Annotated in this window: 64 protein-coding genes, 1 tRNA gene and 1 pseudogene (1 of these 66 only partly in view); 35 read left to right on the top strand and 31 right to left on the bottom strand. The window is 68.3% G+C overall.

The features are described from left to right. The first annotated feature begins 11 nt into the window (after positions 1-11). The 4 genes from DEI88_RS00880 to DEI88_RS00865 all read left to right on the top strand — a co-directional run bounded on the left by DEI88_RS00880 (position 12) and on the right by DEI88_RS00865 (position 2,985). Positions 12-206: a hypothetical protein gene (locus DEI88_RS00880; protein WP_146246117.1), complete on the top strand. Its 195-nt coding sequence runs from the start codon at positions 12-14 to the stop codon at positions 204-206. Positions 207-1,021: 815 nt separating this feature from the next. Continuing rightward, positions 1,022-1,480: a hypothetical protein gene (locus DEI88_RS00875; protein ID WP_111072705.1), complete on the top strand. Its 459-nt coding sequence runs from the start codon at positions 1,022-1,024 to the stop codon at positions 1,478-1,480. A 391-nt stretch (positions 1,481-1,871) separates the two neighbouring features. Next, positions 1,872-2,456, top strand: coding sequence for a recombinase family protein (locus tag DEI88_RS00870; RefSeq protein ID WP_111072706.1), 585 nt, complete (start codon positions 1,872-1,874; stop codon positions 2,454-2,456). A 211-nt stretch (positions 2,457-2,667) separates the two neighbouring features. Continuing rightward, positions 2,668-2,985: an immunity protein CdiI family protein gene (locus DEI88_RS00865; protein WP_181441289.1), complete on the top strand. Its 318-nt coding sequence runs from the start codon at positions 2,668-2,670 to the stop codon at positions 2,983-2,985. Between the two features lie 273 nt (positions 2,986-3,258). Here the strand turns inward: DEI88_RS00865 and DEI88_RS00860 are convergent, their stop codons facing one another. Both DEI88_RS00860 and DEI88_RS00855 read right to left on the bottom strand, forming a co-directional pair. Then, a complete protein-coding gene (locus DEI88_RS00860) occupies positions 3,259-3,837 on the bottom strand; it encodes a hypothetical protein (RefSeq protein ID WP_146246119.1) in 579 nt (192 codons plus the stop codon). A gap of 62 nt (positions 3,838-3,899) precedes the next feature. Continuing rightward, on the bottom strand, positions 3,900-4,181 hold the full coding sequence (locus DEI88_RS00855) for a hydrolase (RefSeq protein ID WP_111072714.1): 282 nt from the start codon (positions 4,179-4,181) through the stop codon (positions 3,900-3,902). A 274-nt stretch (positions 4,182-4,455) separates the two neighbouring features. Here DEI88_RS00855 and DEI88_RS00850 point away from each other — a divergent pair, with 274 nt between their 5' ends. The 4 genes from DEI88_RS00850 (at position 4,456) to DEI88_RS16430 (ending at position 6,431) form a co-directional block, all read left to right on the top strand. Next, positions 4,456-5,136: a ribonuclease FAU-1 family protein gene (locus DEI88_RS00850; RefSeq protein ID WP_111072709.1), complete on the top strand. Its 681-nt coding sequence runs from the start codon at positions 4,456-4,458 to the stop codon at positions 5,134-5,136. A 105-nt stretch (positions 5,137-5,241) separates the two neighbouring features. Next, positions 5,242-5,490, top strand: a complete 249-nt coding sequence (locus DEI88_RS00845) for a hypothetical protein (protein ID WP_284183580.1) — start codon at positions 5,242-5,244, stop codon at positions 5,488-5,490. A gap of 265 nt (positions 5,491-5,755) precedes the next feature. Then, positions 5,756-6,142 (top strand): hypothetical protein, encoded by a 387-nt coding sequence (locus tag DEI88_RS00840; protein ID WP_146246134.1) that lies wholly within the window; start codon positions 5,756-5,758, stop codon positions 6,140-6,142. Positions 6,143-6,224: 82 nt separating this feature from the next. Next, positions 6,225-6,431 (top strand): GNAT family N-acetyltransferase, encoded by a 207-nt coding sequence (locus DEI88_RS16430; protein WP_111072038.1) that lies wholly within the window; start codon positions 6,225-6,227, stop codon positions 6,429-6,431. A gap of 473 nt (positions 6,432-6,904) precedes the next feature. Here the strand turns inward: DEI88_RS16430 and DEI88_RS00835 are convergent, their stop codons facing one another. Together DEI88_RS00835 and DEI88_RS00830 are read right to left on the bottom strand one after the other, a co-directional pair. Beyond that, positions 6,905-7,240: a hypothetical protein gene (locus DEI88_RS00835; protein ID WP_111072037.1), complete on the bottom strand. Its 336-nt coding sequence runs from the start codon at positions 7,238-7,240 to the stop codon at positions 6,905-6,907. A 275-nt stretch (positions 7,241-7,515) separates the two neighbouring features. Further along, on the bottom strand, positions 7,516-7,932 hold the full coding sequence (locus tag DEI88_RS00830) for a hypothetical protein (protein ID WP_111072036.1): 417 nt from the start codon (positions 7,930-7,932) through the stop codon (positions 7,516-7,518). Between DEI88_RS00830 and DEI88_RS16425 the strand changes: the two genes are divergently transcribed. The 10 genes and pseudogenes from DEI88_RS16425 to DEI88_RS00790 all read left to right on the top strand — a co-directional run bounded on the left by DEI88_RS16425 (position 7,877) and on the right by DEI88_RS00790 (position 14,590). Beyond that, complete coding sequence (locus DEI88_RS16425) at positions 7,877-8,224, top strand: PfkB family carbohydrate kinase (protein ID WP_111072035.1); 348 nt, start codon at positions 7,877-7,879, stop codon at positions 8,222-8,224. The two genes, DEI88_RS00830 and DEI88_RS16425, sit on opposite strands and share 56 nt — an antisense overlap. 123 nt (positions 8,225-8,347) lie before the next feature. Further along, a pseudogene (locus DEI88_RS16420) lies at positions 8,348-8,974 on the top strand (hypothetical protein); the annotation flags it as partial. 15 nt (positions 8,975-8,989) lie between these two features. Next, positions 8,990-9,517 carry a sigma-70 family RNA polymerase sigma factor gene (locus tag DEI88_RS00825; protein WP_111072033.1) on the top strand — a complete coding sequence of 176 codons (528 nt, stop codon included), beginning with the start codon at positions 8,990-8,992 and terminating at the stop codon, positions 9,515-9,517. Then, complete coding sequence (locus DEI88_RS00820; RefSeq protein ID WP_111072032.1) at positions 9,514-10,182, top strand: hypothetical protein; 669 nt, start codon at positions 9,514-9,516, stop codon at positions 10,180-10,182. Before DEI88_RS00825 ends, DEI88_RS00820 begins: the two co-directional genes overlap by 4 nt. Next, positions 10,179-11,192 (top strand): ImmA/IrrE family metallo-endopeptidase, encoded by a 1,014-nt coding sequence (locus DEI88_RS00815; RefSeq protein ID WP_111072031.1) that lies wholly within the window; start codon positions 10,179-10,181, stop codon positions 11,190-11,192. Before DEI88_RS00820 ends, DEI88_RS00815 begins: the two co-directional genes overlap by 4 nt. Before the next feature lie 196 nt (positions 11,193-11,388). Then, positions 11,389-11,544, top strand: coding sequence for a hypothetical protein (locus DEI88_RS00810; RefSeq protein WP_173208362.1), 156 nt, complete (start codon positions 11,389-11,391; stop codon positions 11,542-11,544). Positions 11,545-11,626: 82 nt separating this feature from the next. Next, positions 11,627-11,899: a hypothetical protein gene (locus tag DEI88_RS00805; protein ID WP_111072030.1), complete on the top strand. Its 273-nt coding sequence runs from the start codon at positions 11,627-11,629 to the stop codon at positions 11,897-11,899. 411 nt (positions 11,900-12,310) lie between these two features. Then, a complete protein-coding gene (locus tag DEI88_RS00800; protein ID WP_111072029.1) occupies positions 12,311-13,135 on the top strand; it encodes a DUF1883 domain-containing protein in 825 nt (274 codons plus the stop codon). Between the two features lie 410 nt (positions 13,136-13,545). Next, positions 13,546-13,860, top strand: a complete 315-nt coding sequence (locus tag DEI88_RS00795) for a hypothetical protein (protein ID WP_111072028.1) — start codon at positions 13,546-13,548, stop codon at positions 13,858-13,860. Between the two features lie 76 nt (positions 13,861-13,936). Next, positions 13,937-14,590, top strand: a complete 654-nt coding sequence (locus tag DEI88_RS00790; RefSeq protein ID WP_146246065.1) for a hypothetical protein — start codon at positions 13,937-13,939, stop codon at positions 14,588-14,590. A gap of 228 nt (positions 14,591-14,818) precedes the next feature. Here the strand turns inward: DEI88_RS00790 and DEI88_RS00785 are convergent, their stop codons facing one another. Beyond that, positions 14,819-16,081, bottom strand: coding sequence for an MFS transporter (locus DEI88_RS00785; protein WP_111072026.1), 1,263 nt, complete (start codon positions 16,079-16,081; stop codon positions 14,819-14,821). A 623-nt stretch (positions 16,082-16,704) separates the two neighbouring features. Here DEI88_RS00785 and DEI88_RS00780 point away from each other — a divergent pair. Further along, complete coding sequence (locus DEI88_RS00780) at positions 16,705-17,430, top strand: TSUP family transporter (protein WP_181441224.1); 726 nt, start codon at positions 16,705-16,707, stop codon at positions 17,428-17,430. A 95-nt stretch (positions 17,431-17,525) separates the two neighbouring features. On the opposite strand, the gene DEI88_RS00775 is transcribed toward DEI88_RS00780, so the two are convergent. Together DEI88_RS00775 and DEI88_RS00770 are read right to left on the bottom strand one after the other, a co-directional pair. Beyond that, complete coding sequence (locus tag DEI88_RS00775) at positions 17,526-18,725, bottom strand: MFS transporter (RefSeq protein ID WP_258375048.1); 1,200 nt, start codon at positions 18,723-18,725, stop codon at positions 17,526-17,528. A 95-nt stretch (positions 18,726-18,820) separates the two neighbouring features. Then, on the bottom strand, positions 18,821-19,708 hold the full coding sequence (locus tag DEI88_RS00770; protein ID WP_111072023.1) for a helix-turn-helix transcriptional regulator: 888 nt from the start codon (positions 19,706-19,708) through the stop codon (positions 18,821-18,823). A gap of 138 nt (positions 19,709-19,846) precedes the next feature. Here DEI88_RS00770 and DEI88_RS00765 point away from each other — a divergent pair, with 138 nt between their 5' ends. The 7 genes from DEI88_RS00765 to DEI88_RS00735 all read left to right on the top strand — a co-directional run bounded on the left by DEI88_RS00765 (position 19,847) and on the right by DEI88_RS00735 (position 24,553). Next, complete coding sequence (locus tag DEI88_RS00765; protein ID WP_111072022.1) at positions 19,847-20,863, top strand: zinc-dependent alcohol dehydrogenase family protein; 1,017 nt, start codon at positions 19,847-19,849, stop codon at positions 20,861-20,863. Positions 20,864-20,943: 80 nt separating this feature from the next. Continuing rightward, complete coding sequence (locus DEI88_RS00760; RefSeq protein ID WP_111072021.1) at positions 20,944-21,609, top strand: SDR family NAD(P)-dependent oxidoreductase; 666 nt, start codon at positions 20,944-20,946, stop codon at positions 21,607-21,609. Between the two features lie 19 nt (positions 21,610-21,628). Next, positions 21,629-22,402: a glucose 1-dehydrogenase gene (locus tag DEI88_RS00755; protein WP_111072020.1), complete on the top strand. Its 774-nt coding sequence runs from the start codon at positions 21,629-21,631 to the stop codon at positions 22,400-22,402. Positions 22,403-22,553: 151 nt separating this feature from the next. After that, positions 22,554-22,910 carry a cyclophilin-like fold protein gene (locus tag DEI88_RS00750; RefSeq protein WP_111072019.1) on the top strand — a complete coding sequence of 119 codons (357 nt, stop codon included), beginning with the start codon at positions 22,554-22,556 and terminating at the stop codon, positions 22,908-22,910. A 61-nt stretch (positions 22,911-22,971) separates the two neighbouring features. Then, positions 22,972-23,823 carry an SDR family oxidoreductase gene (locus DEI88_RS00745; protein ID WP_111072018.1) on the top strand — a complete coding sequence of 284 codons (852 nt, stop codon included), beginning with the start codon at positions 22,972-22,974 and terminating at the stop codon, positions 23,821-23,823. Beyond that, a complete protein-coding gene (locus DEI88_RS00740; RefSeq protein ID WP_111072017.1) occupies positions 23,820-24,155 on the top strand; it encodes a carboxymuconolactone decarboxylase family protein in 336 nt (111 codons plus the stop codon). The genes DEI88_RS00745 and DEI88_RS00740 overlap by 4 nt, the downstream gene beginning before the upstream one ends. Beyond that, positions 24,152-24,553: a (R)-mandelonitrile lyase gene (locus DEI88_RS00735; RefSeq protein WP_111072016.1), complete on the top strand. Its 402-nt coding sequence runs from the start codon at positions 24,152-24,154 to the stop codon at positions 24,551-24,553. The genes DEI88_RS00740 and DEI88_RS00735 overlap by 4 nt, the downstream gene beginning before the upstream one ends. Positions 24,554-24,672: 119 nt before the next feature. On the opposite strand, the gene DEI88_RS00730 is transcribed toward DEI88_RS00735, so the two are convergent. Further along, complete coding sequence (locus DEI88_RS00730) at positions 24,673-25,629, bottom strand: amidohydrolase family protein (RefSeq protein WP_181441223.1); 957 nt, start codon at positions 25,627-25,629, stop codon at positions 24,673-24,675. A 171-nt stretch (positions 25,630-25,800) separates the two neighbouring features. Here DEI88_RS00730 and DEI88_RS00725 point away from each other — a divergent pair, with 171 nt between their 5' ends. Beyond that, the gene (locus tag DEI88_RS00725; RefSeq protein WP_258375045.1) at positions 25,801-26,334 is read left to right on the top strand and encodes a TetR/AcrR family transcriptional regulator; all 534 of its coding nucleotides are present in this window, start codon (positions 25,801-25,803) and stop codon (positions 26,332-26,334) included. Between the two features lie 23 nt (positions 26,335-26,357). Here DEI88_RS00725 and DEI88_RS00720 read toward each other — a convergent pair whose 3' ends face one another. The 3 genes from DEI88_RS00720 to DEI88_RS00710 form a co-directional block, all read right to left on the bottom strand. Further along, on the bottom strand, positions 26,358-26,828 hold the full coding sequence (locus DEI88_RS00720) for a YbhB/YbcL family Raf kinase inhibitor-like protein (protein WP_181441222.1): 471 nt from the start codon (positions 26,826-26,828) through the stop codon (positions 26,358-26,360). A gap of 486 nt (positions 26,829-27,314) precedes the next feature. Further along, the gene (locus DEI88_RS00715) at positions 27,315-28,166 is read right to left on the bottom strand and encodes an NAD(P)H-binding protein (RefSeq protein WP_111072013.1); all 852 of its coding nucleotides are present in this window, start codon (positions 28,164-28,166) and stop codon (positions 27,315-27,317) included. Further along, a complete protein-coding gene (locus tag DEI88_RS00710; RefSeq protein ID WP_181441221.1) occupies positions 28,163-28,579 on the bottom strand; it encodes a nuclear transport factor 2 family protein in 417 nt (138 codons plus the stop codon). Before DEI88_RS00710 ends, DEI88_RS00715 begins: the two co-directional genes overlap by 4 nt. Before the next feature lie 82 nt (positions 28,580-28,661). Here DEI88_RS00710 and DEI88_RS00705 point away from each other — a divergent pair, with 82 nt between their 5' ends. After that, entirely contained in the window at positions 28,662-29,243 is a 582-nt protein-coding gene (locus DEI88_RS00705; protein ID WP_220038152.1) for a TetR/AcrR family transcriptional regulator, read from the top strand. A gap of 51 nt (positions 29,244-29,294) precedes the next feature. On the opposite strand, the gene DEI88_RS00700 is transcribed toward DEI88_RS00705, so the two are convergent. Next, positions 29,295-29,690, bottom strand: coding sequence for an EamA family transporter (locus tag DEI88_RS00700; RefSeq protein WP_181441220.1), 396 nt, complete (start codon positions 29,688-29,690; stop codon positions 29,295-29,297). A 48-nt stretch (positions 29,691-29,738) separates the two neighbouring features. Next, positions 29,739-30,191: a tautomerase family protein gene (locus DEI88_RS00695; protein WP_111072009.1), complete on the bottom strand. Its 453-nt coding sequence runs from the start codon at positions 30,189-30,191 to the stop codon at positions 29,739-29,741. A 315-nt stretch (positions 30,192-30,506) separates the two neighbouring features. Between DEI88_RS00695 and DEI88_RS00690 the strand changes: the two genes are divergently transcribed. The 3 genes from DEI88_RS00690 (at position 30,507) to DEI88_RS00680 (ending at position 35,051) form a co-directional block, all read left to right on the top strand. Continuing rightward, positions 30,507-31,094, top strand: a complete 588-nt coding sequence (locus tag DEI88_RS00690; protein ID WP_111072008.1) for a TetR/AcrR family transcriptional regulator — start codon at positions 30,507-30,509, stop codon at positions 31,092-31,094. 295 nt (positions 31,095-31,389) lie between these two features. Further along, positions 31,390-32,787 (top strand): NAD-dependent succinate-semialdehyde dehydrogenase, encoded by a 1,398-nt coding sequence (locus tag DEI88_RS00685; RefSeq protein WP_111072007.1) that lies wholly within the window; start codon positions 31,390-31,392, stop codon positions 32,785-32,787. A 257-nt stretch (positions 32,788-33,044) separates the two neighbouring features. Further along, positions 33,045-35,051: an FUSC family protein gene (locus DEI88_RS00680; RefSeq protein WP_181441219.1), complete on the top strand. Its 2,007-nt coding sequence runs from the start codon at positions 33,045-33,047 to the stop codon at positions 35,049-35,051. On the opposite strand, the gene DEI88_RS00675 is transcribed toward DEI88_RS00680, so the two are convergent. Together DEI88_RS00675 and DEI88_RS00670 are read right to left on the bottom strand one after the other, a co-directional pair. Continuing rightward, a complete protein-coding gene (locus DEI88_RS00675; RefSeq protein ID WP_258375053.1) occupies positions 35,048-35,326 on the bottom strand; it encodes a helix-turn-helix domain-containing protein in 279 nt (92 codons plus the stop codon). The genes DEI88_RS00680 and DEI88_RS00675 overlap by 4 nt on opposite strands. Positions 35,327-35,759: 433 nt before the next feature. Continuing rightward, positions 35,760-35,849: transfer RNA gene (locus DEI88_RS00670), tRNA-Ser, on the bottom strand. A gap of 143 nt (positions 35,850-35,992) precedes the next feature. Between DEI88_RS00670 and DEI88_RS00665 the strand changes: the two genes are divergently transcribed. Together DEI88_RS00665 and radA are read left to right on the top strand one after the other, a co-directional pair. Continuing rightward, positions 35,993-36,970, top strand: coding sequence for an SGNH/GDSL hydrolase family protein (locus tag DEI88_RS00665; protein WP_111072005.1), 978 nt, complete (start codon positions 35,993-35,995; stop codon positions 36,968-36,970). Positions 36,971-36,979: 9 nt separating this feature from the next. Continuing rightward, the gene (gene radA, locus DEI88_RS00660; RefSeq protein WP_111072004.1) at positions 36,980-38,341 is read left to right on the top strand and encodes a DNA repair protein RadA; all 1,362 of its coding nucleotides are present in this window, start codon (positions 36,980-36,982) and stop codon (positions 38,339-38,341) included. A 26-nt stretch (positions 38,342-38,367) separates the two neighbouring features. On the opposite strand, the gene DEI88_RS00655 is transcribed toward radA, so the two are convergent. The 3 genes from DEI88_RS00655 to DEI88_RS00645 form a co-directional block, all read right to left on the bottom strand. Further along, a complete protein-coding gene (locus tag DEI88_RS00655) occupies positions 38,368-38,748 on the bottom strand; it encodes a dehydrogenase (RefSeq protein ID WP_111072003.1) in 381 nt (126 codons plus the stop codon). Then, positions 38,748-39,515, bottom strand: a complete 768-nt coding sequence (locus DEI88_RS00650) for a hypothetical protein (protein WP_111072002.1) — start codon at positions 39,513-39,515, stop codon at positions 38,748-38,750. The genes DEI88_RS00655 and DEI88_RS00650 overlap by 1 nt, the downstream gene beginning before the upstream one ends. A gap of 63 nt (positions 39,516-39,578) precedes the next feature. Further along, the gene (locus DEI88_RS00645; RefSeq protein WP_111010307.1) at positions 39,579-40,118 is read right to left on the bottom strand and encodes an amino-acid N-acetyltransferase; all 540 of its coding nucleotides are present in this window, start codon (positions 40,116-40,118) and stop codon (positions 39,579-39,581) included. 138 nt (positions 40,119-40,256) lie between these two features. On the opposite strand from DEI88_RS00645, the gene DEI88_RS00640 reads away from it, so the two are divergent. Next, positions 40,257-40,619: a hypothetical protein gene (locus tag DEI88_RS00640; protein ID WP_146242811.1), complete on the top strand. Its 363-nt coding sequence runs from the start codon at positions 40,257-40,259 to the stop codon at positions 40,617-40,619. A gap of 138 nt (positions 40,620-40,757) precedes the next feature. Here DEI88_RS00640 and DEI88_RS00635 read toward each other — a convergent pair whose 3' ends face one another. After that, on the bottom strand, positions 40,758-43,256 hold the full coding sequence (locus DEI88_RS00635; protein ID WP_111010393.1) for an ATP-dependent Clp protease ATP-binding subunit: 2,499 nt from the start codon (positions 43,254-43,256) through the stop codon (positions 40,758-40,760). A gap of 219 nt (positions 43,257-43,475) precedes the next feature. Between DEI88_RS00635 and DEI88_RS00630 the strand changes: the two genes are divergently transcribed. Beyond that, complete coding sequence (locus tag DEI88_RS00630) at positions 43,476-44,423, top strand: NAD(+)/NADH kinase (RefSeq protein WP_111072001.1); 948 nt, start codon at positions 43,476-43,478, stop codon at positions 44,421-44,423. Between the two features lie 195 nt (positions 44,424-44,618). Here the strand turns inward: DEI88_RS00630 and DEI88_RS00625 are convergent, their stop codons facing one another. The 12 genes from DEI88_RS00625 to ftsH all read right to left on the bottom strand — a co-directional run. Then, positions 44,619-45,665 carry a sigma-70 family RNA polymerase sigma factor gene (locus DEI88_RS00625; RefSeq protein WP_111010310.1) on the bottom strand — a complete coding sequence of 349 codons (1,047 nt, stop codon included), beginning with the start codon at positions 45,663-45,665 and terminating at the stop codon, positions 44,619-44,621. A gap of 443 nt (positions 45,666-46,108) precedes the next feature. Then, entirely contained in the window at positions 46,109-46,240 is a 132-nt protein-coding gene (locus tag DEI88_RS00620; protein ID WP_258369821.1) for a hypothetical protein, read from the bottom strand. Between the two features lie 81 nt (positions 46,241-46,321). Next, positions 46,322-46,588: a hypothetical protein gene (locus DEI88_RS00615; protein ID WP_146246063.1), complete on the bottom strand. Its 267-nt coding sequence runs from the start codon at positions 46,586-46,588 to the stop codon at positions 46,322-46,324. Between the two features lie 210 nt (positions 46,589-46,798). Further along, positions 46,799-48,358 (bottom strand): lysine--tRNA ligase, encoded by a 1,560-nt coding sequence (lysS, locus tag DEI88_RS00610; protein ID WP_111071999.1) that lies wholly within the window; start codon positions 48,356-48,358, stop codon positions 46,799-46,801. Between the two features lie 111 nt (positions 48,359-48,469). Beyond that, positions 48,470-49,168, bottom strand: a complete 699-nt coding sequence (locus tag DEI88_RS00605) for a Rossmann-like and DUF2520 domain-containing protein (RefSeq protein ID WP_111010313.1) — start codon at positions 49,166-49,168, stop codon at positions 48,470-48,472. After that, entirely contained in the window at positions 49,165-50,877 is a 1,713-nt protein-coding gene (locus tag DEI88_RS00600) for a PH domain-containing protein (protein ID WP_111071998.1), read from the bottom strand. Before DEI88_RS00600 ends, DEI88_RS00605 begins: the two co-directional genes overlap by 4 nt. Next, positions 50,874-51,380 (bottom strand): PH domain-containing protein, encoded by a 507-nt coding sequence (locus DEI88_RS00595; RefSeq protein WP_111010314.1) that lies wholly within the window; start codon positions 51,378-51,380, stop codon positions 50,874-50,876. The genes DEI88_RS00600 and DEI88_RS00595 overlap by 4 nt, the downstream gene beginning before the upstream one ends. Positions 51,381-51,418: 38 nt before the next feature. Continuing rightward, positions 51,419-51,895 carry a DUF3180 domain-containing protein gene (locus tag DEI88_RS00590; RefSeq protein ID WP_111010315.1) on the bottom strand — a complete coding sequence of 159 codons (477 nt, stop codon included), beginning with the start codon at positions 51,893-51,895 and terminating at the stop codon, positions 51,419-51,421. After that, positions 51,892-52,431, bottom strand: coding sequence for a 2-amino-4-hydroxy-6-hydroxymethyldihydropteridine diphosphokinase (gene folK, locus DEI88_RS00585; RefSeq protein ID WP_111035700.1), 540 nt, complete (start codon positions 52,429-52,431; stop codon positions 51,892-51,894). The genes DEI88_RS00590 and folK overlap by 4 nt, the downstream gene beginning before the upstream one ends. Then, positions 52,428-52,805, bottom strand: a complete 378-nt coding sequence (folB, locus tag DEI88_RS00580; protein WP_111035701.1) for a dihydroneopterin aldolase — start codon at positions 52,803-52,805, stop codon at positions 52,428-52,430. Before folB ends, folK begins: the two co-directional genes overlap by 4 nt. After that, positions 52,802-53,776, bottom strand: a complete 975-nt coding sequence (gene folP / locus DEI88_RS00575; RefSeq protein WP_111035702.1) for a dihydropteroate synthase — start codon at positions 53,774-53,776, stop codon at positions 52,802-52,804. The genes folB and folP overlap by 4 nt, the downstream gene beginning before the upstream one ends. 9 nt (positions 53,777-53,785) lie before the next feature. Next, positions 53,786-54,797 carry the 3' portion of an ATP-dependent zinc metalloprotease FtsH gene (gene ftsH / locus DEI88_RS00570; RefSeq protein ID WP_111010319.1) on the bottom strand. The gene runs 986 nt beyond the window's last position, so the window shows 1,012 of its 1,998 coding nt (coding positions 987-1,998); the start codon falls outside the window, past its right edge — the gene reads right to left on this strand; the stop codon is at positions 53,786-53,788.

Here is a 54,797-nt window from a genome sequence, read left to right as displayed (position 1 = left end):
AGCCTGACCCTGTGAACAACCCGCAACAGCAGGGAGCCACCGACCTTGTGGGCCTGCTCATCGGTGCCCCGCTCGCCATCATCGGTGTCTTTGTGCTTGTCAGCGCCGGGAGCACACCGGCAGCCATCCTCGGCGGCGCTCTGTTGGTTTCGGGAGTGATGCTGGTGTCCACCGCGCTGCTCATTCGAGGGTCACACCGACGATAGAGGCGGCCCACTCGCCGGTCCGCAACTGGGACGACGAGGGTAGCTGCGTTCGTGGAGACCGTGAGCCCGGAAAGGTCGCTCCCGCGACGCTCGTCCGCACAGCGCCTGTTCGATACCCTCGCCGCATGGCCAAGAAGCGCCCAGCGCCAGACGGGAGCCCCCGCTTTTGGTACTCCTTGGCGGTACTCGGATTTGCGCTTGCCTTCGGGTCAGCGTTGCTCGTCGGGTGCGCGGGTTTGCCTACTCTGGCTGGGTCGGCGCTTGGATCAGGAGGGCTCATGCTGGCGGTTGTTGGTGGAGGTATCGGCGCTACGAAGTCTCGTCGGCGTTGACTCCGCCGCGGCCTTAGGTCGAGTGGCCCATCTTCGGAGTCATACACGGTGTCCCTGCCTGGCGGTCTCTGCGTAGATGCAGCGTCCGGTAGCCGATCCTTGGCCGGGCGGTGTCGGAGTTTGCGTCACCAAGCCGACCGCACCGCGCTTGACTGCTACGGGTTCCGATTCAGGGGTGCGTCGCAGCGGGCCGGGTCAAGGCTCAACTTTCAGATCCGGCTGAGGGTGCCTCGGCTGGTAGCTCACGTAACTCCTGGGCCCCTCCGTCTTCCAGCGCTTGATAAGCCAGAAGAACGTCTCGATGCCCGCATAGCGCTCCGGGTCTACCCCTCGGAGGCCGAACGCCTGGTCAAGCGGCTGCGTGCGGTCCGTGCCGGCGCTGATGCTGCCCGCCCCTCGCGATCGCTGATCCCGCCGGCACGATGCGCGTGCTTATCGTTACCATGCCTCATGCCCAAGCCAGGTCCGGTATCTCCGAGCCCGATGCGCACGTACATTGCGGCAAGCGCGCTCGTGAGCGCTGCCGCGTCCGCGGTGTTCGTCGTTCACGAACTCCCGATCCAACTGCGACCTCAGGCCAACGACATGTTCGCCCCGAGTGGTCGGCTTTTCGTCGCGGGGGTGATCGACGCGGGCGTCGCCCTGGTCATCGCTGGAGGCATTGTCGGGGAGGCAGGGCTCGCTCTCGTCGCACGCAACTTGTCCGGATCACAGCGTCCACGGCAGCGCGCTGCACTGGCTGCGCTCGGCGGGACTGCGGGTGGAGCCGTGATCGCCGCGCTCCTCGCCATCGGCACCTTTGGCGCGCCGCATGCACGGCAGACGTATCTCCCCCTCGAGGTGCTCTGTATCGCGGGCGGTGGTGTCCTCGGTTGGGCTTACGAAGCCGTTTTCCAGCTCAGAGAACGCCGCGCGAGCGCGGGCACCTGCGACGACGACTAGCCGGTTGCAATCGGCCGAAGGTCATGAGGCCACCACGCGCGATGTGCGCGGTGCCGATCGCGTGGATCTGACAGTCAAAATGGTCCCCGCTCCACGACCATCCGGCGCTCGCCCAGTCCCAAGCGGCCTGGTCCGCGCCGGGCCAGGTCGAGCCGCCTCGCGGTGGTTGTCGCTGCCTCGTCATCCCAACGGCGGATGATCGGACCACTCCGAGTTCGCCCGGCAGTGGAGACAGCGAGCTCCCGGTAGGCGTGCACGGTAGCCGTCGTGCCCAGCGCAAAGACGTTGCCGAATTCTGCTGTCGTCAAGGCGCCAACTCGACTACCGAATTCCGATTGCGGATCGTGTTGCGAGACGACGCGGCCTCGGGCGGCCAGCGGATCCTCGCGCCATGAACGCTCTACTGATCGGGTACGCCCGCGTCTCAACCTACGAACAGGACCTCACCGCTCAGCGCGTTGCGCTTGAACGCCTCGGAGTCCTCCCGCTCAACATCCACACCGATCATGGCCTGACCGGCACGAACCGATCGCGACCCGGCCTTCGGGAAGCGCTCGCTTCCTGCCGTGACGGCGACACGCTCGTCATCGCGAAACTCGACCGGCTAGCGAGAAGCCTTCGAGACGCGAAAGACATCGTCGACGAGCTCACCGCCAAGAACGTCAAGCTCAACATCGGCGGTTCCGTTCATGACCCCAACGACCCCGTCGGCCGCCTGCTGTTCAACGTCCTCGCGATGGTTGCCGAGTTCGAGTCCGACCTCATCCGAGCCCGCACCCGTGAGGGGATGCAGATCGCGAAAGCGAAAGGCCACCTCCGCGGCCGGCAACCTAAGCTCAGCACCGCGCAACAACGTCACCTCCTGGAGGTGCACGAGGCCGGCACGCACTCGGTCGCGGAACTCGCCGAGCTGTTCGGGATCGGACGAGCGACCGTCTACCGCTGCATTGACCGACAAGCCCACCCCAACCGCTGACCATCAGCTCCGCTCTCGAGACCAGGCGTCCGAGAGCGGAGCGTCATCTGCGACCAGAGCAATCAAGGGCCTCATCCAGCCTGATCCGAGCGCGGGCGATCGCTGGTCGACCGGCTAGTGGACGCCCTGACCTCCGCGGTGAAATCCGTAGCGCGGTTCTCGTGACTAGGCTGTGCCGCAACTTGGCGATGGCGATGACGGAGCGGGGATCGTGCAGTACCGGCTGATGAACGACTACGGCGTGGATTGGCCACTCTGGTGGAACGAGGGTGGAGCGCCCGATGGTGAGCCCCCGCTACCGCCGCGGCTCACGGCGGACATCCGCAAGTGGGCGGCGACGTTCAATGCGCTGTACTCCTACGAGACCGGCTGGCCGGACGCGAGGACCGGCCGAGAGCAGCGAGTTGAGGGTGAGCGCCTGGCTACGGCGATCGCTCGAGAATTGAGCCCGGATGACTTCGTCGAGCTGCAGTATTGGGAGACGAACGATGCGGGCGGGAGCTACTGGGAGACCCAGCAATTGCGGTGAACGAGCCGGAAACCGTCCGGAGTGGGTTCTGCTGGTCTCGAGGACCGATGGTCATCGAACGCCGCTGTTGATGACCTCCGACATCGCCCGCAGCGAAGTGAGGCTTACGGACCCGGCCCGGCTCGAACGGGCAGCCACCCTCGCCATGCTGCGGGCAGGACGCATCCTTACCGGGTAGATGCGCCTTGGGCGGGTTCCCATGGATGCTACCGCCCCTCGGCGACCGGTCATCGTTTCGATGGACGATGGGTGAGCGAGACAACTGCGCAGCCGTCAGTACTCGAGCACTGGCCACTCTTGCAGCCGGGAGAACCGGGGGCGCGGCGGTGCCGGCTCGTCGTCGTCCATGACCCGGATTTCCGTGAGCACTGTGATCTCGCTCGTGCCGTAGGAGCGGTGCGCGACGCCGTCTCGCTCGTCGATGACCACCGTCACGCGGTCCGCTGGGTCGCGCTCATGCTCGAACGTCACGAGCAGCCAGTGCCCGTGTATCCGTTGGACCAGGATCGGCGCGAAGCTCGCGGGCGAGCCCCACAAGAGGAGAAGCTCCGGGGTGAGCAGCCGAACGCGAGGAGCCACCGCGCCGCTTCGCGCGAAACTGACCTCCACCGACCCATCAACTGAGAAAAGAACGCCGTCCCTGTATTGGTCGCGGTGACGGTCACCCTGCCGGTCGAACGTCCAGCTGTGGTCGCGCTCGTCGATGACGACCTGGAACTGCAGAGGCTGCGCCAAGCCGGCGCGCGGCGCGGTCACGCCGCGAGCGAGTCGTCGGGCAGGGCGCCGGAGCGCGGCGACCGCCGCCTGAAGGGTCGGGACATCAGCTGCAGCCAAGACGCTGTCGAAACGCACGCTCACAATCTTGCTCGCATGGTTAGCCACGCAGCGAGAACAGCATCTCGATAGACGATGGCTCACCGGACGATGCGGACAGCTCCGATGACTGTTCGGTAGCGCGTCCGGAGTGAAAAGTCTGACCACTGCCAGAGGGTGGGCCTCCCAACCTCGGCGCTGAGGTGTAGGAGCCCGGTCGGCACCATCAAAGCCACGTGCGCACCCCACGCGTGGTCCGTCTCGTTGAACAAGACGAGGTCGAGGTTCTTGACCCCTGCGACCGGCGGGTGCTCGAAGGCGCTGTCGCCCCACAGCTCGTCCGAGCGATGTGGTGGCACGCGCAGACCGAACAGGTCCAGCACCGCGTAAGCGAAGCGCTGACAGTTCGCACCCTCCGTGAGCGGCGCAGCGTGCGCTGCCTGCGGATGGGCGCCCGCGACCCAGGGGCAGGCGAACGCCCAGTCGGGCCAACCCTCCGGCGGGGCGAGCTGACCGAGCTCCGTTGGCGCAAGCGTCATAGCCACGATTGGAGCATTCGGAGCGACGAAGCGAAAGGGGTGCGCTACTTCCCGGACGACACGCTCCGCTCCGACGCGGACGGTGCCGCTTCCCGTTACGTCGTGGCAGCATCCGTGCATGAGCAACGCTGGGCCCACCTCCACCGACGCCAGGACAGAGCCGTTCCGTCCTGGTACGCCCGTTGTTCTCCGGAGCTTGCACACGTTCGGGACGCGCGGCGAGGCGGTCGCCTTCGCTGTCGCTGGTCGTGTTCTCGTCGACGACGACGATCTCGCCGTCGTCGCGAGTCCTCTCGGGTCTGCTGTGCGCCGTCGTGCCGGGGTCGGAAGCGGCCCGAACGGTCGTCTGGTCCTCCCCGAGGATTGGGACGGCACATACGTGGAAGACCGGTGGTCCAAAGCGCCTGTCGTGCGGGTGCATCAGAAGGGGACGCCGTGGTCGGTGAGGCGATGGCACGACGGATCCGACTGGATCCCCGACTGGTACGTGAATCTCGAGTTGCCCTGGCGCCGCACTTGTATCGGGTTCGATAGCCAGGACTGGACACTCGACGTGATCGCGTCGACTGGTGTGGACGGCGGTTGGTCTGTCCGCTACAAGGACGAAGACGAACTCGCGTTCGACGTCGAGCGGGGCCTTGTGTCGAACGAGAAGCGGGCGGTGATCGAACGCAGCGGGCAAAGCGCGACGGCCGCCGCGCTCGCGCGCGCGTTCCCGTTCAGCGCGGACTGGTCGCATTGGGTACCCGAACCGACGTGGGCGGCCCCGGAGGTTCCGGACGGGTGGAGCAGGATTTAGTGAGCGATCGTCTAACGAGACGAGCCGGCTCCGGTCAGTCGCAGCGGTGCTGGTGCATCCGCTGAGCGACCGGCTAAGGGACAGCGAAGTCCTACACTCCCCCTCGTGAGCAAACGCAGTCCGGAGCTACCCTTCTTCCGACGCCCGAAGCCCTATGCAGGCGAGGAAGTCTGGATCGTCCAGCACGACGATTCACCGCACAACACAGTCGTGGGCGTGTTCGCTACAGCCGACGAGGCAGACGCCTTCATGGACACGGTCAAGGATGACTACGAGAACGGCGTCATCTGCTCGAGTTTCCCGATTCCATATCGGTCCACCGATGGCGCCGTCCCGTACCAGGCTAAGGACTGATGTCGACGTTCAGCAGCCGATTGACTACCAGGCAGCGTCTCGACGCGAATTTGCGCTGGAGAGTGCGCCTTGTCTGGTCGCGATCGCAGGGACCTGCGTCACCACCGCCCACACAACCAAGACAAGGATGGCGAGGAACGCGGCACCCCTGCGGAAGGCGGAGTCGACCGTGATCGAGTCCAGGCCCGCTGTCCGAGCTTCAGCTGGGTGGCGGAGGCGGGACGTCTCCGTCGGCTAGTGTCTATCTACGTGAAAGGGGCCGCTCGTGGTCGATCCAAGGACGAATCTGATTCCCGGCCCGACTGCAAGATGGCTGCTGTTCGCGCGGGTGTGGATGTTCGGAATCTTCTTCGTCGACATGCTCACCATGCTCGCGTTCGCGATCTTCGACTTCTCGGCCCTGCGCAATCCTGCCTGGTACGTGATCATGTTCCCGCTGATCGTCGCCTTCGCCATCTCAAATGTCTACTACGCGGTGGTGAAGAAGCGAGAGCTCGCGCAGGGCTACACCACCCTGCCGATGGACTTCCCGAATACTGAAGTGCGCGATCCCGCGACAGGGAACGTGCTGAACGCTGCGGGCCAATCGCTTCCCGACGACTTCAGTCTCAAGCGCGCCCGGGCCGAGTACGCACGCTCCCAGGGTGTCTGAGACCTCAACGGCGGGACAACGCCGCTCGGCCCCGTTGGCGACTGATCGGATCCGCTCCACGCCTGTCATTAAGTAGGAGGCCCTGGCAGCAGCTGAAGCGGCGACACTTCTCGCCCTGGGCATCGGTGCTGCCGTCCTCTCATGGGTTCTGGACGAGGCCGCGAAAGCCCAGCGCGGAACGTTGCTGCAGGTACACAAGCTGAACGCACCAGCGCGCCGCTTGTACGAACGGCTCGGGTTCGTTCGGTTCGACGATTCAGAGACGCATCACCTGCTTCGACACGAGTGAATCCAACGTCCCGGCGAGGGATCACTCACTGACACGGGGCTGTCAGCGCAGCGCGTCGATGAAGGTGGTGGCAGCGGTGAGCGCCTAGCCATGACGTAGAAGAGCGCACGCGCCGATACTGCACGATGCCGGCCATAATCATCGGTCGATTCGTACGACAGCGCCGATCAGCGCTCCTTACGATGCGGTCCTCACTCCTCAGCTGGCGCCAGCACTTCGCGCAACCGGCGAATCGCGAAGTCGCGACGCTCATCGACCGTGAGGTTCGGTTCGGCGAGGTCGCCGTGGTCGTAATTCGGCCTTTCGGATACTGGATTCATTGAACCGGGAGACGGAGGACGTCGACCTTGACGCCGGTTTCCGCACGGTCTCACCGACGCGGACCACCCGCACGGATGCGTTGCCGCCGGCCAGTGGAACGTCGCTGTCAGCCATCAGTGGATCATCACACACTCCGTCCAGTAGCCGATCCTCTACAGGACGGGGCCCACGAGCGCGTCGTAGACGAGGCGGATGTCCTTCGCACCCTGACCCCAGTTGAAAAACGTGATTGGCACCACGGGAGCGGCCCGCACGCTCACGCGGGTGCCTCCATCGTCCTTGGAATGAAACTCGGCCGTAACCAGGTCCCCCCACGTCCTCCAGTTGGCAGACGACATCAGCACGATGCTTCGTGTGGTCTCGTAGCGAATGCGCAGACTGCGCATACCTTCGGCGGCCTCAACCAACCGCGCCTTCGCTGCCTCTGGCGGAAGCGACACGTAGAACTGGGCGCACGAACGAGACCACCGGGTTTGGATGTCGAGCATGCGGTTATTCAACCGCTCTTCGAGCAGCCGATCCATGTCAGTCGCAGCAGCACTCGAACTCACAATGTACCCGGCGGGCAACTCATCCCGCTGTCCATCGGTAACAGCAGTCCCGTTAGCCGATTGACGAGTGAGACGTTCCTTGTGCGCTCTCCCGACCTCGCGGACACCACCGCGTCGTCGCTGTCCGCGCATGCCCGAGCTTGTTAGGCGCTGACCACGCCGCCCGCTTTCACCGTCACTTTGGCCGGAACGTCACCTTCGACGGGCCTGCCTCAGTCGCTGAGGTCCATCCACACCGTGGTGTCACACGGGAGCCCACCATCCGCCAGCGGGGCGCTGCTGGCGAGCACGGTCGCATCGACGGGAAGCGCGATGACGGAGTAGCTGAAGTTGGTCACGATCGCGACACTTCCGTTGCGAAGGCGCAGGACCTCGCCGTCGCTGTGCTCGTCGATCTTGAGGCGACCGATCGCGAGCGCGTAGTCACGGCGCAGCCGGAGCGCGTCGCGGTAGAGCCCGAGCGTGGAGTCTGCACGGCCTAACTGCGCATCCCGAGCGAACTCCGCCCAGTTGTCCGGTTGCGGCAGCCACGCGGCTCCGGTCGGGGAGAAGCCGTACGCGGGTGCGTGAGCAATCCAGGGGACGGGGACACGGCAGCCGTCGCGTCCGTACCGGCCCCCGGAACGCACCCCCGATCGACCCGGAGCTCGGCCTAGCGTCGAGCAGCTGTCCGCCCCACCGGTCGGCGTCATCGACACCATCGGCGCGGGCGACGCCTTCATGACAGGACTCCTCGCAGCTGCTGTGCGCACGCACGCGCTCGAGAAGCTTCGTACCGGGCAGCTCGACACACGGCAGGCGCAGTGGCTCGCTCACGGTGCCCTCGAGGCAGCTCGCATCACCGCCAGCAGAGCAGGCGCAAACCCACCCTGGGAGCGCGAACTCAACGCCGCCGAGGGACAGGCTCGCTCGTCAGCTTAGCCAAGATTTCCCGTTCCAGCGTCAGCAACAACCGACTGCACTCCTTCTGGCCAGGACTCCTCAGGCTCGAGCAGAGCTCCGAGAACCTCGTTTCGTCAAACCACATCCTCTGCGACACCGTGGACACCGTTCCTCGGCGGCGACAACGGACTGAACGACCTCCACGGCGTCGTCATCGTTGACGGGGACGCGAACTCGATCATGGGCTACCACCTGTCGCATGTCGTCCCCTCCGACGCGGTTCAACCAGGCAGCGACGTACCCGTGATGGTGCGGGTCACCGGTGGCCACGCAAACTACATCGCCACGAACCACACCGCCGTCTGGACCACCACGCTCGACGCTCGGGACAACGCGTACGCGGCGGAAGTCGAGGCGCTGACCACGACGGCGACAAGCCGGCCAGCGACCGCGGTATTGGTAGACGCGGGATCGACTGACAACGTGATCCTCGGCTCCGGCACGGACGACGAGGTTGTTGCCGACCGGAAGGTCAACACGGTGCGCCCCCCCGCATCACGGAACGAAGCAGCTGACGTCCAAGCAGCAGGAGGGCAGTCGGGGTCTCCGCCACGCTGGCAGGCGGCGCCGTGGACCCCGACTGCCGTCACCGTCAGCAGCCTCCGGCGGCACCTCAGGGCCCCTCATCTTCCGCGCGACACGCCCGGCGGTTACGAGGACTTACTTCCCCGACACGAACGACGACTCCATGATGTGAAGGTAGCTCGCAGCCGGCATGGCAGTCGTTGACACGTTGGGGGACCGATGGACCTATCCACACCGGAAGGCATCGCGGCGTTCTACAGCGCCCACAAAGACATGCTCCACCGCATCGCAGCCGCGCAGCTGGCGAAGGTCGGCGCTGAACGCGACGCAGAAGATGTCGTGCTCACCGTCGTCGAGGAACTGCTCCACAAGCGTCCCACCGGTGTAGAGGATCCGGAGGCGTTCGTCATCACGATGACGAAGCGCCGCGCCATCGACGCGATCCGGAGCCTGCATCCGAAGCAGTATGCCGGCGCGCCGGAAGCGCTCGAGGATCTCCCGCACCCCGTTGACGCGTACGTAGAGGTCGAGGACGCGTTCGATGAGGGCGTGGCGGTTGCCGAGGTGTGGGACGCGTGGGACGTGCTGACCGACAGGGAACGGGACGTCATCGCCCGCGTATCGATCCGGAACGAGCCGCAGAAGGACGTCGCGCAAGCGCTCGGGGTCACCCCAGCCCGCATTTCCCAGATCCTCACGAAAGCACTACAGAAGCTGCGGCAACGAATGGAAGGAGCGAAACGATGACCACCGACAACGACGACCTCGTCACCCGACTGATGGCGACCGGTCGGCTGAACCGCGACGACGGATCAGCGCCCGTTCCGCTGCCCGAACTTCCCGCCGACCTACGACCCTTCGCCGCGATCGTGGACGAACTTCAGAACCTCGCCCGGTACGCAGGCGCTCCAGCGCTTGAGGACGACCGGGCGGCGAAGCTCCTTGGTCTCGTACCGTCACCGGAGAAACGCCTCGACGGTCGCCTCCTCAGCGCCCAGCGGCAACGTCGGCAGCGCACCGTCAGCGACGTCGCGACCGAGCTCAACCGACGTGGGTGGACTTTCACTCCGGCGGACGTGATGCGGTGGGAGACCACGAACGCCGCTGAGGTGCCTCCCGTTGTCATCACCGCTCTCGCCGCACTGCTGAACACCTCAGCGGAACAGCTCATTAGTGCGTCCGCGACTGCGGAGCAGGATGACCCCGTCCAGCAGCTCCGCCGTTCCCCCCAATTCGCCTCGCTCGTCACACGGTGGGCGCGACTGCGTCATATGACCGTTCCGGAGGCCCGGGGCGCCCTAGAACGTCGTGCCCTCAGCACTGTGCACCGCGGAGCTCGGACAGACGTCGAGGACACGCTCTCCTCAATTGAGGCGCTCATTAGCGCGCTCGAAAGTAGAGAAGGACGATGAACTTAACCCGGGCTGTCGCGAAAGCACTGCAGCCCGTGCCCGATGAGCAACGACTGCGATTCGCAGCCAACCCCGCCGCAACCATGCAGGACGAGTTCGGCCTCATCGTCGAGCAGGTTGAACATCTCGGCACTCAACGTGCGGCCGATGGTACCTGTGACGGTTTGTCGTTTCTGGAAGATGGGGTGGTGCTCTACGCCGCGTCCTCGAACAGCGACCGCGACCAATTCACGCTCGCCCACGAGTTCGCGCACATCCTCGTCACGAACGCTGGCCTCTACGACTGGATCGCGAACCAATACCGTCCGGAACATCTGCTCGAGATGCTCTGCGACCGCATCGCGCAGGCGCTGCTGCTTCCCGCGGCGACACTGCCGCCGCTACAGCGGCCCCTGCAAGCCGCCGACGTCATCGACCTGTACCGCACCACGCGCGCAAGTCGACCGGTCTGCATCATCGCCCTCACCGAGCAACTCCGAGGGCTCGGTGCCATCGCGATGATCGACCCCGAATGCGGCGCCGTCGCGCACGCCTCAGTGCACCCCGATCCAGAGCACGGATGGCCAACGGTCTACCCCTGGCGGAACCAGATCCTCGACCCTGGAAACCCCCTCCTCGAACTCCACGAAGGCACACCCCTCCGACGGCGCATCGGCTGGCGTGCTCCTTGGGGAGCGCAAGCGGACTTCTGGGTCGACGCTGTCCGCGACGGACGGTACGTCATCGCCGTCTTCGCAGACGCCAACATCTGGAGCGGCGGCAGTGGCATCGCCCAGCCGATCGGCGAACGCGACTACGACCAACGGCCGACCATCGCCATCTCCTGCTGTCAGGGGCCGGTATCCGTGCGCGGGTGGCCGTGCGCGACGTGTCGGGAACCGCACTGCCCGGTCTGCGGCAAGTGCCGCTGCGACCGGAACGCCGCCCGCGCCCGCGCATGCACCGAATGCGGAGTCTTGAAGAACTCATACCTCATCAACGACACGGGCGTCTGCATCGACTGCCAGTAGCCCGCCGCCGCATGGCGCGGGCGTCGTTCTCTGCAGTTCCACTCCTTCGATGTCCTCCTGCCCTTTGCCGCACCGCCATGCCGACATGTCGCAGAAGTATCCGCGCAAGGGGCTTAAGTCGGCGACTCTCCTTCCGACTACTGAGTGAGCGTGGCGGAACCGCCGACTCTCGCTCAGAGCGGAGGTGAATACAACAGTGGCAAAGAACACCGGCAACGGGCACCGCAACGGTGCCGTCAAGGGACGCAGCGAGTTCCAGCACAACGGTCAGTGGTTCAAGCGTGACACCAGCACGGGCCGCATCCTCAACGGGAGCGCGAACCAGCACAAGGGTGTCCGGAACGAAAAGTAATCAGCGGCGGGTGGGCTGCGACCTTCTCGCAGCCCACCCGCCTACCACCAACGCATCGCATCGCATCAACAGGAGAACAACCATGGCCGTTCACTGGGTGAACTACGACCTGAACACCACCGGGCAGAAGTACGAGGCCCTCATCACATACTTGAAGTCGCACCGGAGCTGGGCGCGCCCGGCGAGGAGCAGCTACTTCGTCGACACCGACCTCACCGCGAAGCAGCTCCGCGACGGCATCAGCGAGATCGTCGACAGCAACGACGCTGTCGCCGTCGTCACCGTCACCGGGCAGTCCTGGGCGACGCACGGAGTGTCGAAGAACGTCAACGACTGGATCCGGAATCACCTCTGAGCGTCAACCCACCTCGCTAGTTGCGCGACAACGAGAGCAGTGACCGTGAGCCCAGTTGGAGCACACCCGGCGGCACCGACGCTGACCGGATATGGCTGGCGGCCCGCACCAGGCTTGTCTTGTCCCGCCTGCCCCTGAGCGGCCGCGTGCTGGCGATCAAATCGATCCCACGCGCTGCGCCGGCCTCTCCCACGTGGACCGCCCAGCGCTGAGCGTCGCATCACGTCCGTCCACTTCCTATGCCGGTTCCCCGCCAGCTGCGCCGGCGAGGAGGAGCCGGTCGCTCGACCTGAATGGACAAAACTCACGGGCAGGGAAAGAGACCCGCAAGCCGATCGTTCATTGGGCCACTCCCGTCCGGCCGCCAACGATCCTCGCTGACGCGTCGGAGGTCGCTCGTAGGCTCAAGGCGTGGAACATCTCAAGAAGGATCTCGGGCAGTTGAAGAAGGGGGCGACGGTCGTCGTTACCCTGCGCCAGCAGGGGAACGTCCTGCTGATGGACTCGTCGAACTACCGTACCTATGCGGCGAGCCGAGGTGGACGGTTCCGATACGCCGGAGGACTCATCAAAAGGAGCCCTGCAAGACTCACGGTGCCGTCCAACGGGCACTGGTATCTCGCCATCGACCTTGGCGGTGCGAAAGGTCGCATCAACGCGACGGTCGCGGTAGAGCCGCCTCCTCGCGGGAATCTGCCCGAGTACCGATCGGCACCGGAACGAGGCGTCTTGGGGCAGGTCTCCGTCCGTCGTCCGCTTCCGCCTGAATCGGATGCGGACTTCGACGGGCGCACCTGGGACGTCTTCCTTTCGCATGCCAGCGAAGATAAGGCCGACGTCGCGCTCCCTCTCGCGCAGGCTCTTCAAGACCGGGGGGTCTCGGTGTGGCTTGACAAGGCTGAGTTGCGCATCGGCGACAGCCTTCGACGTCGTATCGACCGCGGGCTACGCAGCAGTCGCTTCGCGGCGGTCGTGTTCAGCGACGCTTACTTCTCAAAGGGCTGGCCGCAGTACGAGCTCGACGGCATCGTCACCCTCACCGTTGGCGGGCAGCAGAACCTGTTGCCGGTCTGGCACAACGTCGACCATGCAGCTATCTCGGCGCATAGCCCGTCCCTCGCTGACAAATTTGCTCGATCAACCAGTGACACTCCCATTGACGAGATTGCGGCGGAGATTGCCGACCTCGTGATCGAGGCTCGAGAAGCACAGCAGCCGGGAGAGATGGCTCGATGAGGAGCGTGGTCCGGTAGCCGATCGGTGAGTGCGACACTCTGTTTCAGAAGTCAGGGTCTTGCTGGTCCGGGTCCTGCCCCGGAAGCAGTCGAGCGGCGACAAGGGCCAAGAACCCTCCCCCAAAGACGTACAGCAAGAGGACTGCCCACCAGGGATTCCGGCGAGCAGGTTGCTTCGGAGCGCTCATGGGAACAAAGTAACGCCATGGGCCTTGGGTCCAGTAGCCGATCCGCATTCGAGACGACCTGCTGTCAAGCCCAGCGGGGCTTGCGCGCCCGCTGAGCGACCGGCTATCAGACGCCCGTTTGCCGTGTGACCGCCACCATGATCGGGTCCGGACCGGTCGTCGATGGAGTCGTGCACGTGCTTGGGTCAGACAAGCTGGGATCATGTGGAGAATCGCAAGCGGGATGCCGATCGTTCGCGTCAGCTTCAACCGGTACGCGCGACTGGACGGGAACGGCATGCACGGTTACGCGTATCGGTGGCCGTTCGACTATTCGGCAGAGATCGGTGACATCGTGGCGACGGACACCGGTGAGGAGGTTACGGTCATCGGCTTCGGGACCGACTACAAGGGGTCGTTGCAGACCCTCTCCGCGACGACCGGGTCGAACCGGAAGGTGATCGGATGGGATCAGTGGCCGCTGCTGCCGGTCGAGCCGCCGCGAGAAGGGCGCTCTGTGGCGCGTCGGGTCTTGGACCGGCTGCGCCAGTCTCCTTAGACGATCGGTTTATGGGACGCGCGTAACCGCCGGTCGTTCCTGCCCTTCGTGCGAGACTCGGGGCGGAGGTCGGAGCATGGGGCAACAGCGAGGCGGGGCGATCGTACCGGGAAGACCGGTCCACACCGGCGAGGTGTTCGCGGTGCTTGCGGTCACTGGAGTGGTCGCGCTGCTGGCGGGGATCTGGGGTGCGGTTTCCGGACCGGGCCCGAATGACGTTCCGGGCTGGGCGGGAATCGGCATCGCCTACGGCGTCGTTGCGAGCGTGGCGGGTTGCATCGGCGCGCCGCTCGTCGTCGGCATCGCTCGTCGGGACCGAGCGGCTCTCGCGCTCGTGCGAGCGCACAGGCCGCTATCTCTCGCGATTCCCGGTGCGGTCAGCAATCACGCTCTCCTGCGAAGCATTCGAGCCCTGAATCCGTCGGCTGCGACTCCTCGTTCCGTCGTCTGGGCGGTCGACGAGCAGGGCATGGAGATGTGGCAGCCGGAGACGTCGGTTCCAGTGCTCGCCGTCCCGTGGGCGCATGTGGTTTCGACCACCGCGGAATCCATGCCGCAGGGGCGCGCCGTCATCGCGGTGGCCGTACTCCGGCTGACCGGAGGACGCGAGCTTCGTCTGGCGTTCCGGACGCGGTTCGGCGGGATCTCGCTGATGGGCCGGGACCGGGTGGATGACGTTCTCCAGGACTTCGCCGAGATCGCGCAGCCGACGGACCGCGTCGCTCGCTGACGACTGCACAGCCAGCGGCGTCGGCGCGGTGCGACCTCCTTGGCGGAGGACCGCTTCGGCTGTGATGGCGTCGGGAACGTTGTTCATTCCGGTCACGGCGCTGCTTGTTCGAGGTATGCATCTCTGGCAACGGCGCTCGTCCCGCGCCGCCGTGCCGACACTGATCGGGCGCCCGAAGAGGGATCCTTCACCGGGCGGCGGTTGCCCGCCGTCCGGTGAAGGACGGACCTAAGCGTCGAGGTCGGTTGTTGAGGCGATCTGCACTCGGCCGGGCAAGCGCTTCAGCGCAGCTCGCCATGCCCACGCTGCAGCGATGAACACAGCCGTGGTGATCGTCCACAGCGCCCAGGGGAAACGTGAGTCGAGTAGGCCGAGCGTGAGCGGGAACAGTGCCATGCCGATCGAGCTCGCGGTCTGGAAGACTCCGATCGCCCGTCCGCGAATGCGGGGGTGGGGTGCTTCTGCCATGACGGCGTTCGCAGCCGGCAGGTACACCATGTCGGCCACCGCGAGCAGGACCGCGACCACGACGACGTACGCCCACGCTGCGACGCCGTGCAGCGGTGGGAGAAAGATCAGGGGCACCGCGGTGAGCGCGGTGAGGACCGCCCCGACGGCGATCAACCGGCCCCGCTGCAGGCCGGCCACTCGTTTCGTCACCGTCGTTTGCAGGAATGCGCACAAACCGGTGGCGATGGCGAACTGTACTGGTGCAACCGCGGGTGGCATGTTCCATCGCTGCACGAACAGGACGCTCAGCGCGACGTTCGGGAGGACCATGGTTGGTCCGATGAGGAACTGACCGAGTGTGATGAGACGCATCGACCGGTCGGCAGCGAACTGACGGAAGGACCCGGTCGGGCCCCCGGGTTCGCTCGTGTCCGTCGGGGCGGTGGTCCGCTGCCCGGTGCGTTGCGATGCGAACACGACCGCTGCGGCGACGCTCGTCACGACGTTGGCGAGGACCAGCCAGCGCAGCCCGTCCTGGCCGTGGGCCAGGGTGATCGCGGCGATGATCGCGCCGGCGCCGAGGGCCCCAGCCTTCGTGGCCTCGAGGAACGCGAACCACCGTTCGAACGGGCGGCCGTCGGCGAGGTCGTGAACGTACGCCGTCCAAGACGTCCAGTACAGCCGCTCGGACGCGTTGACGAGGAAGATCGCGGCGAAGATCATCACCGGGTCGTGAGCGATCAGGTAGAGCGCGAACCCCGCCGCGGACATCAGGTTGTTGAGGATCATCGACGCCTTCGCACCGAACCGGTCAGTGAGGGCACCGCCGACGAGTCCGATGGGCAGAGCGATGAGCGATCCCACGGTGGAGAGCACACCGATCACGGCGAGTGGCACGTCGGTCATGAGGGTGAAGTAGACGATCGTCAGCGGGAGGGTGAGTCCGGCGCCGATGGTGTCGGTGAGTACCGCGAACGTGACGAAGCGGTGCTCGCGAAGGGTCGACAGAGAAGCCCGTATGCGGGCTGGGGCGAACAGCATTTGGAGTGGTCCCAAGAGTCATCGCGGAGCCGTCATCCGGCCGCGCGGGCATGCAGAAGACGTGAGCGGGGAACTCACGTGGAGGAGGGGCCGTCGCTGGTGCGTCGGCTCAGTGCTGCGTTGCCATTACTCCGGGAGGTATCGGCCGTGGCCCGCTTAGTGCAGGGGCCGGCTTGACGGGGAACAGTGCCTGTGGGGCTCGGAACGGCATGAAGCCATCTCTCTTCCCACGTTGGACCTGTAGCTGGAACGCTAGCGGCTTGACCGCGGGAACGCCACTGTTCAATAGCGGATCGTCTACCGGGCGGGTCAGTTCTTCAGAGGCCCTTGCGAAGGTTGGTCTCCCAGTAGTGAATTGACACGAGGTCTTCCGGAGCGAGTTCTCGCTCCACCGCCTGCAGGAGGCGGTGGGCTTGTCGCTCGTGGATGCGTGCCGCGGCCTCCGTCGGCCAACCTGCTTCCCAGGAGTAGCCGTCGTTGAAGTCCGCCGCCCAAGCCAGTACCTCGGCGTTGCGCTCCTGTCCCACAAACCGCCGCCAGTCCGCCAGCGCAGGACCGGGGTGCCGACAGGACCGATGCGGGTAGGACGCTCGCCGATCTGGCATTCTCATCCGAGGTCATCGATGGAGGGGCTAGTGATTCTGGGGCTGACGGTCGCTGTTGTCGTCGTGGTCGCGGCCGCCTGTCAGATTCTTTCCGGGGTAGGTTTCGCACTCATCTGCAGCCCGCTCCTGATGCTCTCCCTCGGCCACCACAACGGCGTGGCCGTGGCGCTTACCATGTCGATCCTCCTGAACGTCGCCGTACTTGCACGCTCCTTCCGCGACGTGCGAATCGGTGACGCCGCCCGCCTCTTTGTGCCCGCAGCGGTCCTCGTGTTCCCGGCAGCATGGTTGAGCGGAGTTCTCGCCGCCCCGGCCGTCTTGCTCGTATCTGGGGTGGCGATTCTGGTCGCCACCGGTCTCCTCGCGGCCGGGCGACGCATGCGCTGGCTCAAGGGACCCAGCGGCGCTATCACCGCCGGCGTCGCCAGCGGCGTACTCAACGTCCTCGCAGCCGCCAGCGGCCCACCTGTCGCACTCTTCGCAGCGCAACGGCGTTGGACGCCGACCGTGACCACGGCGACCCTGCGAGCGTTCGCGCTGCCCCTGAACCTCCTCACCCTCACCGTCGTCGGGCTCCCCACCTCACCGACCAGCCAACTCGGCTGGGCGGTAGCAGGCCTTCTCGTGGGAACCTTCGCCGCGCTCCCGTTCACGCATCGCGTATCCCCGGGCGTCCTCCGCATCGTCACCCTCGCTGTAGCCGCGGGCGGCGGCGCCTTCCTCGTCATCAAAGGGCTCGCATGAGTAAGGAGGTCTCACAACGGATTCCCGCGATCCCTGTTGTGGCGGTGTTGACCGCCTCCGGTAGGGGATGGCTCACCGGACGCGTCGCTCGCTCGTTAGAGCTTGGCGGGGAAAGTGGAGCGGCGTCCGACCACGGTCAGGAGTACAGCGATGGCGCCGAAGACGATCATCACCACGGCGAGCACGAGGCCGTCGAAGACGGTGAGGAGTGCCGCACCGAAGATCCCGGCGGCGAAGATGGCGATGTTGAACGCGACTGGCAGGAATGCGCTGGCGACGTCGGCGTTCTCGCCGCCTGCTGTGGTGAGGGCTGCTTGCAGCTGCGTGGACGCTCCGCCGAAGCTGACGCCCCACAGCACCGCGGCGATCAGGATCGCGACGGTGGAGGTGTGGGCGACGAGGAGGATCACGCCGGTGACCACGAACAGTCCTGCGCTGGCGTGCAGCAGGGGCCTCGGGTACCGGTCGAGGAGTGCGCCGGTGATGACTACCCCGGCGATCGCGGCGATGCCGTAGACCAGCAGCATCAGTCCCGCGCTGACGCCGGTGTCGGTAGCGCGCAGGTACGGGGAGATGTACGTGTAGATGGTGTTGTGGGCGAGCATCCACGTCGCGATGACGGCGAGGATGATCGCGATCCCGCGGATGCGGAACACCTTCGCGACGGAGAGCTTCGCGGCGCTGGTCTGGCCGGGGGCGTCGGGGACGAACACGGCGATGAGGGCGAGGATCACGACGCCGATGAGACTGAGGCCCGTGAACGACCATCGCCAGCTCAACGCGTTGCCGATGAAGGCCCCGAGGGGCGTTCCGAGCGCGAAGCCGACGGGGGCTCCGGTGGAGACGATCGCGAGGGAGATGCCGGCGAAGCGGGCGGGGCTGATGCGGCGGGCGTAAGTGGCGAACATGCCCCAGATGGTTCCGGACATCGCACCGGCGATGAACCGGGTGATGAGGGCTACTGCGACGTTCGGCGCGAAGGCGGTGAGGGTGTTCGCGATGATCAGGATCGTGATCGCGGTCATGATCAGCGGCTTCCGGCGAAGCCCTCGGGTGAGGGCGATCGCCGGGACGGTGGCAATGACGGTGCCGATGGCGTAGGCACTGACGAACAAGCCGACGGTGCCTTCGCTGGTGTGCATGCTGTCCGCGATGACGGGCAGCAGCCCGGCTGGCATGGTCTCCATCGCGACGAGGACGAACCCGATCGCAGCGAGGAGGGCGAGCGGGAACCAGGGCAGGCGGTCACGCCCGGTGTCGGGGATCGTCGGCTGGCTGGAGGTTGTCGTGGTCACGGCGAGGCTTTCGTTGCAGGAGCGGCGTGGGACGGCCGAAGGCATGGTGAAGGGCCCCGCACGCCGGGAGCGGACGGGGTGAGTGGAGGGTGCTGTCAGCTGTGGGTGACGGCTCGCGCCTTCTCGGCGATCTGTTCGGTGGCGGCCCAGGACGCGAGCAGTTTCAGCGCGTCAGCGGTGGGGCTGCCGGGCACAGCGGGGTAGACGGTGAGGGTGTGGCCGGGAACGTCTTCGAGCTCCATGCCCTGGAAGGGCAGCTCGAGCAGGCCAACGACGGAGTGGTTGAAGCTCTTCGCGCCGGAGTAGTGGCGTCGGACGTCGTGCGCGGCCCACCTGGTGCGGAACTCGTCGCTGCGGACGGAGAGTTCCCCGACGAGCGCGGCGATGCCTGGGTCGTGGGGGTTCCGGCCGGCGTCGCGGCGGAGGATCGCGACGTTCACGTTTGCTGCGCGATCCCAGTCGGGGTAGAAGTCGTACGCGCGGGGGTCGAGGAAGATGAACCGGGAGTGGTTCGCGGGCCGGGCCGTCCCCCGGTACATGTCGGAATAGAGCGCGTAACCAAGCGTGTTCGCGGCGACGATGTCCATTCGGTTGTTGCCGATGAAAGCCGGCGCTTCCGTGATGGTGTCGAGCATGAACTGCACTGCGGGGGGCAGACCGGCCGGGGCTGGCGCCTTGGCCCGCGCACGGGCGGTCGTGGCGTTGGCGTCGCGGGCGAGGTCGAAGAGGTGGTCATGCTCGGCACGGTCAAGGCTGAGCGCGGAAGCGATGGCGTCAAGGACGCTGTCGGAAGCGCCGGTGAGGTTCCCGCGCTCGATGCGGGTGTAGTAGTCGACGCTGACTCCGGCGAGGCGGGCGACTTCTTCGCGGCGGAGGCCGGCGACGCGGCGACGGCCGCCGAACTGCTCGACGCCTGCCTGCTCGGGCGTGATGCGTGCACGGCGTGACGACAAGAACTCACGCACCTCAGCTCGGTTGTCCATGACAGCCACGGTAGGCGGTTCCGTCGACTCGAAGACAGGTTCTGCTGGACCCCGTTTACGCAGAGCCTCACTACCGTGTGAAGACAGCCGTTTGATGGTGATGACCACGAATCACCCGAACGATTGGATCCGCATCTGATGCGCGCCACGATCATGCATGCCGCCCGCGACGTCCGCGTCGACGAGCGTGAGAAGCCGACCATCCAGCAGCCCACCGACGCGATCATCAAGCTCGTCGCGGCCTGCGTCTGCGGGTCCGACCTTTGGCCGTACCGCGGTGACGACGCGATCGATGAGCCCGTCCCGATGGGTCACGAGTACGTCGGCATCGTCGAGGAAGTCGGCGCCGACGTGCAGAACGTCGCACCCGGTCAGTTCGTTGTCGGCTCGTTCTTCGCCTCCGACAACACGTGTGAGATCTGCCAGTCCGGCTACCAGTCCGGCTGCGTCCACCGTGAAGGTGTCGGCGGAGCGCAGGCCGAGTACATGCGAGTTCCGCTCGCCGACGGCACCCTCGTGGCAACGCCGGGCATGCCCGACGCGGACAAGATCCCGTCCCTCCTTGCCGCATCTGACGTTCTCGGTACCGGCTGGTTCGGCGCGAAGGCTGCTGAGGTCGGTCCGGGTAAGACCGTCGCCGTCGTCGGTGACGGCGCTGTGGGCCTCCTCGCGATCCTCGCGGCGAAGCAGATGGGCGCCGAGCGCATCATCGCGATGTCCCGCCACGAGTCCCGGCAGAAGGTTGCCCGCGAGTTCGGCGCTACCGACATCGTCGAGGAGCGCGGCGAAGCCGGCATCGCGAAGATCAAGGAGCTCACCGACGGCCTCGGCGCGCACTCGGTCATCGAGGCGGTCGGCACGCAGGAATCGATGATGCAGGCCATCCACTCCACCCGCGCCGGCGGCCACGTCGGCTACGTCGGCGTCTCCCACGACGTCGACCTGCCGGGCCTGGAACTGTTCTTCTCCCACGTGCACCTGCACGGCGGCCCTGCCCCGGTCCGCGGCTACCTGCCCGAGCTGATCGACCTGATCCTCAGCGGTGCGATCGAGCCGGGCAAGGTCTTCGACATGGAGCTGCCCCTCGAGGACGCCGCCGAGGGCTACAAGGCGATGGACGAACGCCGCGCCATCAAGGTCCTCCTCCGCCCATAACCCACAGATAGGGCCTCGGCAGCTCCCCCCAGTTGCCGAGGCCCTTCACTCCTGCCCACAACCTGCGAACGGGAAGCATCATGACCACACTTGCCATCATCGGAGCGGGCCCCGGACTCGGCGCCGCCGTCGCGCGCCGCTTCGGCCAGGAGGGCTTCTCCGTCGCGCTCATCGCCCGGAACCGGACCCGTGTTGACGAGCTCGCCGCGACGCTGACCGCGGAGGGCATCACCGCCGCCGGGTTCACCGCGAACGTTCGCGACCAGGACTCGCTCCGCACCGCCCTCGAGCAGGCCAGCGAGCAGCTCGGCCCGATCGAGGTCGTGCAGTACAGCCCCCTGCCGGCGAAGGAGTTCATGCGACCCGTCCTCGAGACAGTCGCTGCGGACCTCGTCGGCCCGGTCGAGTTCTCCATCTACGGCCCCGTCACCGTCGCGCACCAGGTCATCCCCGGCATGCGCACGCTCGGCGGCGGGACCATCGTCTTCATCAACGGAGCCAGCGCCGTCCGCCCCGGCGCCCGCGTCACCGGGACCTCGATCGCGTTCGCAGGTGAGAGCGCCTACGCGCAGCTGCTCCACGACGCCCTCGCCTCCGAAGGCATCCATGTCGGCCAGCTCATCATCCCGCGCGGCATCGGCGGCGGAGAGCCCTCCCACGAGCCCACCGTGCTCGCAGACACGATCTGGCGCATCCACACCGAACGCGGCGACTTCCGCACCTACGCCGCGGACCTCGACAACTGACCACCATCAGGAGGACAGCATGACCAGCACCAGCACCGACCGGTTCACCGGCAAGGTCGCGTTCATCACCGGCGCCGGCAGCGGCATCGGCCGCGCCACCGCGCAGGCGTTCGCTGCGGAAGGCGCACGAGTCGCCCTCGCCGACACGTCCGCTGACAGGCTGAACGAGACAGCGCAGCTCATCCGCGACAACGGCGGAGAAGCCCTCACCCTCACCGTCGACGTCACCAACGCCGACGACGTGCAGCAAGCGATCGCGGACACCGTCAGCGCGTTCGGTCGCCTCGACATCGCGATCAACAACGCCGGCATCGAGCAGGAGCAGACCCCGACCGCGGACCTCACCGTCGAGGACTGGGACCGGATCATCGCGACCGATCTGCGAGGAGTGTTCCTCTGCATGCAGCAGGAGATCCCTGCCATCATCGCCGCTGGAGGCGGCTCCATCGTCAACACCTCCTCCGGGGCAGGCGTCATCGGGATCGCCGGGCAAGCCGCTTACGCTGCCGCCAAGCACGGGCTGATCGGCCTGACGAAGTCCGCGGCGCTGGAGTACATCGACCAGGGCGTCCGGATCAACGCCGTCGCACCCGGCGTCATCGACACCGCGATGATGGGCCGCGTCACCGGCGGCACCGACGAAGGCCGGCAGACGATGACCGCGCAGGAACCCATCGACCGGATGGGTCGACCGGAAGAGATCGCGTCGGCGGTGCTGTGGCTGTGCTCCGAAGGTGGTGCGTTCACCGTCGGCCACACGCTCGTCGTCGACGGCGGGCAGACCGTTGGATAACCTCCTGCACCGCGCAGCACTCGCACTCCCCGTCGTCACCCTGCTTGGCGTCCTCGCCGCGGGCTGTTCCAGCCAGGACTCTGCCACGTCGTCCGACACCGACACCGCAGGGGCCGCACCGAGTACGGCATCCGCCACCGCGAGCAGCGCAGTGACCACTCCGATCCAGATCCGCATCGGCGACACCGTGATCAACGGGTCGCTGAACGACACCGCTCCCGCACAGGCGCTCCTGTCCCGGCTGCCCCTCACCCTCAACTTCGAGGACCTGAACGGCGAAGAGAAGATCGGGCACCTCGACCAGGAGCTGCCCATGACCGGCATGCCGGCCAGCGACGACCCGTTCCCCGGCGATATCGGCTACTACGCCCCCTGGGGCAACGTCGTCTTCTACTACGGCGACGTCAGCCGCTACGACGGCATCGCCCGCATCGGCACCCTCGAGCAGACAGCCCCGATCCAACGCCACGACGGCGACTTCTCCGCCACCATCCAACGCGCGAACTGACATCGCGCCGCACTCGCGGGGAAACGATCTCGTCTCCCCACAGAACAGAAAGCGTCACCTCATGACTCACCCCCAGGTCTGGTTCATCACCGGAGCAAGCCGCGGCATGGGCACCGAGTTCGCTCGCGCAGCCCTCACCGCCGGCCACCACGTCGTCGCCACCGGCCGCGACGCACAGCGAGTCCTCGATGCGGTCGGCGAGCACGACAACCTCCTCGCCGTTGCGCTCGACGTCACGGATGGGACCGCCGCCACCACCGCGGTCGCCGCCGCGACCGAGCGGTTCGGACGCATCGATGTCCTCGTGAACAACGCTGGCAGCTTCCAGGCCGGCTTCTTCGAGGAGCTCAGCGCGGAGCAGTTCCGCACGCAAATGGACACCAACTTCTTCGGCGCCCTCAACGTGACCCGTGCCGTCCTGCCAGTCATGCGACAGCAGCGTTCCGGTCGGATCATCAGCATCAGCTCGACCGCTGGCGTCGTCGCCAACACTGGCGGCAGTGCGTACTCGGCGTCCAAGTTCGCGCTCGAAGGTTGGATGGAAGCACTCCGCGGCGAGGTCGAGCCGTTCGGGATCTACACCACCGTCGTCGAGCCCGGCTTCTTCCGCACCGACCTCCTCGCCGAAGGAAACTCGACATTCTGGGGCGACGTTCACGTCGACGACTACGCACCCCTGTCGGACCAGGCCAAGGGGTTCTTCCGCAGCATGGAAGGCCAGCAGACCGGCGACCCCGCGAAGCTCGCCCAGACCATCATCAAGCTCGCCGCCATGCCCGAGCCGCCGCTGCGACTCCCGGCAGGCGAAGACAGCGTCGACGGGATCGTGCAGAAGGGTGCCCAGCTCGCCGAGCAGGCCCGCGCGTTCCCCGAGCTCTCCAACGACCTCAACCACGACGGAGCAGCCGCATGACTGATCAGCCGAAGCAGATCGGCGGCGGCCGGAACCTGTTCGGCGACTTCGCTCCGAAGCTTGCAGAACTCACCGATGACGTCCTCTTCGCCGACGTCTGGAACCGACCAGAACTCTCCGCGCGAGACCGAAGCCTCATCACGGTCGCGGTCCTCACTGCCGGCGGGAACACTGAACAGCTCCGCTTCCACCTCGGCCGCGCCGTCGAGAACGGCGTCACCCAGGATGAACTCATCGAAGCCATCACCCATGTGACGCTCTACGCCGGCTGGCCCAACGGCATGGCAGCGATGGGCGTCGCGAAGCAGCTCTTCACACCGGAGGAACAGTGAACATCGAGCCCGCAACACCAACTTCGAAGAACCCGCCGGAGCAGTTCGCCGGAGACGTCTGGCTCGACCCGATCGCGCTTCCCCACGAAGACGGCCAGCACATGGTCGTTGCGACCGTTCGCTTCGCCCCCGGCGCCCGCACCGCGTGGCACTCCCACGAGAAGGGCCAGTACCTCCGCGTCACCGCCGGTGTCGGCCGCTTCGGAACACGCGACGGTCAGATCATCGACGTGTACCCCGGCCAGACGATCTACACCCCGCCCGGCCAGGAACACTTCCACGCCGCAGCCCCCGAAGTGTTCATGGAGCACATCGCGATGCTCGAGAACGGTGATGATCCCGCCACCACCACAACGTGGCTCGAACACATCACCGACGACGAGTTCAACGGGCGCTAACCCACACCACCACAACGAGCGAGACCTCTGCACAATGCCGAGGTCTCGCTCGTCTCATTTGACGATCCCTCATCGGGCATCGGTTGTGTGGGTAGCGTCGAGACCTGCTCGACGTACGGTCACGCCGCTGCGATGCGATCACCAAGGCGTGGGAACAGGGTGAGTGCGCGCCGGGTGATCCCGGTCACGTCGTCTGCGTGGAGCACGGAGGAGGTTCGTAACCTGGTGAGATTCTCGGCAACGGACTCGTCATTGGTGCAGGGCACTCCGGAGTCGCCGCCGTAGACGATGTGTTCGACGGGGACCATCTGCAGTGCGGCCGCGAGGTTCGCGTCCGTTCCGGACGCTGCGGTGTCGAGGAAGAGCTGACCCATCTGCGCGCGCAGCTCCTCCGACGTGACCTGGTTGGGGTTCGACACCCACGGCTCCGTGCCGATGAGGCTGATACGTCCCGACAGTCCGGGGAGTGCGCCGCCGCAGTGCGCGAGGACGAAGGTGATGTTCGGGAATCGTGAGAACACCCGGGCGTAGAGCATGCTCGTGATCACTCGTGCCGTCTCGAACGTGACCTCAATGAGCGGCGTGGGCAGCCCCAGCTGGGATGGGATGGACGTGTCGGGGTGCACGAACACGACGCTGGCCGTGTCGTTGAGTTCCTTCCAGACCGGTTCAAGGCGAGAGTCGGCCATGGTGACGGCGTTGTAGGTGGTGCTCATCGCGAAGCCGTCGGCATCGAGCTCGGTCCGCGCCCGCCGGATCTCCCTCAGTGCGAGGTCCGGGTCGTCGTTGGAAAGCGCTGCGAGGAGGCCGAAGCGATTCGGGGTTGCTGCGACAACGGTGGCGCCGTACGTGTTGCTCGCCACGAGGGCGTCGTGCCTCGTCGGGACTGTGCTGAGCAGCTGCATGCCGATCCCGTTCGCGTCCATCGCGCCGATGGCCCGTTCCGGGGACCACACGTGCGGCGCTGGCGCCATGAAGTTGTCGGCGCGCATCGCGCGCCAGGCTGCCTCCCGGACGTCTTCTGTGGTCGGCGCCGTGAAGTGGGCGTGGATGTCGATCAGTGCATGGTCGTTCACAGGAACTCCTCCAGGGTGCAACGTCGAGACCAGAAGCCCCGCCGCTCAGCGTAGTGCCACTTCGTGACACTACGTTGCGCCATTGGATGGCGCAACCCTTCGTGGACTGCGTATGCTCGGGGTGTGCCGAGGAGCGGGAAGGAAGCGCGTGCCCGACTTCAGGCGGCCGCGTTGGAGCTCTACGCAGCGAAGGGGTATGACGGGACGACGACCGCCGAGATCGCCGCAGCCGCGAACGTCAACCTCCGCACCTTCTTTCGACACTTTCCCGACAAGCGCGAAGTGCTGTTCGGCGGCGAGGAGCAAGCACGGAACGCGTTGGTGGATGACATCCTGGGTGCGCCGGCAGGCCTCGGGCCGGCGGAAGTACTGCGTCGCGCGTTCACACACGCGGCGGAAGCGCTGCAACACGACGCGGACGCTGCTCTCGCCCGGATGAACGTCGTCGCCGCCACTCCTGCGCTGCGGGAACGCGATCTCGCGAAAGCGGCGATGCTCACAGAGGCGTTAGCTTCGGCGCTGCAGCACCGCGGTATCGCGGCCGCGGTGGCTGACCTTGTCGCGGCTATGGCGTGGGCGACGTACCAGCACGCTGCGGTCGCATGGATCCGTGATCCGAACCGACGTCTGACCGACCACCTCGATGCCGCGTTCGATGACCTGGCCGCCGCGGTATCGACGATCACTCCGCGATCCGACGGCTGAGGCGGAGAACACTCCAGAAGGATTCAACCGGTCGCGCCGCGTTCATCGACGCCAACGAGCCGGCCACGTGCAATGACGTGACCCGCCGCTCGTCGCAGCGCGTCCGTGGCCGTGGTCAGATGATCGAGGCGGATGCCGAGGGCGGAGAGCTCGAAGAAGTAGCGGTGGGCCCCGTGCCCAGGAAGCGGTCCTGGGCCCTGATACCCGGTGCGACCAAAGGCGGCCCGAGCGAACTGGACGCTGGCCGTCGGAGCGTTCAGGTCACCTTCCGACAGTCGCTTCGTTCCCGGATCAAGAACGGCGAGCGTGTGCACGAGTGGTCGGGGCAGCGGTGCGTCGATGTCTTCCAGGACGATCATCAGTGCCCGGATGCGTTCGCCGTCTACCCCATCCCAGTGCAGTGACGGAGAACGGTTCTCCCCCACCCCCGCACCCCGGTGCGCCGCGGGGATTGGCCCGTCCGGGGTGAACACGTCACTTCGGAGCGTGATCACGTCAGGAGCGTGCAGCTCCGGACGATTCCACACGCTGTGCCGCTCGCCAGCGCGGAACGGACGGAGGAAGGACCCAACACGCACCGCGCAACCGTATCGCCGGGCCGGGCACGGACGCACCGCCACGCGTGATGGTCACGACTTGCGGCGTCGATCGCTCGGGTCGGGGCTGCGCGTGATCGACGTGGACCATGATCCTGTTGACGTTGTTGCGGTTGAGCCCGAGCAGACGCCCGAGGTCTGCCTGACTCAGGGGACGGCGAGCTCCGACTCGAAGCCTCCATCAACAACCTCTGAAGCGACGAGAAGGGGCCGGCCCGGTTTGCTCCGTGCCGGCCCCTTTCGCGTTCCGGAAGACAACTCCGGATCATCCTTCAGGCCAGGCGTCGAACGCTGCCAAAGTGGTCATCTCCGAACCCAGCACGATCACAAGCCGAGGTCTTCCCGAAAGGACAGGTCCGGATGCAGACGGCATCGGATCACCGATCAGTCCTTGAACGCAGCGCGCTCGTCGCGGACGAACTGCGCGAGGCTCCTCGGGGTCTGGGCCGTGATGCGCTCGACCGTGTCCGTGGGCTGGTTGTCCGAGTAGGTCGCGTCTGCGTGTGCGAGCGCCTTGGCGAGAGCAGGGGGCATTCGCTTGGAGAGGTGCTGAGCGAGCTCTGATTCGGCGACATGCTCGGTCCGCACTGTTCGGTGTAGCTCGCGCCCGATGATCGATGCCACCTCCTCCGCGGTCAGCGCTGCGGGTCCGGTCAGCACAAGTTCCCCGTTCAGCGGGATGGTCGCCGTGAGAGCGGTCACGGCCACGGCCGCGATGTCACGCGCGTCGATGTAGGCGATCGTGCCTCTCATGGACGCAGTACGGAGCGCACCCTCGCGAACCATGGCCGCGAGGTAGTGATCGGCGACGAAGTCCTGCATGAACCAGGTTGGGCGGAGGACGGTCCATTCGGCGAACGACGCCGCGACGGCGTCGTACACCGCGCCGAGCCCGCGCTCTCCGGCGGCCACGGGTTTCGCGCCGAGAAGAACTGCGCGGCGGACGCCTCGCTCATGCGCCGCGGCGAAGAAGGGTTGCATGACCCGCGCCGGGTCAGCGTCTCGCGGCGGCGCCACCAGGTACACGGCGCTTGGCTGGGATTCCTCGAGCGCACGGATCGTTGACGCGGGGTCGTGCCAGTCGAACTGCACCGACGCGGCAACGGACCGGGATGGGCCGCCGGCACGGGTCGCGAGGATCGGGGTGACGCCCGGACGTTCGATGAGCTGACTGACGACGTGGGAGCCTGTCTTCCCCGTTGCGCCGGTGACCAGGATCCGTTCCGGGCGGGTCATTCCGCTGCTCCTCTGGAGACGAGGCGACCACCCTGCGGGTTCCAGTAGTCCCGGTACTTGCTCACCTTTCCCTGACGCAGGGTGACGACCGCAATGGACGACGTGTCCCGGTCGACGTGTTCGCCGGTCGGCTCACCGTGGGTGCCGCGGACGGTCAATTCGATCACGATGACACCTGGAGTCTCGGTTCGATGCATCGTCAGCGAGCGGATCGAGCGGTCGGACGCGGCCGCGGCGATCGAGCGGAGGTAGGTCGCAGCGTCTCCCCTTCCATGGATTGTGCGGGTCCTGCCCTCGGGGGCGAACGGGAACTCGAACTCGACGTCATCGGAACACATGTCCAACCACCGTTCCAGATCGCCTCCGGCGAACGCCCGCAGCGCGTCCTCAATGTCATCGACAGCGTCGCTCATGACGTGCCACCTCTCCTCTACAATCGGACTGCTAGTCCGGATCAGCATACGGACCGTCGGTCCGTTTAAGCAAGGAGTGGATGTGTCGGAGCTGCGGTCTGACGCGAGGCGGAACGAAAAGATCGTTCTCGATGCGGCGCGCCTGCTCTTCGAGCAGGCAGACTCCCCCTCCGACGTCTCAATGGACCGGATCGCCGCCAGTGCCGGTGTCGGAAAGGGAACTCTGTTCCGCCGATTCGGGGATCGGGACGGGCTCATCCGCGCGCTGCTCGCCGAGCGCACTGTTCCACTCCTCGTGGCGATCGAGACGGGTCCGCCGCCACTTGGGCCCGACACTCCCCCGGCGCAACGGTTGTCAGCGATCATCGAAGCCATCGTCGATGCGAAGATCGACTCCGTCACGCTCAGCCTTGCGCACGAGAGCGGCACGACCAGCCCTTACGCCGTCGCGGGCTACGGAGCAGTACACGAAGCGGTCGCATCGTCGCTCCGACAATTGCGGATCGAGGGCGACGCCGGCATCGCCGCGCATCTCCTTCTCGCCGCGACACGAGCCGACCTGATCGCGGTTCTGGTGAGGGTTGAACAACGCACTCGTGCGGAGATCGTCGACGCGATCACCCGCCAGGTGTCGGCACTGGTCGATCGACCGACGCGAAGCTGACCGTCAAGCCAGTCTCGGATGATGCAAGCGGGCACCCTGCGCCCATCAGGATCAGGACCACGCCATTTCGTGGTCCTCATCATTGCTCTCCCGGGCGCCAGTAGGTGATGTGACGGCCATGAAGTTCGCAGCGACGATGACGAGGAGCGCGATCCACTGCGACGGGGTGAGGTGCTGGCCGAGCAGGGCGAGCCCGGAGACGGCAGCGAGGACCGGGTTGAGACTCGAGACGATGCCGAACACAGCCGGCGGGAGGTGTCGCAGCACCACAACGTCCGTTGCGTACGGAACAACCGAGGAGAGCAGCCGCGCCCCGGCACACAGCGCCGTCGCCCTGAGGTCGAACCGCCCCTCGACGAGCAACACCACGAGGACCGGCAGGTACGCCACCGCCACCGCACTGCTCGCGACCGCCGCTCCAACGCCAGCAGCGCTGGCGGCACGCACGATTCGTGCGTGCCGCCAGCGCCGCTGCAGTGAAGCGTGTTGGGACCCTCAGGCGCGGATTGAGGGGGGCCAGGCGAAGTCGGCCGGGACGCTGTTCGGGTCGAGTCGGTCTGCGGGGACACCGTTGGCGTACGTGACGATCCCGTTGCCCATCGACCAGTCCGCCGGCTGGACGGTCTGGAGGTTGAAGAAGACGTCTTCTCTGCGCAGGTGGAGCTTCTCGTGGAGCTCGGTGACGACCGCCTTGTAGAAGTTGCCCTTCTGCTCCGGGGTGGCGACGTCGAGGAAGATGAGCTGGATGAAGACGACGTTCTCGGACCGGTAGATGCCGAGGTAGTCGGGGTCGGCAATGAGGTTCTCGGCCTTGTGTTCGTTGATGACCTGGAAGCGGTCCTCGGGGACGCCGAGGTGGATGCTCATCTGCTCGTAGACGACGTCGGCGATGGTGCGCTTGTATTCGGCGGACTTTCCCTCGAGAAGGTCGATTCGTGCGAGCGGCATGGGGTCTCCTTTAGTGGTGAGGATCCGGGTCGGGATCCGGCCTTCGATGTGAGCCGCGGTGGCTACTGAGTACGACCATACACGAGCGTAGACCGGTCGTATAGCGAATATGAAAAGATTTTGGAATGGCGGTGGCCCTGCCATCTGGCGGGCCAGGACTCGGAGCGATCGGATGGTTGGGCGAAGGTGCCTCGGCCGGCGACAGCGGCGAAGGGATGGCCTGCGATGGTCGTAATCGCGCGTCTGGGAGGGCATCTCCCCCCCCCCCGGCGAGATGGCGTAGACGACTGGTCTGCTCGGGTGTAGGATGTTCGGATGCCTGTTCAAGAAATCGACACCCGTCAGAGGATCCTCGACACTGCCGAGCAGATCATGTCCCACAAGGGCTACGCCGCGGTCGGCCTGAATGAGGTCCTCAGTGCCGCGGGCGTCCCCAAAGGGTCCTTCTACCACTGGTTCGGGTCTAAGGACGCGTTCGGTGAGGCCCTCATCGAGAGCTACTTCGAGCACTACCTCGCGGGCATGGATGAGATCATCGCGAGACCCGCAAGCGGGGCCGACCGGCTGAGTGCTTACTGGCATGACTTCTACGACATGCAGGCCTTCAACGAATGCCAGGGCAGATGCCTGGTCGTGAAGCTTGGGGCCGAGGTCGCGGACCTCTCGGAGACGATGCGGCGGGCGCTCATTGTCGGCACCTCCGGCATTGCCAAGCGCATCGAGCGCATGATCGAGGACGGCGTCGCGGACGGGTCCGTGACGATCGATGTCGCTCCGAGCGAGCTCGCTCTCGACCTCTACACAGGGTGGATCGGGGCGAGCGTCATCGCGAAGATCAACCGGGCGCCTGAATCGCTTGACCGAGTGCTCGCAATGACGCACCACCGGCTGCACCTGTCCTGAGCGCAGCGCTGCGCAGACGCGAAAGCCCCATCGCACTGACAGCGGTGGGGCTTTTTGCCGAACGGCCGGATCGCCACCGAAGGTCAGCACTGGGACGCGAACATGATGGCACCGCCGTCGATCGCCTACTCGGGCGGCTGGAAGGTCTTCGGGTCCAGGAGGACGTCCGCGGCGGGGGTTCCACGCGGTTCCGCGGCGGCAATTTCTGAGAAGCCCGGCAGGAACAATACGACCGGTCTAATGACGCGCTAGGGTCGGTTCCACGAGTTACTCACCGACACAAGGAGCCATCACCATGACGATCACGCCTATCAGTACTCACAAGGCCACCTCGCGGAACCCCTCCACCGGTGACTTCATCGCTGACTACCCCTTCCAGACGCCGGACCAGGTCGAGCAGATGCTTCAGCGGAACACCGCTGCCTTCCGGCAGTGGCGTGACGCCTCCGTCGACGAGCGAGTCGCCACCTACCGCCGCTTCGCGAGCGTCCTCCGCAGCGAGTCAGACACCCTGGCCGGGTTGATCACGGCCGAGATGGGGAAGACCATCGGCGAAGCGCGCGCGGAGGTCGAGAAGAGCGCTTCGGCGATCGAGTGGATCGCCGAGAACGGCCCGGCTCTCCTCGCCGACGAGCACGTCGAAGTCGACGACGCCGACGTCTACGTCTCCTACCTGCCCATCGGTACCGTTCTCGGGGTCATGCCGTGGAACCTCCCGATCTGGCAGGTCATCCGCGCAGCCGGTCCGATCATGTTCTCGGGCAACGGCTTCATCCTCAAGCACGCCCCGAACGTGATGGGTTCCGCCTACGCGCTGCAGGCGGCGTACGAAGCTGCCGGGTTCCCGGAGGGTCTGTTCGCGAACCTCAACGCCGACAACGACACCACCGCCGGTGTCATCGAAGACCCCCGGGTCGCAGCCGTGACGCTGACCGGCAGCACGCGCGCCGGATCAGCGGTCGCCGGCACGGCGGGCCGCGCGCTGAAGAAGAGCCTCTTGGAGCTCGGCGGATCCGACGCGTTCATCGTCCTCGCCGACGCGGACATCGACGCCGCAGTCGAGGCCGGCATCAAGGCACGCTTCTCGAACACCGGCCAGGTGTGCTTGGCTGCGAAGCGGTTCCTGCTCGAGGAGCCCATCGCCGAGGAGTTCCTCAGCAAGTTCGTCGCGGCCGCTCGGGCACTCACAGTCGGCGACCCGCTGGACCCCTCCACGTTCCTGGGCCCGATGGCTCGCGCCGACCTCCGCGACGAACTGCACGGTCAGGTGCAGCGGACGATCGATGCGGGCGCAACCCTGCTGCTCGGCGGTCACAAGATTGACGGACCCGGCAACTTCTACGAGCCCACGATCCTCACCGGGGTCACCCCGGGCATGGCCGCGTTCGATGAGGAGACCTTCGGCCCGGTCGCCGCCGTCACGGTGGTCGATGACCTCGAGCACGCAATCGCCCTCGCCAACACCAGCGATTACGGCCTCAGCGGCAACGTGTGGACCAATGACATCGCCAAGGCCCAGCAGATCGCACGTCGACTCGAGACCGGCGGCGTCTTCATCAACGGCTTCTCGGCATCCAACCCCCGCGTTCCCGTCGGAGGCGTCAAGAACAGCGGATACGGCCGCGAGCTCTCCCACTTCGGCATCCGCGAGTTCACCAACGCGCAGACCGTCTGGGCGACCTCCACGAAGTGAGGACCTGATCGCGGTTCGGTCAGAAGGGACGTCCGGGCGAAACCGGCCCGCGTCAAGCCATGAACGACAGGACGGACAGCATGGATCCAGCACGAGGTGAAGAGGCTCGGCCCGACCCCGCGGGCTCCGTTCGGTGGCGTGAAGCAGTCCGGGTCCGCGGATGGGGAGGACTCCGAGGAGTACGTCGCCGTCGACCGGTGAGCAGCAACGGGTCCCGTCGGTCGGACCACCGCACGCGTGTGTTCCGCAGAGTCCCCATGTCGGCGTGGCGGCGCGCGATCCGGGTAGCCGTCGTCGCGCCGGCCGCGTTCGCCGTCGCCAGCGTGTTCCTCCCGGCGGATACTGCGCTGTTCGCCGCCTTTGGGTCGATCATCCAGATCGTGTTCGTCGACTTCGCCGGCCCCGCACGACTTGCCCGGACCCTCGGCGTCGCTGTCGCGACCAGCGCGCTCGTTGCCGTCGGTGGCCTCCTGTCCGCTTCGGCCGTCGCCGCGACGATCCTCGTCGGTGTGCTGGCGTTCCTCATCGCCTACGGCGGTATCGCCAGCACCAGTCTCGCGTTGGCAGCCTCGCCGCTGTTGCTCGCACTCACGCTCTCCGCAACGGTCCCCGCGGACGTCTCCGACGTGCTCCCGAGAGTCGCGGCGTGGGGGACCGCCAGCGTCCTCGTCATCGCAGCGAAGGCTGTCATCCTGCCGACGGCAACAGACGATCCCCTCCGGACGAAGACCGTCGACGCTCTCGACGCGATCCTCCGGCACATCCGGACCGGGCAGCCGCAGCGGGAGGTCGAGGTACTCCGTCACGCGTACCTCACTCATCCACGTCGACCGGATGGCTTCCGGCCGGGGCGGCGCCGGCTCCTCCTCGTCATCGACGCGGTCCTCAGCGTCGATGAGGCCGTCGGAGCCGTCGCCGCGTCACCTCACGAACGCCTCTCCGCCGACGAGGAAGACGCCGTGACCGACGCCATCGAACTGGTCCGGACGCGCGTTGATGAAGCAAACCGCAACGATCCGCTCGTGGACATCAGGGTGCGCCTCGAAGACGCTCGAGAGCACCGTGAACGTCGGTCCATTCGCGGAGCCGTCGACGAGAGCTGGCCTGCGCACCAACTCCTCCGTCGGGTCCTCCGTCTGCTCGATGCCGACGTCGCGGCCGACACGGCACGCGGACGCTACGTTCTGGAGGTACTCCGCAGCCACTGGAGCTGGCGCTCGGCGTGGTTGCGCAACAGCGCGCGCACCAGCCTCACCTTGGCAGCGTCGATCGCCGCGGCGAACGTCGTCGGAGCGGAGCACGCGTTCTGGGTCGCGTTCGGCACGCTGGCTGTCCTGCGGTCGAACGCCGCCAGTACCGCTCGGTCCGCGGGGCAGGCGATCCTCGGGACAGTGATCGGCGTCATCGTCGTGGAGCTGCTCCTGGTCGTCGTCCCGCACGCACCCTGGCTCGCCTGGGCGATCCTGCCGTTCGCCCTCGCGGTGATGGCGCTCGCACCCGAGGTGCTCCCGTTCATGCTGAGCCAGGCAGCGTTCTCGGTGGCGATCCTCGATCTGTTCGTCCTCGCTGCCCCGCAACAGCCGACGATCGGGATGGTTCGGTTCGAAGACGTCCTGCTCGGCGTCGGCGTGAGCGCCTGCCTTGGTTGGTTGCTCTGGCCGCGCGGGGTGTTGACGGCGTTCCGCAGCAGTGTCGGTGCAGCCTACGTCGCAGCTGCCGACTACGTCGTGGCGGCAGTCCGCTCCACTGTCGAGGTCACGCCCCCGGGCGACACGTTGCTCCGACGGCGAGCAGCCGTCGCGGCGGGGAGACGACTCGATGACGCGTTCCGTGAAGTGCTCCTCGAGCGCGGCAGTGTCAGTCCCTCCGCCACCGACATGATCAGGCTCATCGTCGCCCCGACCACGGCACGCGAGACCGCCGACGCCGTCCTCGATCTCGGCGCGCACCTGAGGAACGAGCACCAACTCCGGACGAACGACGAGCACGCACGCCGTCTCATCGCCCCCGCAACGGCTTACCGCACAGATGTCCGGAACCGTGTCGGAGGCCTCGAGCGTGATGAGGAGGACCCGGCCTCTGCTACGAACACGATCGAGCCGGCTGGGCTCACGGCTATGCAAGCGCCTGATGACGCAATAACACGACCGATCGAGCGATGGATGACCGCACAGCTGCAGGCGCTCCACGCGGACATGAACGAGGTTTCGTCCTGCTTGTCGGAGACGCTTAAGTCCACGGACTCTCGATCACAGAGACCCTAGTAGCGGCTGTCAGCGACGCGAATGCCGATTGGAGCCACTGCACCAGACCTCGGTCGATGGCCGCGTCCGACGAAATATCGACGCGCATCATCAAACCGAACGACAACTTCTCGATAGCCGCACCCCATCGACGTCTTGCCGCGTCGACCAGCAACCGGCTCGCTCTCGCGTCGAAGCGCCCGATACACCGTGGTGCGGCTGACGCCGAGAACGTCACCGATCTGCGCGACGGTCATGTCCTGCTGCTCGTACAGTCGCCGCGCGGAATCTTGGATTCAGTTGATCGTTGCAACACCACCGTGAATCGGAGTCTTGCAGACGGGATCGAGGCTGGAACAGCGTGCCCGGGAGGCTTGATTTTGGGAGCTACTTCATAGTGCTGGGTATACCCCGGTGCCCCAAACGCGGCTAGTTCTGTGCCAGTGGTCCCAGAGTCCTCCTCGGGCCCTTGGCACACATCTGTGCGCTGGTCTAGATCATCAGCGACACGAAGCGGTGGCGAAGCCCCTCTGCGGAGACTGACGTGAAGGCTTTCTCCTCGCTGCGCGCACTCAAGGGTCGGGCGACGGCGTCCGGACACAGGTCCGGACTAACTCCGGCTGACCACGCTGCCGATGAGGATGCCGCCAGCGCGCGGAGCCGTGCACTCTCGCGATGCAGAGCCAGCCTCCGAAACAAGAAAACCCCCGCTTGAACGGGGGTTTTCTGTGGCGGTACCGGTGGGATTTGAACCCACGGTGGAGTTGCCCCCACACATGTTTTCGAGACATGCTCCTTAGGCCGCTCGGACACGGTACCGCCGACGATGATACCGCATGCCGGGAGGCCCGAGGAACGCAGGACCGTCGGCTCGCCGTCCCCAGCGGCACCCGATGCACGGCTGTCCACCGCCCCCGGACGCGGTGACCTGGCGCTGAGGCCGACTGCGTATCGTCCCGGGTATGAAGACGCGCTCTCTCGTGGCACTCGTGTCCTCCCTCGGCGGTGGCCTCGCGGTCGCCGGTGCGGCTGCGCTCGGAGCCAGGGCGGGCGTCCGGGGGCAGCGCGCCGCGGCACAACGGGTGGTCGACATGCTGCCGGTGCACGCGGACTGGTGGCGGGAGCGCATCCACCACGAGGGGCAGCTCACCTACGTGGCGATCGGCGACTCCGCGGCCCAGGGCGTGGGCGCGACCGTCCCGAGCCGCGGCTACGTGGGGCTGCTCGCGCGGCGGGTCCGGCGACGGTCGCGGTCGACCCTGCGCGTCGTGAACCTCAGCGTCTCCGGCGCCACGACCTGGGGTGCCCGGCACGAGCAGCTCCCGGTCCTCGGCAACTACACGCCGGACATCTGCACGGTCGTGATCGGGGCGAACGACATCCTGGACTTCCACCCCGACAAGTTCGAGCGGAACCTCCGCCGTATCTACGCCGCGGTGCCCTCGCACGCGATCGTCGCGGACCTGCCGTGCATGTTCTTCCGCGAGCGCGAGCGCAAGGTCCAGGTCGCGAACGAGATCGTGCACCGCGTGGCCGCCGAGTTCGGCCTCACCGTCGCTCCCCTGCACGAGATCACGAAGCGCGTCGGCCTCCGCCGGACCTTCCGCAACACGTACGGCGACCTCTTCCACCCGAACGACAACGGCTACCGCATCTGGGCGAGCGCGCTCGAGCCGGCGATCGACGCCCGTGTCGACACCCTCATGGCGATCCGCCGCTACCTCTCCGCGCGCGAGGTCGAGGAGCTCGGCCCGCGTGCGGCGGCGGTCGCTGCGGCGCGGGCGGACCAGGACGCCGACACCGCCGACGAGCACAGCCCGGACCTCCAGCACCTGCGGCAGCACCGGTCACACGGCAGCCACGTCGCGGGGAACCCGGACGCGCCGACCGAGCACCACGACGCCGCGAGCCACCGCGGCGATGTCAGCGGCGCCGCCTAGCCTCGACGCATGGCCAGGGCCCAGACCGCGTACCGCTGCACCGAGTGCGGGTGGACCAGCATCAAGTGGGTCGGCCGCTGCGGTGAGTGCCAGTCCTGGGGCACGGTCGAAGACGCGACCGCCGTCCAGGCGAGCACCCGCGGCACGGCGGCGATCGCGGTCACCGGTGGCCGGGTCGCCAGGCCGATCACCCAGGCCCTGGGCGAGCGCGTCACGCACTGGCGCACGGGCATCGGCGAGTTCGACCGCGTGCTCGGCGGCGGCATCGTGCCCGGCGCCGCGATCCTACTGAGCGGCGAGCCCGGGGTCGGCAAGTCGACACTCCTGCTCGAGGTCGCCTCCCGTGCTGCCGCGGCCGGCAAGCGCGTCCTCTACGTCTCGGCCGAGGAATCCGTGGACCAGGTCCGGATGCGCGCCGAACGCACAGGGGCGATGCACGACGAGCTCTACCTGGCGAGCGAGGTCGACCTCGCCGTGATCCTGGGGCAGATCGACCAGGTGCAGCCCGACCTGGTGATCGCCGACTCCGTGCAGACGATCTCGTCCAGTGCGGTCGACGGCATCGCGGGCGGAGTGTCCCAGGTGCGCGAGGTCGCATCGACCCTCATCCGCGTCGCGAAGGACCGCGCGCTCCCCATCCTCATCGTCGGGCACGTCACCAAGGACGGCACGATCGCCGGTCCCCGGCTGCTCGAGCACCTGGTCGACGTCGTCTGCCACTTCGAGGGCGACCGCCAGACCGCACTCCGCTTCATCCGCGCGTTGAAGAACCGCTTCGGCCCGACGGACGAGGTCGGCTGCTTCGACATGACGGGCGACGGCATCCACGAGGTCCCGGACCCGAGCGGGCTGTTCATGTCCCGGGCCGGCGCCGCGGTCAGCGGCACCTGCATCACGATCGCCATGGAGGGCCGGCGCGCGCTCCCGGTCGAGGTCCAGGCGCTCGTCGTCCCGAGTTCCGCACCGCAGCCCCGGCGGGTGGTCAACGGCGTCGACTCCTCACGCGTCGCGATGCTCCTGGCGGTCCTCGAGCGCCGCGCGGGCATCAAGCTGTCGGACAGCGACGTCTACGTGTCGACCGTCGGCGGCATGCGGCTGACCGAGCCGGGCGCGGACCTGGCGATCGCCCTGGCCCTGGCGAGCGCGGCTCGCGACCGTCCGTACCCGCACACGCTCGCCGCCGCGGGCGAAATCAGCTTGGCGGGCGAGATCCGCCCGACCACCGGCGAGAAGCAACGCGTGTCCGAGGCCCGGCGGCTCGGGTTCACGACGGTGCTCGGCGCCGACTCCGAGCATCTGCGCGAGGCACTCCGCGTCGCCTTCGCGATGACGAAGTCCGTGCGCGAGCGCGAGCTCGACGCGGCGTTCTGAGGCGGACGCGAGCCGCGCCTCCCGGCCTACGCGCGCAGCGCCGCCAACAGGTCCGCGGGCTCGGCCTGCATCGTGTTCGGCCCCGCGATGTCGAAGAACACCTGCTCGAGCACGTCCAAGTGCGCGGCGATGAACTCCTCGAGCCGCGCGGCGTCGTACACCATGACCTGCCGGACCTTCTCGTTCGGCACCATCGCGGTGTAGGCGTCGACGGACGAGAACAGCAGCAGGATGCGCTTGTCGGTGCCCTCGCGGCCGAACACCCGGACCTGCTGGTCCTTCGGACGCCCGGTGACGAGCTTCGGCACGATGACGATGTCGTGTCGCAGGGCGAACGCGACGGCGGCGACGTCCTGCGCGGCGAGCGCGGCCTCGAGCGGCTCGCTCCGGAACCGTTGCTCGGCCATCACTGGAGCACGAACTGGGTCGAGGTGGCGCTCGTGATGTTCCCCACGGCGACGCTGAGGTGGTAGCTGGCGCCACCCGCGGTCACCGACGGCCGGCTCGAGTCGCAGGTCGACGTGGAGGACCGGGTGCGGTCCCACGTGATCGCGGGCGTCGTCAGGGTCTGGCCGCCCTTGATGGTGATGTCCTGGTCGGTGCCGCCGGTCTGGCAGTCCTTGCTCGACCAGTACGTCTCGGTGCCGCTCGTGATCGTGAGGACCTGCTGGCTCGAGCCGAGGTCCATGTGGCAGCTCGTCGACGCGGTGTTCGTGATGGACATCGAGATCTTCGGTTCCTCCGTGGGGCCGTACTGCGTCTTGTCGGTCAGGGCCTTGAGCGTGATCTGCGACTTGCGGCAGGTGGCGCCGTTCTTCGCCGACCCGGCTGCGGGTGCGGACGTCGCGCCGGCGGTGGCCCCGGCCTCGGGGGTGGCGATCGCGGTCGCGGCCGCGGTGGCTGCGGCGCTCGCTCGTGACGATGCGTTCGCCGCGGCGTCGGCAGCGGCGGCACGCGCAGCGGCACGCTCGGCCGCGCTCGACGACCGGTGCGCGGACGCGGTCCGGGAGGCGCTGGCCGAGGGAGCGGGAGCGGCCTCCGATCCGCCGCCGTGGCCGAAGACGATGAGGAGCACGACGACGATGACGAGGAGCAGCGCACCGCCGACGATGGCGCGCCGCCGCCAGTACACAGCGGCGGGCTGACCGCCGACGGGGTTGCGGAACGACGACATGCGGACAGGGTAGGTCCGCTCGGCGAGGTTCCCGCGGAGCGACGCCGGACCGGCGCGAGCGGCTCAGAGGATCTTGAGCATCCGGGTGTTGCCGAGCGTGTTCGGCTTGACCCGGGCGAGGTCGAGGAACTCCGCGACGCCCTCGTCCGACGACCGCACGAGCTCCGCGTAGACCTCGGGCGACACGACGGACTCCCCGATCTCCAGGTAGCCGTGCTTCGTGAAGAACTCGACCTCGAACGTCAGGCAGAAGATCCGGCCGATGCCGAGCTGGCGGGCGTCGTGTTCGAGCCCGTCGAGCAGCCGGTGCCCGACGCGCTTGTGCAGCCAGGCGGGGTCGAGCGCGAGCGTGCGCACCTCGGCGATGTCGTCCCAGAACACCGCGAGCGCACCGCACCCGATCGGCACCCCGTCGGGCCCCTCGGCGATCCGGAACTGCTGGATCGAGCCGTACAGGGTGACGTTGTCCTTGCCGAGCAGGATCCGCCGCGCCACGTAGGGCTCGATGAGCCGCTGGATGTGTGGCACGTCCGAGGCGAGCGCCGGACGGACGAGGATCCCGTGCTCGTCGCGCGCGAGTGCCGCCGGCTCCTGGTCGTCCATCCGCTCCACCCTAGCCGGGGTGCCGCGCACACGACGGCCGGGAGGCGCGGGACCGGCCCGCCCCGTCCCTCCCGGCCGGTGGGCGGAAGCTGGATCCGACCTGACGGCGCACCAGGCACCCGGCGTAGCGTGCGCGCCATGACTGACTCCAACGACGCAGCACAGCACCCGGCGGTCCCCCTCGGCAGCGAGGGGCGCCACGCAGCGGAGCCCTCGGGCGACGCCGCAGCAATCGACCACGACCACACGCACGACTCGGGCGGGCACACGAACATCGGTGCCCTGGGCGACGACTCGGTGGGGCACATCTTCGACCAGACGAACGGCCTGGCGGACGGCCTCTCGGGCGACAGCGAGGAGAACGAGGACCTGCAGGGCAGCGAGAGCAGCACCGGCGACGGGCGCCTCACGTTCGACGACACCGAGGGCGGCGGCAACGTGACGGATGGCGGCGGCTACACGGCCGGCGACGCCCGTGACGGCGAGGTCACCCACCCCTAGCGCCGACGCCCCCGGGCGGGACGCCCCGGGGCGGCCCGCCCCCTCGCGCGAGACGCGCGCCCAGCACGACGCGATCCCCTCCCCACCACCGTTTCCAGTGGTGCGGAGGGGATCGCGTCGTGTGTGGGGAGGAGGCCCTTACGCCTCGAGCTCCCCGGCCGGCTCGGCAGCCCCGGCGAGCACTTCCTCGCGACCCGGCTGACGCCCGGTCTCGAACTGGAAGGCACCGTCGGCGAAGTCGACCTTGACGTGGTCGCCCGCCGTGAGCTCACCCTGCAGGATGTGCTCGGACAGCTGGTCCTCAACCTCGTGCTGCATCGCGCGACGCAGGGGCCGGGCACCGAGGGCGGGGTCGAACCCGACCTTGATGAGCTGCTCCTTGGCGGCGAGCGACAGCTCGACGGTCATGTCGCGGTCGAGCAGGCGGTCGGACAGGCGCTTGACGAACAGGTCGACGATCTGCAGCAGCTCGTCCTGCGACAGCTGCGGGAACACGATCGTGTCGTCGACGCGGTTCAGGAACTCGGGCTTGAAGTGCTTCTTCAGCTCCTCGTTCACCTTGGCGCGCATCCGGTCGTAGCCGACGGAGGAGTTGCCCTCGACCTGGAACCCGACGGGACCACCCGCGATGCCCTGCGAACCGAGGTTCGTCGTCATGATGATGACGGTGTTCTTGAAGTCGACCACGCGACCCTGACCATCGGTCAGGCGGCCTTCCTCGAGCACCTGCAGGAGCGAGTTGAAGATGTCCGGGTGGGCCTTCTCGATCTCGTCGAACAGGACCACGGAGAACGGCTTGCGGCGCACCTTCTCGGTGAGCTGGCCGCCCTCCTCGAACCCGACGAACCCGGGAGGGGCACCGAACAGCCGCGAGACCGTGTGCTTCTCACCGAACTCCGACATGTCGAGGGAGATGAGCGCGCCCTCGTCGTCGAACAGGAACTCGGCGAGCGCCTTGGCGAGCTCGGTCTTCCCGACGCCCGTGGGGCCGGCGAAGATGAACGAGCCGGAGGGCCGGTTCGGGTCCTTGAGGCCGGCGCGGGTCCGGCGGATCGTCTTCGACAGGGCGGAGATCGCCTCCTCCTGCCCGATCACCCGCTCGTGCAGGGCCTTTTCCATGAAGACGAGGCGCGAGGTCTCCTCTTCCGTGAGCTTGAACACCGGGATGCCCGTGGCCTGCGCCAGGACCTCGGCGATGATGCCCTCGTCGACGGTGCCGGACGCGGCGACGTCACCCGCACGCCACTGCTTCTCGAGGCGGAGCCGCTCGCCGAGCAGCTTCTTCTCCTCGTCGCGGAGCGATGCGGCCTTCTCGAAGTCCTGCTCCTCGATGGCGGCTTCCTTCTGCCCGCGGACCGTCGAGATCTTCTCGTCGAAGTCGCGGAGCTCCGGCGGCGCCGACAGGATCGACAGGCGGAGGCGTGCGCCGGCCTCGTCGATCAGGTCGATGGCCTTGTCCGGCAGGAACCGGTCCTGCACGTAGCGGTCGGCCAGGTTCGCCGCGGCGACGATCGCGCCGTCGGTGATCGACACCTTGTGGAACGCCTCGTACTTGTCGCGGAGGCCCTTGAGGATGTTGATCGCGTGCGGGAGGGACGGCTCGTTCACCTGGACCGGCTGGAACCGGCGCTCGAGCGCGGCGTCCTTCTCGAAGTGCTTGCGGTACTCGTCGAGCGTGGTGGCACCGATGGTCTGGAGCTCACCGCGGGCGAGGAGCGGCTTGAGGATCGACGCAGCGTCGATCGCGCCCTCGGCCGCACCGGCCCCGACGAGCGTGTGGATCTCGTCGATGAAGACGATGATGTCGCCGCGGGTGCGGATCTCCTTCGTGACCTTCTTGAGGCGCTCCTCGAAGTCACCGCGGTAGCGGGACCCGGCGATGAGCGACCCGAGGTCGAGCGAGTAGAGCTGCTTGTCCTTGAGCGTCTCGGGCACCTCGCCCTTGACGATCGCCTGGGCGAGGCCCTCGACGACGGCGGTCTTGCCGACGCCCGGCTCGCCGATGAGGACGGGGTTGTTCTTGGAACGGCGGGAGAGGATCTGCATGACCCGCTCCATCTCCTTCTCGCGCCCGATCACCGGGTCGAGCTTGGCGTCACGCGCGGCCTGGGTGAGGTTGCGACCGAACTGGTCGAGCACCTGCGAACCCTGCTGTGCACCCTGCTGGTTCTCGCCGCCCACGGCGACGGCCTCCTTGCCCTGGTACCCGGACAGGAGCTGGATGACCTGCTGGCGGACCCGGTTGAGGTCGGCGCCGAGCTTCACGAGGACCTGGGCGGCGACGCCCTCGCCCTCGCGGATGAGCCCGAGCAGGATGTGCTCCGTGCCGATGTAGTTGTGGCCGAGCTGCAGCGCCTCGCGCAGGGACAGCTCGAGCACCTTCTTGGCGCGCGGGGTGAACGGGATGTGCCCCGTCGGCTGCTGCTGGCCCTGGCCGATGATGTCCTGGACCTGCTCGCGGACCGCGTCGAGGGAGATCCCGAGCGACTCGAGTGCCTTGGCGGCGACGCCCTCACCCTCGTGGATGAGACCGAGGAGGATGTGCTCGGTGCCGATGTAGTTGTGGTTGAGCATCTTCGCCTCTTCCTGGGCGAGGACGACAACACGACGGGCTCGGTCGGTGAATCTCTCGAACATGTGCTCTCCCTTGGCTCCGAGGGGGTGGAGCCGACAGATGTGCCGGTCCCTGGTGGGCCCGGCGACGTACATCGAGACTAACCAGCGCGCCTCCGCGGGGCTGCCCCTGTTCGCCGTGGGCGTGACCCACGTGCGCGGTCCGTCCGGACGGCCCGCGAGGCGGTGCTCGCCTCGCCTGACCCTGGCCGCGGTCAGGTGGTCACCGCTACCCTCCGGACCATGGAGGCACCACTCGTCGGGATCGTGATGCACCCCTCGAAGGACGTCCGGGCGTCGGTCGAGACCCTGCAGCGCTGGCACGCGTCGGGGCGGGGTCAGCTCGTCGCGCGCCGGATCGACGCCGCGCGGCTCGGCCCGGGGATCGAGGTGCTCGACGACGTCGAGTTCTGCGAGCGGGTCGACCTCGTCGTGTCCCTCGGGGGTGACGGCACGATGCTCGGGTCGATGCGCCTCGTGGCCGCACGTCCGGTGCCGGTCCTCGGGGTGAACTACGGCAACGTCGGGTTCCTCGTCGAGATCGAGCCGGACGAACTCGCGGCGGCGCTCGAACGGATGTCCGCCGGTGACTACTCGCTCGAGCCGCACCACGCGCTCGAGGCCGTGCTGACGTGGTCGGGTGCCCGCACGAACTACCTCGCGTTCAACGACCTGACGATCGTCCGGCGCCCCGGCGCGGGGCAGGTCTCGGCCGACCTGACGATCGGGGGCCTCACGTACGGGTACTACCGTGCCGACGCCGTCGTCGCCTCGACCCCCGCCGGCTCCACCGCCTACAACTACGCCGCCGGCGGCCCGGTGCTCTCCCCCGCCCTGTCCGGCTCGGTCGTGACGCCGGTCGCCCCGATGGCCGGGATCGACCGCTCGGTGGTCCTCGCGGCGAAGGAGCGCTACCGGTTCGACATCGCCGAGGGCACGCGGAGCGCCGCGCTCGAGGTCGACGGGCTCGTCGTCGGCGAGGTCGCCACCGGTGCGCAACTCGAGGTCCGGCTGCGCAAGAACGCCGGCACGGTGATCCGCCTCGACGCCGAGCGCCACGGGCGGACCGGCCGGGTCAAGCTGAGCCTGCTCGACCTCCCGGTGCGACCGGACCAGCTCATCGAGCTCATCCCCTCCGAGGTGCGGCAGCGGCTGCGGCAGCACGACCGGCCGGAGCCCGAGGAGGGCTGAGACCGCGCCTCCAGGCCGGGAGGCCCGGTGCAGGACCACGAGAGCGACGCACGCGACCGTCGGGACCGACGACGACGGCCCGCCCGAGTCGTGTGACTCGGACGGGCCGTTCCCATCACCCCGCCGGATCGCCTTCCCACAGGACGACCCGACTCCCCGCACCGATCCCGTCCGGGTCGGCCGTGGTCCTGGACCTCAGTCGGTCAGGTAGAGCTGCATGTCCTGGCTGACCGCCTTGGCGAACAGGCGGAGCTTGGCGCGGGACTCGACGCGGCTGACCGCCTGGCGCGTGGTGTGGACGACCTTCGAGATCTCGTCGAGGGTCATCGGGTGGTCGTCGTCGAGGCCGTAGCGCATGCGGATGACGCGCGCCTCGTCCGTCGGCAGCTCGGCGACGATCGACCGGATGTCCCGGTGGAGCAGCGTGCTCTCGGTCATCTCGTTCGGGCTCGCGGCGTCCTCGTCCTCGATGAAGTCACCGAGCTCGGAGTCGTCCGAGTCGCCGACCACCGTGTGGATCGACACGGGCTCGTGCGAGCGGCCCTTGAGGTCGAGGAGTTCCTCCACGTCCATGCTCAGCTCCTCGGCGACCTCTTCGGGGCTCGGCGCCCGGCCGAGGTCGACGGTGAGGTCGCGCTCCGTGCGCGAGATCTTGTTGATGAGCTCCACGGTGTGCACCGGGATGCGGATGGTGCGGGCCTTGTCGGCGAGACCGCGCGAGATCGCCTGGCGGATCCACCAGGTCGCGTAGGTCGAGAACTTGTAGCCCTGCGTGAAGTCGAACTTCTCCACCGCACGGACCAGGCCGAGGTTGCCCTCCTGGATCACGTCCATGAACGGCAGACCGCGCTGCGAGTAGCGCTTGGCGATGCTCACGACGAGGCGGAGGTTCGAGGTGATCATCCGCTCCTTGGCACGCTGGCCGTCACGGACGAGCCAGCGGAGTTCACGCTGCAGCTGCTTCGGCACGTCGGGCGTGTTCGCGAGCTTCTCCTCGGCGAACAGGCCGACCTCGATGCGGCGGGCGATGTCCGCTTCCTCCTCGGCGGAGAGCAACGGCAGGCGGCCGATGTGGCGGAGGTAGTCGCCGACCTGGTCGACCGAGGCGCCGCGGACACCGGCGAGACGCTCGTCGGCCTCGATCGCCGTGTCGACGCTGTCGAGCTCGCGCGGTGCCGCCTCGACCTTCGTGGTGGTCTTGGAACGCCGGGTGGTGCTCGGAGCTTCGGTTGCGATGGTCATGGCTGACTCTCCTTCGCGGTGACGGTTGACGGGGGCCGGACCGGCTGGGCCGGGCCGGATCACGTCGGACGGTGTCGTTCGGCGCTGGTCCTGCTGCCCCTCCATCGGGGCGTGCAACGAGTAAAGCGGCCCGGAGGTGTACCCCACAAATCGTTTCCTGCTTTTCCCAGGGATCTCCGTGCTTCGTCATCGCGGACCCCCGGGTGGGGGTACGGGACCACTCCGCCGACCGGTCCTCCGATCCCGAAAATGCTGGGGGAAGAGCCCGGAAATCCGCCGATCGTCGTCCGCGTCCGAACCGATTCCGGGCCTGTACCCCGCCCTGTCACCCGGCGGCGGACACGTTCCGGGGTACGCGTGCGGATGGGGCCCCCGCGGCACGTCCGTACCCCTTTTCGGCAACGATCCCGTAACACGCTCGTCACCCGGGGGTCGATCGGCGGTCACCAGCTCGGTTCGAGCCAGTCCGTGCGTCGCTGGGCCCCCTCCGCTTCGGCGTCGAGGTCGAACTCGTCGTACTCGCTCTCGATGTCCCCGACGAACGAGCGGGCGACGGCATGCAGCAGATCGGTCATGCCGGCGATGCTGACCAGCCCCGACGACGGCGGGGTGAACGGCTCGTGTCGCGGCGCTGACCGCCGGACGTCCGGGAGCGACTACTCCGCGGACTGCGGCGAGGCGGGGACGGCCGCGGGGCGGCTCGGCGCCTGCACGTCACGCGGCCCCGCGGTACCCGCGCCGGATCCACCGGCGGCACGCTCCGCGGCGAAACGGGCGCGTTCCTCCCGTTCGAGCTTGGCGTAGGTCGCGCGCTCGGTGCGGTCGGCCCGGATGATCGCCCGCATGACGAACCAGAACACCAGGCCGACGACGACGGTCGGCGTCAGCGAGAAGATGATCCCGGTCACGACTCCATGAGGCACGCGACCATGGTACGTCCCGGTGCTCGGGGTGCCGTGCGGGGGACCTGAGCGCACGGCCAGCGAGCGGAGCGCGTCCGCCGTGTGCGCACGCCGACGACGAGTGCGCATGCGCCCGCACGTCCCGTTGTCGTCCGTGTGCGCAGGAGTGCGTCGACTGCCGTGCTCGCAGGCACGCCCGGGGCTGGCGTCGCGCAACGCTGGCGCGTTGCCCTAAGCTCCAGCGCCCTTGACGAGCGGGAACAGGATCGTCTCGCGGATCCCGAGACCCGTGATCGCCATGAGCAGACGGTCGATGCCCATCCCCATCCCGCCCGACGGCGGCATGCCGTGCTCGAGGGCGCGCAGGAACTCCTCGTCGACGCGCATGGCCTCGACGTCGCCGCCCGCGGCGAGCTTCGCCTGCTCGACGAAGCGCTCGCGTTGCACGACGGGGTCGACGAGCTCGGAGTACGCCGTGGCGAGCTCGAATCCGCGCACGTAGAGGTCCCACTTCTCGACGACGCCCGGCCGCGACCGGTGCTGCCGGGTGAGCGGGGACGTGTCCACCGGGAAGTTCATGACGAACGTCGGGCGCTCGAGCGAGTCGATGACGAAGTGCTCCCAGAGCTCCTCGACGTACTTGCCGTGGGTGGCGTGCGCGACCTCGACGCCCTCGGCCTCGGCGAGCGCCTGCAGCTCGGCGAGCGGGGTGTCGGGCGTGATCTCGCGACCGGCCGCGGCGGAGAGCGAGCCGTACATGTCGACGCGGTCCCACTCGCCGCCGAGGTCGTACTCGGTGCCGTCGGCGAGCGTCACGACGAGCCCGCCCGTGACGGCGAGCGCGGCGTTCTGCACGAGCTCCTGCGTCAGGTCGGCCATCTGCTCGTAGTTGCCGTAGGCCTGGTACGCCTCGAGCATCGCGAACTCGGGCGAGTGCGTGGAGTCGGCGCCCTCGTTCCGGAAGTTCCGGTTGATCTCGAACACACGCTCGATGCCGCCGACGACCGCGCGCTTGAGGAACAGCTCGGGCGCGATCCGGAGGTACAGCTCGGTGTCGAACGCGTTCGAGTGCGTCACGAACGGGCGGGCCGACGCGCCACCGTGCTGGGTCTGCAGCATCGGCGTCTCGACCTCGAGGTAGTCGTGGGCGGCGAACGTCGCGCGGAGGGACTGCATCACGCCGGCACGTGCGCGCACGGTGGTGCGCGCCTGCTCGCGGACGATGAGGTCGAGGTAGCGGGCGCGGACCCGGGTCTCCTCGCTCAGCTCGGTGTGCAGGTTCGGCAGCGGCAGGATCGCCTTCGCCGCGATCGCCCAGTCGTCGACCATGACGCTCAGCTCGCCGCGGCGGGACGAGATCACGCGGCCGTGCACGAACACGTGGTCACCGAGGTCGACGAACTCCTTCCAGCGCGCGAGCGACTCGTCCCCGACCTCGGCGAGCGACACCATCGCCTGGATGCGGGAGCCGTCGCCGGACTGGAGGGTCGCGAAGCACAGCTTGCCCGTGTTCCGCGAGTGCACCACACGGCCGGCGAGCCCGACGACGTCGTCGGTCTCCTCGCCGCTCGGCAGGTCGGCGTGCTCGGCGCGGACCGCGGGGATCGTCGTCGTGATCCCGAGCTCGACCGGGTAGGCCTCGATGCCCGCCGCCAGCAACCGCTCCCGCTTGTCGAGGCGCACCTGACGCTGCTCGCTCGTCTCGGCCGCGGCGGCTGCCTCGGCGTCGACGCGGGCGGTCTCGAGGACGACGGCCTCGGGGTCGGTGGTGTCAGCGGGTTCGTCGGTCATCGCGCGCGCAGCTCCGGGGGTCGTGGGGGATGCGTCGATGCTACCGGCCCACCACGGCGCAACCGGCCGGGAGACGCTGGCCGGGAGGCGCGTGCCGGGGACCACGCACCGCTACAGCGCCTGCTGCCCGTCCGCCTGCGCGAGCGCGTTCTCGACGGCGGACCGGACGAGCGCACCGAGCACGCGTCCCGGGTGGTCGACGCCGATCGCCGCCAGCGTCCCGGCGGCCTGGTCGACGATCGCGCTCGAGAAGTCCACCGCGGCCCGGACCGCGTCGGCGTAGGCGGCGCGGTCGGCCTCACGGACGACGACCGGCTCGGCACCCATCTCGACCACGAGCGCCTGCGCGATCGGCAACACCGGCGCGGGCGAGGTCACCGCGCAGTAGGCGTCCCGGAGGCGGGCGAGGTCGACGCTCGTGCCCGTGAACGCCATCGCGGGGTGGATCGCCAGCGGGATGACGCCCTGGGCGGTCGCGGGCGCGAGGACCCCGACCCCGTGGTCCGGGCTCGTGTGCACGACGAGCTGTCCCGCCTGCCAGATGCCGGCGTCGGCCAGACCCTGCACGAGCCCCGGCAGCTGGTCGTCCGGCACGGCGAGCAGGACGAGTTCGCTCCGCTCGACGAGTTCCGGGGTCCCGAGCACGGGCGCGCCGGGCAGGAGCGCCTCCGCCCGGTCGAGTCCCGCGTCGGAGACCGCGGTGATGCCGACGACCGCGTGCCCCGCGTTCGCGAGCGCGGCGCCGAGCACCGGGCCCACCCGGCCCGCACCGACGACGCCGACCCCGAGTCGTCCGGCCCGCTCGCTCATCGTGGTCCTCCGTCCGGTCGTGGCACGTGCTCCCACCCCACGGGTGCGGCGACCGCCGCGGGGTCGGCGCCCCGGGCCTCCCGGTCGTCACGCCACCGGTGCGAGGTGTCGGCGGCGGCCGCGCGGACGGCCTCGGCCTCGGTGCCGGAGAACAGCCGCATCGCGTCGGGCACGGCGAGCGCGCCGATCCGCGCGACGACCGGGCCGTGCACGGTGTGCACGTGGACCTCGGCGAGCCCGAGCGCGCGCTCGAGGGGGCCCTGCGCCACGCGGATGCTCTGCACGCGCGGCAGGGGCACGACGACGAGCGACCGCCAGACCGCGCCGAGGCGGAGCAGCACCGCCCCGGGGACGCTCCGGTAGCCGTTGCGACGCCAGGACAGCGGTCGGAGCCAGGCGCCGCGACCGGGTGACCGCGTGAACCCACCGGCGTCGCCCGACCCCGTCAGGCTGCCCTGCACGACGTCGACCGCGGCGGCCGAGCCCTCCTGCAGGCTGGCGAAGGAGGCGGCGGGACCGGCGACCGCGGTGCCGACGAGCTCCGGCAGGATGATCTCGAGCACGGCACGGACGTCCGCGGTGTCGCCGACGGGCAGCACGACCGAGGACGTCTGCTGGTTCTGACGGGAGCCGCCGGCGTGCGAGGCGCGGTTGACGCGGACGTCCCACCAGCCGAACGGACGCCACAGCAGCGGCTGCGTGACCGCGACGGCGTGGATGCGCCCGGGCGGCAGGGTCTCGTTCGAGGTCGACACGAGGCCGTAGCCGATGCGGATCCCGTCCGGGGTCGCCGCGATCGAGTACTGCAGCGACTTCGTGAAGCGGCGGACCGTGACCCCGACGGCGCCGATCATCGCCGGGAACAAGGTCACGAGCAGGAAGTACTGGCCCGTCACGGCGACGCTCACGATGATGCCGACCGCGGCGAGGGCGAGCACGACGGTCGTGTTCGACAGGAGCACGGAGCCGATGAGCCGCCCGGTGTGCACGCGCACGACGCGCGTGGCGCGCACTGCGGCGGGGTCGAGTTCCGGGGCCAGGAACTCCGTCATCCGCTCGTCGACGAACCGTCCCGGCGGCCGGGCGGCCCGGGACCCGCCCGGCACGTCGGCGCGGGCACCGCTCGCCAGCAGCAGGATGCGCTGCCGCAGGTCGTCGGCCGGCCGCGAGCCGAGGTACGCCAGCTGCACGTTCGCGTCGTTGCCCGCCTGGGAGATCTCGAGCCGGGCCGTGCCGACGAGCCGGGCCACGAACGGGCGGACGACGTTGACGGCCTGGATGCGGTCGAGGCGGGCCTTGCGGTGGTTCCGGAACAGCACGCCCGAGCGGACCTCGACGACCTCGCCGGTCACGCGGAAGGTGTGCATGCGCCAGGACAGCGTGAACAGGCCGATGAGCACGAGGATGAACACGAGCACCCCGAGGAGCGCGACGCCCACGTAGTCGTGGCGGACGACGTAGTCGATCGGGTCGCCCTGCTCGCCGCCCCGGGCACCACCCGGGATCACGAGGTCCAGCAGCCGCTCGCGGAGGGTGTTGACCACCCACCCGAGGATCACGAGCAACGCGATCCCTCCGCGGAGCAGCGGCGTCAGCGGGTGCAGGCGGTGCCACGTCCCGTCGGTCAGGTCGGCGGCCGCGGCGGCGTCGCCCTGCCGGTGGGGCTGCGGGAGCGGCGGCAGCGGCGGGCCGGACGGCCGGGAGGTCACAGCCCGACCCGTCGGCTCTCGGCCATCGCGACGAGTTCGTCGCGCAGGCGGTCCGCGTCGGCCTCGGGGAGCCCGGGCAGCCGGACGTTCGTGCTCGCCGCCGCCGTCACGAACCGGAGGTCGCTCAGACCGAGGGCACGACCGAGCGGCCCGCGGCTGATGTCGACGAGCTGCATGCGGCCGTACGGCACGGCGATGAACCGCTGGAACATGAGTCCGCGCCGCACCACGAGGTCGTCGTCGCGGAGGGCGTACCCGATCGACCGGATCCGCCGGGGCGTGAAGGCAGCGACGAGGGCGGTGACCACCGCGGCGGCGAGCCCGATGAGCGTCCACACGAGCGCGGTCGTCGGTGAGGACCCCCGGAACGCCACGCCGATGAGGAAGCACCCGGCGGTGATGACCACCCCGACGACGAGGACGGTGACGAGTTCGGTCCAGACCAGGCGCGGCGACACCCGGCTCCAGGGGATCCCCGGCAGGTCGAGACGTTCCCTCGGCATCGGTCCCCCTGTCGTCGGCGTCGCTGCTGCCGGGTCGGTCAGATCGCGGTCGTCCCACCCGGGTCGGAGTCGTCGTCGTCCCGGGGCGGCACCGTGCACATGTGCTCCGCGACGAGCGCACACACCATGAGCACCAGACCACCGAACACCGCGACGACGCTGGGCAGGATGGAGCCTAGCGCGGGGACGACGGCCCGCGTGAGGACGAACGCGAGCCCGCCGCCCGTGAACGCGCCGAACAGCACGCCGCAGATGCTCGAGGCCTTGGCGAGGACCACCACCCGCGTGGCGTAGAAGGCGTCGACGGGGCGGGTCGCGGTGCCACGGGCGTGCCGACGGACCGGGATCGCCATGAGCACGAGCGCGATGCCGATGAAGCCCAGGGTCAGCCCGAGCGCCGACGAGAGCACGATGACGGGCCGCTGCCGGGACGCCAGAGCGGCGTCGAGGGCGAACCCGGCGACACCGGCGACGATCGCGACGCTGATCAGGGTGGAGGCGCGGGTGTGTCTCACTGGGGTGCTCCCGGGAGCTCGGACGGACGGGACGCGAACAGTCGGGGTTCCTCGACGCGGACGGTGTCGTCGCCGACCGCGGCGAGCAGCGCGGCGACCGGACCGGCGCCGGGGAGGACCGCGTCGGGGTCGGCGTCGAGCCAGGGCGCGAGCACGAACGCCCGCTCGGCGGCCCGGGGATGCGGGAGCGTCAGGTCGGCGGCGTCGAGCACGACGTCGTCGACGGCCACGATGTCGAGGTCGAGCGTCCGGTCCCCCCACCGCTCGACGCGGACCCGGCCGTGGGCGTCCTCGATGTCGTGCAGCTCGGCGAGGAGTGCGTGCGGCTCGAGATCGGTGTCGACCACGACCACCCCGTTGCGGTACCGGGGCTTCGTCTCGTCGGGCCCGGAGAGGGTCATCGCGACGGACTCGACCTCGTGCGATGCGGCGACCGGGCGCACCCCCGGCACCGCGAGGATCGCCGCAGCGGCCTCGCGCAGGGTCGACCCCCGGTCGCCGAGGTTGGCACCGAGGGCGATGACGGCGCGCCTCACGGGTCGACCCGCGCGGAGCGGTCCCGGCGGATGGTGATCGACACGTCCGCGAACGGCACCGTGATCGGTGCCTGGGGCTTGTGCACGGTGACCTCGGTGGCGAGTGCCGCCGGGTGCCCCAGGACGACGGCGGCGATGCGCTCCGCCAGGGTCTCGATGAGGTCGACCGGGTCGGACTCGACGGCCGCGACGACCTGCTCGGCGAGCACGCCGTAGTGCACCGTGCGGTCGAGGTCGTCGGAGCCCGCGGCGGCACGGGCGTCGACCTCGACGGCGACGTCGACGACGAAGTCCTGCCCGTCGGCGCGCTCGTGGTCGAAGACCCCGTGGTGACCGCGGGCCCGGACCCCCGTGAGGCGGATGACGTCGTTCACGATCGCGCGGCCCTCCAGGCGTCCCAGACGTCGAGCACCGCGCGGTTCGGGGCGGGGTCGTGGACCCGGACGCCCCAGGCCCCACGCTCGGCGGCGAGCAGCGTGATCGCCGCGGTCGCCAGGTCCCGGTCCCGGGGTGGGGCGTCCGGATCGCTCCCGACGCCGGCGAGGAAGCGCTTGCGTGACGCCGCGACGAGCACCGGGAGCCCGAGCGACGCGAAGCGCTCGTACCCGGCCAGGATCTCCCAGTTCTGCCGACCGTGCTTCGCGAACCCGAGCCCCGGGTCCACGACGACCTGGTCCGGGTGCACACCGAGCACGATGAGCTCCGCGACCCGGAGTTCGAGCTCGCGGCGGACGTCCTCGACGGCGTCCTCGTACACGGCGTTCCGGTGCATCACGTCGCTGTGGCCGCGCCAGTGCATGACGACGAAGCCCGCACCACTCGCGGCGACGACGCGGGCCATGTCGGGGTCGGCCAACCCGCCGGAGACGTCGTTGACGATCGACGCCCCGAGCTCGAGCGACCGCTCGGCCGTCGCCGCGTTCATCGTGTCGACGCTCACCGTGATGCCCTCGGCCACCAGGTCCTGCACGACCGGCAGCACGCGACGCTGTTCCTCGTCGACCGGCACCCGCGGCGCACCCGGCCGGGTGGACTCGCCGCCGACGTCGACGAGGTCGGCGCCGTCGGCCACGAGCCGGCGCGCGTGCGTCACGGCGGCGTCGCGTCGGTGGTGTTCGCCACCGTCGCTGAACGAGTCGGGCGTCACGTTGAGGATGCCCATGATCCGCGCCCGGCCCGGCGTCGATGGGGCCGCGCCCGCCGCACGCGCCGACCGGCGACGCGTCGCCGCCTCCTGCTGCAGGGCAGGGAGGTCGATGGCGACGGTCGCCGGTTCGGCTGCGGCGGCGCGGGCGCGGCTCGCCTCGGAGATCCGGCGCTCGCGCCGGCTGGGGAGGTCGGTCATCCCGCTGGCCTACGCCGGCGCGATACCGGGGTTCCCGCGCGGGGCCCGTGCCCGACGCGGCTTCGCCGGGGGCTCGGAGTCGATGCCGCCGTCGACGGCGCCCTCGTCCACCGGCGCCTTGACCGGCAGCGAGATCGCGGGCAGGTCGCTCACGGGGCGGCTGTCGCTCGAGAGCCACTGCGGGCGCTCGGGCAGCTTCCGGACGTCCTTGAAGATCTCGGCGAGCTCGTTCTGGTCGAGCGTCTCCTTCTCGAGGAGGGCGCCCGCCAGGTGGTCGAGGATGTCGCGGTTCGCGTTGATGACCTGGTAGGCCTCGTCGTGCGCGGACTCGAGCAGGGCACGGACCTCGGCGTCGACGGTCTCGGCGATGTTCTCCGAGTAGTCGCGCTGGGCGCCCATGTCGCGGCCGAGGAACGGCTCGCCCGACCCCTGGCCGAGCTTGACCGAACCGACCGCCGTGCTCATGCCGTACTCGGTGACCATCTTGCGTGCGGTCGCCGTGGCCTTCTCGATGTCGTTCGACGCACCCGTGGTGGGGTCGTGGAACACGATCTCCTCGGCGACACGACCGCCCATGGCGTAGGCGAGCTGGTCGAGCAGCTCGTTGCGCGTGACCGAGTACTTGTCCTCGAGCGGGAGCACCATCGTGTACCCGAGGGCACGACCGCGCGGGAGGATCGTGATCTTCGTGACGGGGTCGGTGTGCCGCATGGCCGAGGCCGCGAGCGCGTGACCGCCCTCGTGGTACGCGGTGATGAGGCGCTCCTGGTCGCTCATGACGCGGGTCCGGCGCTGCGGACCGGCCATCACGCGGTCGACGGCCTCGTCCAGCGCGCGGTTGTCGATGAGCTGCGCGTTCGAGCGCGCGGTGAGCAGCGCGGCCTCGTTGAGGACGTTCGCCAGGTCGGCACCCGTGAACCCGGGGGTCTTGCGGGCGAGGACGTCGAGGTCGACGCTCGCGGCGAGGGGCTTGCCCTTGCCGTGCACCTGCAGGATCTGCTTGCGGCCGATGAGGCTCGGG

It is taken from the genome of Curtobacterium sp. MCBD17_003, from assembly GCF_003234885.2.
In the GTDB taxonomy this organism is placed as follows: domain Bacteria; phylum Actinomycetota; class Actinomycetes; order Actinomycetales; family Microbacteriaceae; genus Curtobacterium.
Note: the sequence above shows the minus strand (reverse complement) of the source record. Positions and strands in the feature narration are given on the sequence as shown.

Bases quoted from the DNA above. Each gene is read 5' to 3' on its own strand.
- DEI88_RS00875 (WP_111072705.1), top strand. From the start codon at position 1,022: ATGCGCACGTACATTGCGGCAAGCGCGCTCGTGAGCGCTGCCGCGTCC.
- DEI88_RS00870 (WP_111072706.1), top strand. From the start codon at position 1,872: ATGAACGCTCTACTGATCGGGTACGCCCGCGTCTCAACCTACGAACAG.
- DEI88_RS00850 (WP_111072709.1), top strand. From the start codon at position 4,456: ATGAGCAACGCTGGGCCCACCTCCACCGACGCCAGGACAGAGCCGTTC.
- DEI88_RS00835 (WP_111072037.1), bottom strand. From the start codon at position 7,240: ATGCTCGACATCCAAACCCGGTGGTCTCGTTCGTGCGCCCAGTTCTAC.
- DEI88_RS00825 (WP_111072033.1), top strand. From the start codon at position 8,990: ATGGACCTATCCACACCGGAAGGCATCGCGGCGTTCTACAGCGCCCAC.
- DEI88_RS00820 (WP_111072032.1), top strand. From the start codon at position 9,514: ATGACCACCGACAACGACGACCTCGTCACCCGACTGATGGCGACCGGT.
- DEI88_RS00815 (WP_111072031.1), top strand. From the start codon at position 10,179: ATGAACTTAACCCGGGCTGTCGCGAAAGCACTGCAGCCCGTGCCCGAT.
- DEI88_RS00805 (WP_111072030.1), top strand. From the start codon at position 11,627: ATGGCCGTTCACTGGGTGAACTACGACCTGAACACCACCGGGCAGAAG.
- DEI88_RS00795 (WP_111072028.1), top strand. From the start codon at position 13,546: ATGCCGATCGTTCGCGTCAGCTTCAACCGGTACGCGCGACTGGACGGG.
- DEI88_RS00790 (WP_146246065.1), top strand. From the start codon at position 13,937: ATGGGGCAACAGCGAGGCGGGGCGATCGTACCGGGAAGACCGGTCCAC.
- DEI88_RS00785 (WP_111072026.1), bottom strand. From the start codon at position 16,081: ATGCTGTTCGCCCCAGCCCGCATACGGGCTTCTCTGTCGACCCTTCGC.
- DEI88_RS00780 (WP_181441224.1), top strand. From the start codon at position 16,705: ATGGAGGGGCTAGTGATTCTGGGGCTGACGGTCGCTGTTGTCGTCGTG.
- DEI88_RS00770 (WP_111072023.1), bottom strand. From the start codon at position 19,708: ATGGACAACCGAGCTGAGGTGCGTGAGTTCTTGTCGTCACGCCGTGCA.
- DEI88_RS00765 (WP_111072022.1), top strand. From the start codon at position 19,847: ATGCGCGCCACGATCATGCATGCCGCCCGCGACGTCCGCGTCGACGAG.
- DEI88_RS00760 (WP_111072021.1), top strand. From the start codon at position 20,944: ATGACCACACTTGCCATCATCGGAGCGGGCCCCGGACTCGGCGCCGCC.
- DEI88_RS00755 (WP_111072020.1), top strand. From the start codon at position 21,629: ATGACCAGCACCAGCACCGACCGGTTCACCGGCAAGGTCGCGTTCATC.
- DEI88_RS00745 (WP_111072018.1), top strand. From the start codon at position 22,972: ATGACTCACCCCCAGGTCTGGTTCATCACCGGAGCAAGCCGCGGCATG.
- DEI88_RS00740 (WP_111072017.1), top strand. From the start codon at position 23,820: ATGACTGATCAGCCGAAGCAGATCGGCGGCGGCCGGAACCTGTTCGGC.
- DEI88_RS00715 (WP_111072013.1), bottom strand. From the start codon at position 28,166: ATGACCCGCCCGGAACGGATCCTGGTCACCGGCGCAACGGGGAAGACA.
- DEI88_RS00710 (WP_181441221.1), bottom strand. From the start codon at position 28,579: ATGAGCGACGCTGTCGATGACATTGAGGACGCGCTGCGGGCGTTCGCC.
- DEI88_RS00695 (WP_111072009.1), bottom strand. From the start codon at position 30,191: ATGCCGCTCGCACGAATCGACCTTCTCGAGGGAAAGTCCGCCGAATAC.
- DEI88_RS00690 (WP_111072008.1), top strand. From the start codon at position 30,507: ATGCCTGTTCAAGAAATCGACACCCGTCAGAGGATCCTCGACACTGCC.
- DEI88_RS00685 (WP_111072007.1), top strand. From the start codon at position 31,390: ATGACGATCACGCCTATCAGTACTCACAAGGCCACCTCGCGGAACCCC.
- DEI88_RS00680 (WP_181441219.1), top strand. From the start codon at position 33,045: ATGTCGGCGTGGCGGCGCGCGATCCGGGTAGCCGTCGTCGCGCCGGCC.
- DEI88_RS00665 (WP_111072005.1), top strand. From the start codon at position 35,993: ATGAAGACGCGCTCTCTCGTGGCACTCGTGTCCTCCCTCGGCGGTGGC.
- radA (WP_111072004.1), top strand. From the start codon at position 36,980: ATGGCCAGGGCCCAGACCGCGTACCGCTGCACCGAGTGCGGGTGGACC.
- DEI88_RS00655 (WP_111072003.1), bottom strand. From the start codon at position 38,748: ATGGCCGAGCAACGGTTCCGGAGCGAGCCGCTCGAGGCCGCGCTCGCC.
- DEI88_RS00650 (WP_111072002.1), bottom strand. From the start codon at position 39,515: ATGTCGTCGTTCCGCAACCCCGTCGGCGGTCAGCCCGCCGCTGTGTAC.
- DEI88_RS00645 (WP_111010307.1), bottom strand. From the start codon at position 40,118: ATGGACGACCAGGAGCCGGCGGCACTCGCGCGCGACGAGCACGGGATC.
- DEI88_RS00640 (WP_146242811.1), top strand. From the start codon at position 40,257: ATGACTGACTCCAACGACGCAGCACAGCACCCGGCGGTCCCCCTCGGC.
- DEI88_RS00635 (WP_111010393.1), bottom strand. From the start codon at position 43,256: ATGTTCGAGAGATTCACCGACCGAGCCCGTCGTGTTGTCGTCCTCGCC.
- DEI88_RS00630 (WP_111072001.1), top strand. From the start codon at position 43,476: ATGGAGGCACCACTCGTCGGGATCGTGATGCACCCCTCGAAGGACGTC.
- DEI88_RS00625 (WP_111010310.1), bottom strand. From the start codon at position 45,665: ATGACCATCGCAACCGAAGCTCCGAGCACCACCCGGCGTTCCAAGACC.
- DEI88_RS00620 (WP_258369821.1), bottom strand. From the start codon at position 46,240: ATGACCGATCTGCTGCATGCCGTCGCCCGCTCGTTCGTCGGGGACATC.
- lysS (WP_111071999.1), bottom strand. From the start codon at position 48,358: ATGACCGACGAACCCGCTGACACCACCGACCCCGAGGCCGTCGTCCTC.
- DEI88_RS00605 (WP_111010313.1), bottom strand. From the start codon at position 49,168: ATGAGCGAGCGGGCCGGACGACTCGGGGTCGGCGTCGTCGGTGCGGGC.
- DEI88_RS00595 (WP_111010314.1), bottom strand. From the start codon at position 51,380: ATGCCGAGGGAACGTCTCGACCTGCCGGGGATCCCCTGGAGCCGGGTG.
- folP (WP_111035702.1), bottom strand. From the start codon at position 53,776: ATGACCGACCTCCCCAGCCGGCGCGAGCGCCGGATCTCCGAGGCGAGC.